This window comes from Variovorax paradoxus (assembly GCF_024734665.1).
Taxonomy (GTDB): domain Bacteria; phylum Pseudomonadota; class Gammaproteobacteria; order Burkholderiales; family Burkholderiaceae_C; genus Variovorax.
Genome location: NZ_CP102931.1, coordinates 6,499,072 through 6,554,852 on the forward strand (window position 1 = coordinate 6,499,072; position 55,781 = coordinate 6,554,852).

General features: G+C 66.5%; 57 protein-coding genes (2 of these 57 only partly in view). 32 read left to right on the forward strand and 25 right to left on the reverse strand.

Going from position 1 to position 55,781, the window contains the following annotated elements:
* The 4 genes in view from allB to NWF24_RS30400 are tightly spaced (at most 14 nt apart) and all read right to left on the reverse strand, a layout consistent with a single transcriptional unit that may run on beyond the window.
* On the reverse strand, positions 1-453 hold the beginning of the coding sequence (gene allB, locus NWF24_RS30385; protein WP_258351767.1) for an allantoinase AllB. Its footprint begins 1,017 nt before the window's first position; the window shows 453 of its 1,470 coding nt (coding positions 1-453); the start codon lies at positions 451-453; its stop codon lies beyond the left edge, outside the window.
* Between the two features lie 10 nt (positions 454-463).
* The gene (locus NWF24_RS30390) at positions 464-1,255 is read right to left on the reverse strand and encodes an SDR family NAD(P)-dependent oxidoreductase (RefSeq protein WP_258351768.1); all 792 of its coding nucleotides are present in this window, start codon (positions 1,253-1,255) and stop codon (positions 464-466) included.
* Between the two features lie 14 nt (positions 1,256-1,269).
* Entirely contained in the window at positions 1,270-2,325 is a 1,056-nt protein-coding gene (locus tag NWF24_RS30395; protein ID WP_258351769.1) for an ABC transporter substrate-binding protein, read from the reverse strand.
* A gap of 11 nt (positions 2,326-2,336) precedes the next feature.
* The gene (locus NWF24_RS30400) at positions 2,337-3,158 is read right to left on the reverse strand and encodes a cysteine hydrolase family protein (protein WP_258351770.1); all 822 of its coding nucleotides are present in this window, start codon (positions 3,156-3,158) and stop codon (positions 2,337-2,339) included.
* 128 nt (positions 3,159-3,286) lie between these two features.
* Here NWF24_RS30400 and NWF24_RS30405 point away from each other — a divergent pair, with 128 nt between their 5' ends.
* Entirely contained in the window at positions 3,287-4,195 is a 909-nt protein-coding gene (locus NWF24_RS30405; RefSeq protein ID WP_093175520.1) for a LysR family transcriptional regulator, read from the forward strand.
* On the opposite strand, the gene NWF24_RS30410 is transcribed toward NWF24_RS30405, so the two are convergent.
* Positions 4,192-5,100 carry a LysR family transcriptional regulator gene (locus tag NWF24_RS30410; protein ID WP_258351771.1) on the reverse strand — a complete coding sequence of 303 codons (909 nt, stop codon included), beginning with the start codon at positions 5,098-5,100 and terminating at the stop codon, positions 4,192-4,194. The genes NWF24_RS30405 and NWF24_RS30410 overlap by 4 nt on opposite strands.
* 102 nt (positions 5,101-5,202) lie before the next feature.
* On the opposite strand from NWF24_RS30410, the gene NWF24_RS30415 reads away from it, so the two are divergent.
* Positions 5,203-6,441, forward strand: a complete 1,239-nt coding sequence (locus NWF24_RS30415) for a flavin-dependent oxidoreductase (RefSeq protein WP_258351772.1) — start codon at positions 5,203-5,205, stop codon at positions 6,439-6,441.
* A 31-nt stretch (positions 6,442-6,472) separates the two neighbouring features.
* Complete coding sequence (locus NWF24_RS30420; RefSeq protein ID WP_258351773.1) at positions 6,473-7,438, forward strand: tripartite tricarboxylate transporter substrate binding protein; 966 nt, start codon at positions 6,473-6,475, stop codon at positions 7,436-7,438.
* A gap of 11 nt (positions 7,439-7,449) precedes the next feature.
* On the opposite strand, the gene NWF24_RS30425 is transcribed toward NWF24_RS30420, so the two are convergent.
* The 14 genes from NWF24_RS30425 to NWF24_RS30490 form a co-directional block, all read right to left on the reverse strand.
* Positions 7,450-8,193, reverse strand: a complete 744-nt coding sequence (locus NWF24_RS30425) for a GntR family transcriptional regulator (RefSeq protein WP_258351774.1) — start codon at positions 8,191-8,193, stop codon at positions 7,450-7,452.
* Positions 8,194-8,222: 29 nt separating this feature from the next.
* The gene (locus tag NWF24_RS30430; RefSeq protein WP_258351775.1) at positions 8,223-8,900 is read right to left on the reverse strand and encodes a cysteine hydrolase family protein; all 678 of its coding nucleotides are present in this window, start codon (positions 8,898-8,900) and stop codon (positions 8,223-8,225) included.
* Between the two features lie 26 nt (positions 8,901-8,926).
* The gene (locus tag NWF24_RS30435; RefSeq protein ID WP_258351776.1) at positions 8,927-10,513 is read right to left on the reverse strand and encodes an ABC transporter ATP-binding protein; all 1,587 of its coding nucleotides are present in this window, start codon (positions 10,511-10,513) and stop codon (positions 8,927-8,929) included.
* 289 nt (positions 10,514-10,802) lie between these two features.
* A complete protein-coding gene (gene biuH, locus NWF24_RS30440; RefSeq protein WP_093054229.1) occupies positions 10,803-11,513 on the reverse strand; it encodes a biuret amidohydrolase in 711 nt (236 codons plus the stop codon).
* A gap of 5 nt (positions 11,514-11,518) precedes the next feature.
* On the reverse strand, positions 11,519-12,511 hold the full coding sequence (locus NWF24_RS30445; RefSeq protein ID WP_258351777.1) for a formamidase: 993 nt from the start codon (positions 12,509-12,511) through the stop codon (positions 11,519-11,521).
* A gap of 5 nt (positions 12,512-12,516) precedes the next feature.
* Positions 12,517-13,440, reverse strand: a complete 924-nt coding sequence (locus tag NWF24_RS30450; RefSeq protein ID WP_093053407.1) for an ABC transporter permease — start codon at positions 13,438-13,440, stop codon at positions 12,517-12,519.
* Positions 13,437-14,498 carry an ABC transporter permease gene (locus NWF24_RS30455; RefSeq protein ID WP_093076739.1) on the reverse strand — a complete coding sequence of 354 codons (1,062 nt, stop codon included), beginning with the start codon at positions 14,496-14,498 and terminating at the stop codon, positions 13,437-13,439. Before NWF24_RS30455 ends, NWF24_RS30450 begins: the two co-directional genes overlap by 4 nt.
* Positions 14,499-14,517: 19 nt before the next feature.
* Positions 14,518-15,642 (reverse strand): BMP family ABC transporter substrate-binding protein, encoded by a 1,125-nt coding sequence (locus NWF24_RS30460; protein WP_258351778.1) that lies wholly within the window; start codon positions 15,640-15,642, stop codon positions 14,518-14,520.
* A 51-nt stretch (positions 15,643-15,693) separates the two neighbouring features.
* Positions 15,694-16,074: an oxalurate catabolism protein HpxZ gene (gene hpxZ, locus NWF24_RS30465; protein WP_258351779.1), complete on the reverse strand. Its 381-nt coding sequence runs from the start codon at positions 16,072-16,074 to the stop codon at positions 15,694-15,696.
* Positions 16,071-16,904, reverse strand: a complete 834-nt coding sequence (locus NWF24_RS30470; RefSeq protein ID WP_258351780.1) for an ABC transporter ATP-binding protein — start codon at positions 16,902-16,904, stop codon at positions 16,071-16,073. The genes hpxZ and NWF24_RS30470 overlap by 4 nt, the downstream gene beginning before the upstream one ends.
* Positions 16,901-17,728 (reverse strand): ABC transporter permease, encoded by an 828-nt coding sequence (locus tag NWF24_RS30475; RefSeq protein WP_258351781.1) that lies wholly within the window; start codon positions 17,726-17,728, stop codon positions 16,901-16,903. The genes NWF24_RS30470 and NWF24_RS30475 overlap by 4 nt, the downstream gene beginning before the upstream one ends.
* A 5-nt stretch (positions 17,729-17,733) precedes the next feature.
* The gene (locus NWF24_RS30480; protein WP_258351782.1) at positions 17,734-18,747 is read right to left on the reverse strand and encodes an ABC transporter substrate-binding protein; all 1,014 of its coding nucleotides are present in this window, start codon (positions 18,745-18,747) and stop codon (positions 17,734-17,736) included.
* A gap of 12 nt (positions 18,748-18,759) precedes the next feature.
* Positions 18,760-20,493, reverse strand: a complete 1,734-nt coding sequence (gene atzF / locus NWF24_RS30485; RefSeq protein WP_258351783.1) for an allophanate hydrolase — start codon at positions 20,491-20,493, stop codon at positions 18,760-18,762.
* A gap of 191 nt (positions 20,494-20,684) precedes the next feature.
* Complete coding sequence (locus NWF24_RS30490) at positions 20,685-21,548, reverse strand: M48 family metallopeptidase (protein ID WP_258351784.1); 864 nt, start codon at positions 21,546-21,548, stop codon at positions 20,685-20,687.
* Between the two features lie 60 nt (positions 21,549-21,608).
* Between NWF24_RS30490 and NWF24_RS30495 the strand changes: the two genes are divergently transcribed.
* From NWF24_RS30495 to NWF24_RS30520, 6 genes are all read left to right on the forward strand, one after another.
* Positions 21,609-23,231, forward strand: coding sequence for an AmpG family muropeptide MFS transporter (locus NWF24_RS30495; protein WP_258351785.1), 1,623 nt, complete (start codon positions 21,609-21,611; stop codon positions 23,229-23,231).
* A 156-nt stretch (positions 23,232-23,387) separates the two neighbouring features.
* The gene (locus NWF24_RS30500; RefSeq protein WP_258351786.1) at positions 23,388-24,590 is read left to right on the forward strand and encodes a beta-ketoacyl-[acyl-carrier-protein] synthase family protein; all 1,203 of its coding nucleotides are present in this window, start codon (positions 23,388-23,390) and stop codon (positions 24,588-24,590) included.
* A gap of 5 nt (positions 24,591-24,595) precedes the next feature.
* Positions 24,596-25,438, forward strand: coding sequence for a beta-ketoacyl synthase chain length factor (locus NWF24_RS30505; protein ID WP_258351787.1), 843 nt, complete (start codon positions 24,596-24,598; stop codon positions 25,436-25,438).
* Positions 25,439-25,556: 118 nt separating this feature from the next.
* A complete protein-coding gene (locus NWF24_RS30510; RefSeq protein ID WP_093053372.1) occupies positions 25,557-26,279 on the forward strand; it encodes a response regulator transcription factor in 723 nt (240 codons plus the stop codon).
* Positions 26,280-26,289: 10 nt separating this feature from the next.
* Entirely contained in the window at positions 26,290-27,489 is a 1,200-nt protein-coding gene (locus tag NWF24_RS30515; RefSeq protein WP_258351788.1) for an ATP-binding protein, read from the forward strand.
* A gap of 71 nt (positions 27,490-27,560) precedes the next feature.
* Positions 27,561-28,814 carry an O-antigen ligase family protein gene (locus NWF24_RS30520; RefSeq protein WP_258351789.1) on the forward strand — a complete coding sequence of 418 codons (1,254 nt, stop codon included), beginning with the start codon at positions 27,561-27,563 and terminating at the stop codon, positions 28,812-28,814.
* 22 nt (positions 28,815-28,836) lie between these two features.
* Here NWF24_RS30520 and NWF24_RS30525 read toward each other — a convergent pair whose 3' ends face one another.
* Together NWF24_RS30525 and NWF24_RS30530 are read right to left on the reverse strand one after the other, a co-directional pair.
* Positions 28,837-29,046 (reverse strand): zinc-finger domain-containing protein, encoded by a 210-nt coding sequence (locus NWF24_RS30525; RefSeq protein WP_130426560.1) that lies wholly within the window; start codon positions 29,044-29,046, stop codon positions 28,837-28,839.
* A gap of 8 nt (positions 29,047-29,054) precedes the next feature.
* A complete protein-coding gene (locus NWF24_RS30530) occupies positions 29,055-30,008 on the reverse strand; it encodes a branched-chain amino acid transaminase (RefSeq protein WP_093053364.1) in 954 nt (317 codons plus the stop codon).
* Positions 30,009-30,126: 118 nt separating this feature from the next.
* Between NWF24_RS30530 and NWF24_RS30535 the strand changes: the two genes are divergently transcribed.
* Positions 30,127-31,128: a recombination-associated protein RdgC gene (locus NWF24_RS30535; RefSeq protein WP_258351790.1), complete on the forward strand. Its 1,002-nt coding sequence runs from the start codon at positions 30,127-30,129 to the stop codon at positions 31,126-31,128.
* Positions 31,129-31,143: 15 nt separating this feature from the next.
* On the opposite strand, the gene NWF24_RS30540 is transcribed toward NWF24_RS30535, so the two are convergent.
* Positions 31,144-32,355, reverse strand: coding sequence for a M20 aminoacylase family protein (locus tag NWF24_RS30540; RefSeq protein ID WP_258351791.1), 1,212 nt, complete (start codon positions 32,353-32,355; stop codon positions 31,144-31,146).
* Between the two features lie 45 nt (positions 32,356-32,400).
* Positions 32,401-33,720 carry an MFS transporter gene (locus NWF24_RS30545; RefSeq protein WP_258351792.1) on the reverse strand — a complete coding sequence of 440 codons (1,320 nt, stop codon included), beginning with the start codon at positions 33,718-33,720 and terminating at the stop codon, positions 32,401-32,403.
* A 191-nt stretch (positions 33,721-33,911) separates the two neighbouring features.
* Here NWF24_RS30545 and NWF24_RS30550 point away from each other — a divergent pair, with 191 nt between their 5' ends.
* Positions 33,912-34,856 (forward strand): LysR family transcriptional regulator, encoded by a 945-nt coding sequence (locus NWF24_RS30550; protein WP_258351793.1) that lies wholly within the window; start codon positions 33,912-33,914, stop codon positions 34,854-34,856.
* Here the strand turns inward: NWF24_RS30550 and NWF24_RS30555 are convergent, their stop codons facing one another.
* A complete protein-coding gene (locus NWF24_RS30555) occupies positions 34,857-35,297 on the reverse strand; it encodes a glycerate kinase (protein ID WP_258351794.1) in 441 nt (146 codons plus the stop codon).
* 151 nt (positions 35,298-35,448) lie between these two features.
* Here NWF24_RS30555 and NWF24_RS30560 point away from each other — a divergent pair, with 151 nt between their 5' ends.
* Positions 35,449-35,706, forward strand: coding sequence for a hypothetical protein (locus NWF24_RS30560; protein WP_258351795.1), 258 nt, complete (start codon positions 35,449-35,451; stop codon positions 35,704-35,706).
* Positions 35,707-35,756: 50 nt separating this feature from the next.
* On the opposite strand, the gene radA is transcribed toward NWF24_RS30560, so the two are convergent.
* Positions 35,757-37,148 carry a DNA repair protein RadA gene (radA, locus tag NWF24_RS30565; protein ID WP_258351796.1) on the reverse strand — a complete coding sequence of 464 codons (1,392 nt, stop codon included), beginning with the start codon at positions 37,146-37,148 and terminating at the stop codon, positions 35,757-35,759.
* A 99-nt stretch (positions 37,149-37,247) separates the two neighbouring features.
* On the opposite strand from radA, the gene hpaR reads away from it, so the two are divergent.
* From hpaR to NWF24_RS30665, 20 genes are all read left to right on the forward strand, one after another.
* Positions 37,248-37,685, forward strand: coding sequence for a homoprotocatechuate degradation operon regulator HpaR (hpaR, locus tag NWF24_RS30570; RefSeq protein ID WP_093053341.1), 438 nt, complete (start codon positions 37,248-37,250; stop codon positions 37,683-37,685).
* Positions 37,682-38,308 carry a fumarylacetoacetate hydrolase family protein gene (locus NWF24_RS30575; RefSeq protein WP_258351797.1) on the forward strand — a complete coding sequence of 209 codons (627 nt, stop codon included), beginning with the start codon at positions 37,682-37,684 and terminating at the stop codon, positions 38,306-38,308. Before hpaR ends, NWF24_RS30575 begins: the two co-directional genes overlap by 4 nt.
* Positions 38,305-39,078 carry a fumarylacetoacetate hydrolase family protein gene (locus NWF24_RS30580; protein WP_258351798.1) on the forward strand — a complete coding sequence of 258 codons (774 nt, stop codon included), beginning with the start codon at positions 38,305-38,307 and terminating at the stop codon, positions 39,076-39,078. Before NWF24_RS30575 ends, NWF24_RS30580 begins: the two co-directional genes overlap by 4 nt.
* Entirely contained in the window at positions 39,075-40,538 is a 1,464-nt protein-coding gene (hpaE, locus tag NWF24_RS30585; protein WP_258351799.1) for a 5-carboxymethyl-2-hydroxymuconate semialdehyde dehydrogenase, read from the forward strand. The genes NWF24_RS30580 and hpaE overlap by 4 nt, the downstream gene beginning before the upstream one ends.
* 2 nt (positions 40,539-40,540) lie before the next feature.
* Positions 40,541-41,509, forward strand: a complete 969-nt coding sequence (locus NWF24_RS30590) for a tripartite tricarboxylate transporter substrate binding protein (RefSeq protein ID WP_258355386.1) — start codon at positions 40,541-40,543, stop codon at positions 41,507-41,509.
* A 3-nt stretch (positions 41,510-41,512) separates the two neighbouring features.
* Complete coding sequence (locus NWF24_RS30595) at positions 41,513-41,848, forward strand: aromatic ring-opening dioxygenase subunit LigA (RefSeq protein ID WP_258351800.1); 336 nt, start codon at positions 41,513-41,515, stop codon at positions 41,846-41,848.
* Entirely contained in the window at positions 41,845-42,672 is an 828-nt protein-coding gene (locus tag NWF24_RS30600; protein ID WP_258351801.1) for a DODA-type extradiol aromatic ring-opening family dioxygenase, read from the forward strand. The genes NWF24_RS30595 and NWF24_RS30600 overlap by 4 nt, the downstream gene beginning before the upstream one ends.
* 13 nt (positions 42,673-42,685) lie before the next feature.
* On the forward strand, positions 42,686-43,093 hold the full coding sequence (locus tag NWF24_RS30605) for a 5-carboxymethyl-2-hydroxymuconate Delta-isomerase (protein ID WP_125948719.1): 408 nt from the start codon (positions 42,686-42,688) through the stop codon (positions 43,091-43,093).
* A gap of 13 nt (positions 43,094-43,106) precedes the next feature.
* Positions 43,107-43,910: a 2-oxo-hept-4-ene-1,7-dioate hydratase gene (gene hpaH / locus NWF24_RS30610; protein ID WP_258351802.1), complete on the forward strand. Its 804-nt coding sequence runs from the start codon at positions 43,107-43,109 to the stop codon at positions 43,908-43,910.
* Positions 43,911-43,925: 15 nt separating this feature from the next.
* Complete coding sequence (hpaI, locus tag NWF24_RS30615; protein ID WP_258351803.1) at positions 43,926-44,747, forward strand: 4-hydroxy-2-oxoheptanedioate aldolase; 822 nt, start codon at positions 43,926-43,928, stop codon at positions 44,745-44,747.
* Positions 44,748-44,816: 69 nt separating this feature from the next.
* Positions 44,817-46,013 (forward strand): hypothetical protein, encoded by a 1,197-nt coding sequence (locus tag NWF24_RS30620; protein WP_258351804.1) that lies wholly within the window; start codon positions 44,817-44,819, stop codon positions 46,011-46,013.
* A gap of 35 nt (positions 46,014-46,048) precedes the next feature.
* Entirely contained in the window at positions 46,049-47,950 is a 1,902-nt protein-coding gene (locus NWF24_RS30625) for a hypothetical protein (RefSeq protein ID WP_258351805.1), read from the forward strand.
* Positions 47,951-47,980: 30 nt separating this feature from the next.
* Entirely contained in the window at positions 47,981-48,451 is a 471-nt protein-coding gene (locus NWF24_RS30630; protein ID WP_258351806.1) for a nuclear transport factor 2 family protein, read from the forward strand.
* A gap of 37 nt (positions 48,452-48,488) precedes the next feature.
* Positions 48,489-50,222: a dihydroxy-acid dehydratase gene (ilvD, locus tag NWF24_RS30635; protein ID WP_258351807.1), complete on the forward strand. Its 1,734-nt coding sequence runs from the start codon at positions 48,489-48,491 to the stop codon at positions 50,220-50,222.
* Positions 50,223-50,254: 32 nt separating this feature from the next.
* On the forward strand, positions 50,255-51,247 hold the full coding sequence (locus NWF24_RS30640) for a Bug family tripartite tricarboxylate transporter substrate binding protein (RefSeq protein ID WP_258351808.1): 993 nt from the start codon (positions 50,255-50,257) through the stop codon (positions 51,245-51,247).
* Positions 51,248-51,266: 19 nt separating this feature from the next.
* On the forward strand, positions 51,267-52,058 hold the full coding sequence (locus NWF24_RS30645; RefSeq protein ID WP_258351809.1) for a class II aldolase/adducin family protein: 792 nt from the start codon (positions 51,267-51,269) through the stop codon (positions 52,056-52,058).
* A gap of 19 nt (positions 52,059-52,077) precedes the next feature.
* The gene (locus tag NWF24_RS30650; protein WP_258351810.1) at positions 52,078-53,067 is read left to right on the forward strand and encodes a 2-dehydropantoate 2-reductase; all 990 of its coding nucleotides are present in this window, start codon (positions 52,078-52,080) and stop codon (positions 53,065-53,067) included.
* 206 nt (positions 53,068-53,273) lie between these two features.
* Positions 53,274-53,477 carry a hypothetical protein gene (locus NWF24_RS30655; protein WP_176928761.1) on the forward strand — a complete coding sequence of 68 codons (204 nt, stop codon included), beginning with the start codon at positions 53,274-53,276 and terminating at the stop codon, positions 53,475-53,477.
* Positions 53,478-54,387: 910 nt separating this feature from the next.
* On the forward strand, positions 54,388-55,551 hold the full coding sequence (locus NWF24_RS30660) for a polysaccharide biosynthesis/export family protein (RefSeq protein ID WP_258351811.1): 1,164 nt from the start codon (positions 54,388-54,390) through the stop codon (positions 55,549-55,551).
* Positions 55,548-55,781, forward strand: the 5' portion of a protein-coding gene (locus NWF24_RS30665; protein ID WP_258351812.1) for a low molecular weight protein-tyrosine-phosphatase. Its footprint extends 225 nt past the window's final position; the window shows 234 of its 459 coding nt (coding positions 1-234); it begins with the start codon at positions 55,548-55,550; the stop codon falls past the right edge of the window. Before NWF24_RS30660 ends, NWF24_RS30665 begins: the two co-directional genes overlap by 4 nt.

Consider the following 55,781-nt stretch of genomic DNA (forward strand, 5'->3'; position numbering starts at 1 on the left):
GCCGACAAAGGCCTTGAAGCTGGTGACGCCGGCGTCGAGAAGTTCTTCGAGCCGCTCGACCGTATCGTCGCCCAACAGGCCGTGGATGCCGAAGTCGCAATACGACGACTCGGCCGCCTTCTGCTTCAGGCGCAGGGCCTCGACGGTGCCCGTCGCCGGATTGGTGTTGGGCATCTCGAACACGGTGGTCACGCCGCCCATCGCGGCGGCGGCCGAGCCGGTCTTCCAGGTTTCCTTGTTCGGGTAGCCCGGGTCGCGGAAATGCACGTGGCTGTCGATGGCGCCCGGCAGCAGGAACAGCCCGTCGGCGCGCATCTCCTCGCGCGCCGGCGGCATGGTGTCGTCATGGCCGACGGCCACGATGTGCTCGCCTGCGATGGCCACGCTGGCTTCGATGATCTGGTCTGCGGACACGACGCGCGCGCCGCGAATGACGAGGTCGACTTCTTTCATGCCGGTCTCCTCAGAGCATGGCCCAGCCGCCATCGACGGGCAGGTCGACGCCGGTGATCTGTCGGGACACATCGCTCGCCATGAAGAGGCAGGCGTTGGCAACGTCGGCATCGGTGGAGACGCGGCGCAGCGCATAGTCGGCCGCGTGCCGCGTCATCGCTTCTTCCAGCGTGATGCCGAGCTTGTCGGCCATGTTGGCGCACACCTTCTCGCGAAAGCGCGGCCCGTCGACCATGCCGGGCGCCACGCAATTCACGTTGATGCCGTACGGGCCGGCCTCCAGCGCAAAGCTCTTGGTGATGCCGCGCAGGCCCCACTTCGAGGCCGAGTAGGCCATGCGGCCGGCGCGTCCGCGCAGGCCGAAGGTGCCGCCGACGTTCACCACCTTGCCGCTCCTGCGCTCGATCATCGAGGGCAGCACGGCGCGCATGGTGTTGAAGCAGCCTGTCATGTTGAGCTGCACGATCTCGTCGAATTCCTCGCTCGTGGTTTCCCAGCCGGTCTTGCCGATCGGGCCCGAGCCGCCAGCCACGTTGACCAGCACGTCGATGCGGCCGAAGGCCTCCAGCGCATGCGCGGCCAGTGCCTCGGTCTGCGCGCCCACGGTCAGGTCGCAGGGCACGACGACCGCATCGACGCCGAGCGCGCGCGCCTCTTCGGCCACAGGCTCGATGGCACCGGTGTCGCGCCCGGCCAGCACCAGCTTCGCGCCTTCCCGTGCAAAGGCCAGCGTCACGGCGCGCCCCATGCCCTTGGCCGGGCCGGTGATGAGCGCCACCTTGTCTCTCAGTTGCAGTTCCATGTCGTTTCTCGCTTTCAGTTCAAAGTCTTGGAGGGGCGCTCGGCGCGCGCGGGCAGGAAGCTGCGGTCGAACACTTCGGCAGGCGCCGGTGTGCGCGGCAGCTGGTTGGCGTCCACCACGATGTCGATGGATTTCTTCAGTCGCGCGTCGTCCACGTCGCCCAGGCCGATGCGGGCCACCTCCGGGTGGCTCATGTCGTTGCGCAGCGTGGCGAGCAGCTTTTCCTTCTCGACCTCGCGCTTGAGCAGCGGCTCGCGCTTCATGACGTAGTCGATGCCCATGTCCGGGTCGGCAATGACTTCCTTCACCGCGCGGTTCAGCGCCTTCACGAAGCCTTGCACCGCCTTGGGGTTGTCCCGGGCGAAGACGCGCGAGAAGAACACGGCGTTCGAATACAGGTCCATGCCGTGGTCGCCGTAGCGGATGAAGCGCAGGTCCTTCGCCGGATCGAGCCCCATCGCCTTCGCGCTGAAGCTCACGGTGGTGACGTAGCCGAAGGCGGCGTCGATCTGCCCGCGCGTGAGCATCTGCTCGCGCAGGTTGGGCGCCATGTTGATGATGCTTACCTTCGACGCATCGACCTTCGCGATCCTGGCGAAGGCCGGGAACAGCTTCAGCGCGCCGTCGTTGGCGGGGCCGCCGATGGTCTTGCCTTCGAGGTCCTTGGGCGTCTTGATGGGGCTGCCCTGCTTCACCACCAGCGTGAAGGGCGGCGTGTTGTAGAGCATGTAGACCGCCACCGGCGCATCGGCCGGGCGTTTCGATGCCAGGTCGACCAGTGCGTTGAGATCGCCGAAGCCGGCCTGGTAGGCACCCGCCGCCACCTTCGGGATCGAGGCCGCGGAGCCCTCGCCCTGGTCGATCTCGACGTCGAGGCCCTCGGCCTTGAAGTAGCCCTTGTCCTGGGCGACGAAGAACCAGGCCTGCGGGCCTTCGTACTTCCAGTTGAGCACGAGCTTGACCGGCACCTGCGCGGCGGCGGAAACGGCCGCCAGGGCCAGGCCGGCGGCAGCGCCCAGCGAAGCAAGCGAACGCACGAGGCGCGAGTTGGCGAAGAAGGACAGCGGCATGCGGAGGACTCCTAGCGTTTCTTGGAGAGTGAGGAAAGCGAAGCGAGCAGCGACTCGGCGGTTGCAACGAAACCGTGCAGCTGCTGCACGATGAAATGAATGCCGCGCGTCACGTAGGCCGGCGACGGGGTGCCGCACGCGTCCTTCAGCAACACGCAGTCGTAGCCGAAGAAGTTCGCGTCCTGCAGCGTCGAGAACACGCAGCGGTCGGTGTTGATGCCGGCGAACAGCAGCGTCGTGATGCCCTGCTGGCGCAGGACGCTGTCGAGCTCGTTGTCCCAGAAGCCGCTGAGGCGGTGCTTGTGCACCGTGATGTCGCCGGGCGCTACAGCCAGCTCGTCGATCACCTGCGCACCCCACTCGCCCTGCACGAGCGACGGGCCGTGGTCGATGGGCGAATGCTCCGCATAGCCCACGCCGTCTGCGCTGCGCTTGCCCTTGAATTGCACCGTGGGCGACAGGTTGAGGCGGTCCGCGCGAATACCCCAGTTGAGCCACACCACGCCGCCGCCAGCCGCGCGCCATGCCGGCAGCAGCCGCGCGATGGTCGGAATGGGCTTGCGCGCCGCGCGAATGCCGATGCCCTTCTGCGCGAACCAGCCCTCGGGATGGCAGAAGTCGTTCTGCATGTCGATCACGACGAGCGCGCTGCGCGCCAGGTCGAACTCGATCGGCTGCGGCTCGGCGGGCATCTGCACGGGCCGTGGCCGCTTCGGGGAGCGCACGAGGCTGACCCGGCCGCCGGCGAGCGTCCAGGCGTTGTGGGGCGCCGGACCGAAACGGACGGGCGGTTGCGCCGCATTGGTGCGCGAGGGTGCAGATCGGCGTGTCATGCGAGATCGGCACGCAGTCGCCGTGCCAGAAGGTGCTCCGAATCCATACCGATTCACGTACTGCCCGTTGCCGTTGCGGCAACGGTAAAAGCGGCACTCCTGGCGCGCTTCGTGCAATCGCCACGGGCATGAACCACCTTCGCTTCCTGCGCTATGCAGACGAGGTCGCCCGGGCCGGCTCGATCCGCCAGGCGGCCGAGCGGCTCCATGTCGCACCCTCCGCCGTCAACCGCCGCATCCAGGACCTGGAGGACGAACTGGGCACACCGCTCTTCGAGCGTTTGCCGCGCGGCATGCGCCTGACCGCCGCGGGCGAACTGTTCGTGCGCTACATCCGCGGCCGCTCTTCGGAGCTGGAGCGGGTGCGCTCCGAAATAGAAGACCTGCAGGGCCTGCGCCGAGGCGCCGTCCGGCTGGTGGCCAGCCAGGCGCTCGCGCCGCGCTTCCTGCCGGCGGCCGTGAATGACTTCGCTGCGGAGCACCCGCTGGTGGCTTTCGATGCGCGCATCGGCGACCACGTACAGGCCGCCGACGCGCTGCGCAGCTTCGAGAGCGACCTCGCGCTGGTGTTCAACCTGGCGCCGGAGTCCGACATCGAGCGCGTGTGCGCGGTCGAGCAGAAGCTCATGGCCATCATGCACAAGCGCCATCCGCTGGCGAAGTCCAAGACCCTGCGCCTGAGCGATTGCGCCGACTACCCTGTGGTGCTGCCGAACCGCGACACCGGCGGGCGCCAGATGCTGGAGCGCTTTCTCGCCCGCAGCTCCACGCGGATAAGGGCCATGGTGGAGAGCAACAGCTTCGAGTTCCTGCGCGGCTGCCTCTACGACGGGCGCTCGATCTCGTTCCAGATGGCCATCGGCGCCGCGGCCGAAGCCCCCGACATCGTGGCGCGGGACATCGAGGACCGCGGCTTTCCGCGTGGCGAACTGGTACTGGCCAGCCTGCGCGGCCGGCAGTTGCCGGTGATCGCCTATGCCTTCGCGGAGTTCCTGCGCAAGCGGCTCACCGGAGCGCAGGCCGCGGACGCCCGCTAGCGCGACAGCGCGGGCAGCGCCTTCTCCAGCGTGGCGACGAAGGCCTGCATGGCTTCGGTCTCGTGCGCGCCGCGCTTGGTGATGCGGAAGAAGTCCAGCCCCACCTTCGGCTTGGTCAGCACGTCGGTGCGCACGCGGTGCCGGCGGCACGCTGCCAGCGCAAAGGTCGGCATCACGGCCGTGCCGAAGCCGGCCTCCACCATCGAGATCAGCGTGCCGAAGAAGTTGAACGCGGGCCGCTGCGCGTCGACACGGCCGATGGTGGCCAGATGCTGGTCGATCACCTTCTGGATCGGGTTGCCGGGCGGCAGGCCGAGAAGTTCGGCGCTGCGCAACGCGGACCATGGCGCGGTGCCGATGGCCGGCGGCTCTTCGCCATCACCATCGCAAGGCGCCACCCGCATCAGGTGAAAGCGCCCTACCGGCGTGCGCTCCAGCCCCGCCGCGGCCTTGAAGAAAAAGCCCAGGCCCACGTCGGCATCGCCGGCCGCCACCATCGCCTCCACGTCGCGCAGGTCGGCATCGAACAGGCGCAGGCTCACCTGCGGATGCGCCGCGCGGAAGGTGGTGAACACCTGCGGCAGCAGATGCGAGGACACCAGCGGCGTGGCCGCAATGCGCAGCGTCTGGCGCGCGGCGTCGCCCTCGGCACCCAGCTCGGCCGCCACGTCGTCGAGGTCGGTGACGAGGCGTTCGACCACCGGCAGCAGGCGTCTCCCCGCAGGCGTGAGGCTCACCACGCGCGTGGTGCGGTCGAACAGCCGGCAGCCCAGCTGCTTTTCCATCTCGCGGATCAGGATGCTGAGCCCCGCCTGCGTGATGTGCGCCTGCTCGGCCGCGCGCGTGAAGTTGCCCATGCGCGCGACCTGCAGGAAGGCGCGCATCTGGCGGGTCGAAAGATTCATAAGGATTCATGATAAATCCATATCACATCTAAATTTCCCAAATGACCAGCTTGCGTTCCTAATGCGGCCCGAGACAAAACCGAACGCAACGACCGACCATCCATGAGCAACGAAGTCATCATCCTGGGCGCCGGCATCGGCGGCCTGACCCTGGCGCTGAGCCTGCACCAGGCCGGCATTCCCTGCCGCGTTTACGAGGCCGTGCCCGAGCTGAAGCCGCTGGGCGTAGGCATCAACCTGCTGCCGCACGCGGTGCGCGAACTCACCGAACTAGGGCTGCTGGACGCCCTCGACAAGGTGGGCGTGCGCACGCAGGAGGCCGTGTTCTTCACCGAGCACGGCCAGCTGATCTTCCGCGAGGCCGCCGGCCAGCACGCGGGCTACGACTGGCCGCAGTTCTCCATCCACCGCGGCGACCTGCAGACGGTGCTGTACGAGGAGACGCTGAAGCGCCTCGGCCCCGACAGCGTGGTGTGCGGCCGCCGCTGCACGGGCGTGACACAGGACGCCGGGGGCGTCACCGTGCACTTTGCCGATGCGCCTTCGGTGCGCGGCGCGATCGCGGTCGGCTGCGACGGCATCCACTCGGCGCTGCGCAAGCAGCTGTATCCGGATGAAGGCGCGCCGCGCTACTCGGGCGTGAACATGTGGCGCGGCACCGCGCGCTGGAAACCCTTTCTCTCGGGCGGCAGCATGGTGCGCGCGGGCTGGCTCGCGGTCGGCAAGATGGTGATCTACCCGATCCGCAACGACATCGACGCCGAGGGCAATCAGCTCGTGAACTGGGTCGCCGAGATCCACGCACCGCAGCCCGCGCTGCGCGACTGGAGCCGCGCGGGCCGGCTCGAAGACTTCCTGCCTGCGTTTGCCGACTGGCACTTCGACTGGCTCGACGTGCCCGCGCTGATCCTCGCGTCGGACACCATCCTCGAGTACCCGATGGTCGACCAGGATCCGCTGCCGCGCTGGACGCACGGCCGCCTCACGCTGCTGGGCGACGCGGCGCACCCCATGGTGCCGCGCGGCTCCAACGGCGCCGGGCAGGCGATCATCGATGCGCGCTTCCTGGCCGGCGCGCTGAAGGACCTGGGCGTAGGCACCGCCGCGCTGGAGGACTACGACCGCGTGCGCGTCAAGGCCACCACGAGCGTGGTGCTGACCAACCGCAGCAACCCGCCCGACGCGATCCTGCGTGAAGTGTTCGAACGCTCGGGCGGCAAGCGCTTCCAGAACATCGAAGACGTCGTGCCCGTCGCCGAGCTGCAGGCCATCTCGGACAACTACAAGCGCGTGGCCGGCTACGACCCGGTGGCGCTGAAGGCGCGCGCTTCCTACCTTTGAGCATCACTGAAAAGAACACGGAGACACGACCATGCGTTCGCTTATCAAAAAGACACTTGCCTCCCTGCTCTTCGCAGCAGGCGCCACCGCCGCCTGTGCCTGGCCCGACCAGCCGATCACGCTGGTGGTGCCCTACACGCCCGGCACCGGCATCGACCTGGTGGCGCGCCAGCTCTCGGCCCGCCTGCCCGCCCTGCTGGGCCAGCCGGTGATCGTCGAGAACGTGGCCGGCGCCAGCGGCAACATCGGCAGCGAACGCGTGGCGCGCGCCAAGCCCGACGGCTACACGCTGATGGTGCAGGTCAACACGCTGGTGATGAACCGCAGCCTTTATCGCTCGCTGAGCTACGACCCGGTGGCCGACTTCGCGCCGGTGTCGCTCACCTCGTGGGGCACGCTGCTGCTGGTGACGAACCCGAACGTGCAGAAGGCGACGACCGTGTCGCAGATGGTGAGCGCGGCCAAGGCAGCGCCCGGCAAGCTGACCTATGCCACGCCGGGCGTCGGCACGCCGCACCACCTGTCGATGGCGCTGTTCATGCAGGGCACGGGCACCGAGATGCTGCACGTGCCGTACAAGGGCACGGCCGGCGCGGTGACCGACCTGCTGGGCGGGCGCATCGACTACATGTTTTTGCCGGTGCACGTGGCGCTGCAGCACATCCAGGTCGGCAAGCTCAAGGCCATTGCCACCGGCAGCGGCAAGCGCCTGCCGCAACTGCCTGACGTGCCGACGCTGGCCGAGGCCGGCGTGACCGCCGACAACGTGGACATGTGGTACGGCGTGCTCGCGCCCAAGGGCACGCCGCCTGACGTGGTGGCGCGGCTCAACAAGGAGATCGCGGCGGTGCTCAAGCAGCCTGAAGTGGCGAAGTCGTTCGAATCGCAGGGCATGGTGCCGGCGAGCTCGACGCCAGCCGAATTCGGCACGCTGATGAAGAAGGATGCCGATCGATGGGCTGCCGTGGTCAAGCGCGGCAATATCACCGTGGACTGAAGCAGACAGCTTCAGCGCGGCGCCGAGGCCTTCCCCGCGTGCCGCGCCAGATGCACCTGGTGCAGCGTGATCTTGCGCACCTCGGCCTGGCTGGTCTCGATGTGCGCGCGCAGCAGCATCGCGGCCTGGTCGCCGCGATTGGCGCGCACGGCCTTCAGAATCTTCGCGTGCTCGTCGTAGGTGGCGTCGATGCGCGGCTGCTTGGTGAAGTCGAGCCGGCGGATGATGCGGATGCGGTCGGTCACGTCGCCGTGCACGCGTGCCATCTCGGCGTTGCCGGCGGCCGCCACGAGCGAACAATGAAAGGCTTCGTCCCACTGCGCCACCTGCGCCATGTCGCTGCTGCGCTGCGCCGCGGGCACCAGCCAGATGCCGGCCAGCGTGTCGAGCAGGCCGCGGTCGATGTGGCGGTCGGTCTCGCACAGCCGGTGCACGGCGGTGGTCTCCAGCACCATGCGCAGGTCGTAGAGCTGCTCGAACTGGTCGAAGTCGAAGGGCAGCACGCGCCAGCCGCTGCGGAACAGCACTTCGACGAAGCCTTCCTGCTGCAGCCGGAACAGCGCCTGCCGCACCGGCGTGCGCGATACGCCGAGCCGGTCGCTGATCTCGCCTTCGGTGAAACGGTCGCCGGGCACGAGGATGAAATCGGCCACGTCGCGCTTGAGCTGCGCGTAGACCTCGTCGGCCCGGGTACGGAAAACGGCCGTATCGGTGGCGGTAGCGGGAGTTTCGGGGCGGGTTCGAACAGTAGACACGTGTGGGATGGTAGTCGCTGGCGTCGGCATCAAGAAGAAGGACTGCTGTTCAGCGCTGCAAGCAGTGCTGCGCTTGGTGCGGTCCAGCCGACGATGGCGCCTTGTGCACGGACCATGTCGAGCGTGGCCGCCTTGAATGCCGGGAAATAGCTTTCGGTGCAGTCTTCGAGCAGCAGGCTGTCGTAGCCACGGTCGTTGGCTTCGCGCATGCTGGTCTGCACGCAGACCTCGGTCGTGACGCCGCCGAACAGCAGATGGGTGATGCCGCGCTGCTGCAGCAGTTCGTGCAAGCCGGTGGCGTAGAACGCGCCCTTGCCGGGCTTGTCGATGACGATCTCGCCGTCGAGGGGGGCAAGCGCTTCGATGATCTGGTTGCCGGGCTCGCCGGCCACGAGGATGCGGCCCATGGGGCCCTCGTCTCCGATGCGCAGCGTGGGGTTGCCGCGGTTTCGCTTGGCGGGCGGGCAGTCGCTGAGGTCGGCGGCGTGTGCTTCCCTTGTGTGCACTACGAGGCCACCGGCCTGTCTCCACGCCCGCAGTGCTTCTTTCGTTGCAGGGACGATGGCTTCGAGCAGCGAGACATCGTTGCCCAGCGTTTCGCCGAAGCCACCGGGCTCGATGAAGTCACGCTGCATGTCGATGAGGACTAGCGCGGTCTTTGCTACGTCGAACTCGTAGGGAAATGGGTTGGCTTGTTCTATGCGCATGCTTTTGCTCGCTGGTTCCGATGCGTTCATGCCGCAGCCTTCAACGGCTCGTGATGCCCACCGCCCATGTGCGCTCCGATCACGTGTCTTTCCGCACCAGCCGCCGAAGTCTCGAAAACGATCTGCCCTTCGCTCATCACGACGATGCGGTCCGCCAGTTCGAGCAGTTCGTCGAGGTCTTCGCTGATCAACAGAACTGCTCCGCCCTTCTCGCGCACCTGCACGATGCGTGAGTGGATTTCGGCGACGGCAGCGAAGTCGAGCCCGAACACAGGGTTCGCTGCGATCAGCACGTTGATGTCACCGGCCAGCTCCCGCGCCAGCACCGCGCGCTGCACGTTGCCGCCCGAAAGGCTGCGGATCGGCGCGCCCTCGCCCTGCGTCTTCACGCCATATTCGGCGATCCATTCCCGCGCCCGGCTGCGCCAATACGGAAAGCTCAGCACACCGCCGCGCGACAAGGGCGGTTGATCAAAATCACGCAGCGCCATGTTCTCTGCAACGCTGAGGTCGCCAACGCAGGCGTTGCGCAGCGGCTCTTCCGGAAGGCTGCGGACCTTGAGCTTGCGGTTCTCGGCGCGGTGCGCACCGTAGGGCTGGCCCATTACCGTGACCTTGCCCGCAAGGCGCGGACGCTGGCCGACAAGGGCCTCTACAAGTTCGCGCTGCCCATTACCGGAGACACCGGCCACGCCGAGGATTTCTCCTGCGCGCACGGACAGGCTCAGGTCGTGCAAGGCCAGCGTGCCGCGATCGCCTTGCGCCTTGAGTCCTTCGACCTTCAATGCAACCGGCGCGTTGGCAGGCACTGGTTTTCTGGCAACAGGAGCCGATGCCGACGCCTGCTCGCCACCCATCATGGCCTGCGCCAGTTGCGCCGGGCTCGTGCCCGCCACGCGGCAGTGATGCACCGCCTTGCCCCGCCGCAGCACCGTTACGCTGTCGGCATACGCCATCACCTCGCGAAACTTGTGCGTGATGATGAGCACCGTGCACAGCCCGCTGCGCGCGAACTCGCGCACATGGCCCAGCACCTCGTCGGCCTCCTGCGGCGTGAGCACCGAGGTCGGCTCGTCGAGGATCAGCAGGCGCGGCTTCAAATACAGCTGCTTGAGCAGTTCGAGCTTCTGCTTCTCGCCAGCCGCAAGCTCGGAGGGGCGCACATCAAGGTCGAGGCTGAACGGCGTGGTCGCAAGAAAGTCTTTCAGCTCCGCGCGCTTCGTTTTCCAATCGATCAGCGCCGGCGTCTTGCCGCCCGCGAGCAACAGGTTCTCCGCCACCGTCATGCCCGGTGCCAGCGTGAAGTGCTGGTAGACCATGCCGATGCCCAGCGCGCGCGCCACGATGGGGTTGGCGATGTCCTGCTCGCGCCCGTCGATCAGGATGCTGCCCTCCTCCGCGCGCTGGAAGCCCGCTACGCACTTCACCAGCGTGCTCTTGCCCGCGCCGTTCTCGCCGAGCAGCGCATGCACCGTACCGGGCTCGACGCGCATGGTCACGCGGTCCATGGCGGTGAAGGCTCCGAAGCGCTTGGTGAGTTCGTAGGTGTCGAGCGCGAGCGCGCCGGTGCCTGCGGGGAGGCCGCCTATGGCGTGGGGTGATGTGGCGCTCATGTTCGTTTGCCATCCCTTGGGTGCGTGTTCGGGGTGCGTGCGAATGACACCGGGTACTCCCCTCCGCGAATGTCCCCCGCCTTCGGCTCCTCCTTTATTTCGCTGCGGGGAGCACCCGGTGCCATTCGCACATGAGCACAGTCGTTATGCCGGCCGCACAAGCGCTGCGTCCATCGATCACGCCGATGGGGTGCCTTGCGCAGCGAAATAAAGGAGGAGGCCGCAGGCCGGGGGACATTCGCGGAGCAAGGTACCCCGTCGGCGTGATCGCACCCCGAACAAAGCAGCTTCATACAACCGCCAGCAAAGCCTGCGAGGTGGCATGCGCCCCGAACACGCCGCCCTGCATAGTGATCATCTTCAGCGCAGCGAGGTGGTTGCCGTAGTCCGTCGCCGCCGTGCAATCCGACAGCAGCAAGCATTCAAAGCCGCGGTCGTTAGCGTCGCGCATCGTGGTGTGCACGCAAACATCAGTCGTGATGCCCGCAAGGATGATGTTCTCGATGCCGCGCGTACGCAGGATCAGTTCAAGATCGGTCGCGTAGAACGACCCCTTTCCGGGTTTGTCGATCACGATCTCACCCGGCAGCGGCGCCAGCTCGGGAATGATTTCCCAGCCCGGCTCGCCGCGCACCAGGATGCGTCCACACGGCCCGTCGTCGCCGATGCCCACGCCATTCGCGCCGATCTGCCGCGAACGCCAGCGCTTGTTGGCCGGTAGGTCGCCCAGGTCGGGCCGATGGCCCTCTCTCGTGTGGATGATGTGATAGCCCAACGGCCGTAGCACCGCCAACGTACGCGCGATCGGCTTGATCGGCGCCTGCACCAGCGACAGGTCGTAGCCCATTACATCGACATACCCGCCCTTGCCGCAGAAGTCGGTCTGCATGTCGATGACGATGAGCGCGGTGTTGTCAGGCCGCAGCGCGCCGTTGTAGGGCCAGGCATAGGGCTCGGCTGCGACGTGGCGTTCGGTGGTGTTGGCGATGGTGGTGGTCATGGTCGTCATCCTGCGTAGTTGCGTTGCGGCGGCGCAAAGCCGCAACTCGTGCCGTCGGTCACCTTCACCTCGGCGCTCCACGGCAGCCTGTAGGTGCCGGCCGCCATGTCGTGCATGTAGGTGTAGGGGCAGTCCTGCGCGCCGCCCTTCACCGCCACGTACCCGCGGTGATAGAGCTGGTAGATGTTGTTCTCCACACCCCAGCCGGTGCGGGCCTCGCGCACGAGGTCGGGGCGCAGCTCGGCTGTGATGATCTCGTCGACGCGGCCACCGCCCTCGACCAGCACCGTGCCGTCGAAGTTGCAGAACATGCCCTCGCCCATCGAGTCGAAGCTGCCGTCGCTGCCGCACAGGCACACGCTCGCGGTGTAGGCGAGGTTGCAGAAAGCGTTGGCCTGGTTGGTGATCTTCCACGCATGGCGGATGGGCGCGGTGTAGCCGGCCGTGCGCAGGATGATGTCCGCGCCCTTGTATGCGGCCTCGCGGGCCATCTCGGGGAACATGCCGTCGTGGCAGATGATGAGCGACAGCTTGCTGCCGTTGGGTCCGTCGCACACCGGAATGCCCAGGTTGCCAGGCTCCCAAGGCTCGACCGGAACCCACGGGTGCAGCTTGCGGTAGTAGAGCCTGATCTTGCCGTGGTCGTCGATAATCAGGCCGCTGTTGTAGGGATTGCCGCCGGGGTTGGCTTCCATGATGGAGAAGCAGCCCCAGATGCGGTGTTCGATGCAGGCATTCCTGAAGGCGGCCACTTCGGGGCCGTCGAGCGTGCACATGATCTCGGGGTTGGTGTCCATCGAGAGTCCGTGCAGCGCGTATTCCGGGAACACCACGAGGTCCATGGTCGACTGGTTGCGGCGGGCCTTGCCCACCATCTCGCAGATGCGCTGCGCCTGTGCGGCGAGGTCGGCCGGCGTCTTCACGCTCGGCAGTTGCAATTGCACCAGACCGACGACAACGCCGTGCGCCGATTTGTTGAGGCCTCCGAGACCGCTCATGACATTCAGCTCCTTGTCGACGAGAGTTCACCGGGGCTGCCGACTGCCGCGCTGCCCGGCTTGCAGGTGAACACCAAAATCACCAGCGTGAGCACATACGGCACGGTGTTGAAGAGGTGATAGCCCCAGCCGATGCCGATGGACTGCAGTGCCGGGCCGATGGCGCCCGCGCCACCGAAGAGCAGTGCCGCGCCCACGCAGCGCAGCGGGCTCCAGCGCGCGAAGATGACGAGCGCCACGGCGATCAGGCCCTGGCCGCTGGAGATGCCTTCGTTCCAGCTGCCCGGATAGAACAGCGTGAGCGACGCACCACCGAGCCCGGCGATGAAACCGCCCGCCGTGGTGGCCGCGATGCGCAGGCCCGAGACCGAGTAGCCGAGCGCTCGCGTGGCCTGCGCCGAGTCACCCGCCATGCGCACCAGCAGCCCGGCGCGCGTGCGCGCGAAGCCCCACCACAGAAGCACCGCGAGCGCCACGCCGATGGGCACCAGCGCGTTGAGCTGCAGCGCCGAGCGCACGACAGTGTTGTCGCTCCAGAAGCCCAGAGGAATCGCAGGAATCTGCGGCGCCTGCGGTTGAATGAGCGGCTTGCCCAGATAGAACGCGAGCCCCGTGCCGAGCAGCATCAACGCGATGCCGGTCGCCACGTCGTTCACGCGGTCGAGCGAGCACAGCAGGCCGTGCAGCAGCGCAAGCGCTGCACCGGCCACCGCGCCGATCAGCACGCCGAGCCATGCGGAGTCGGTAAGGTACGCACCGCCGAAGGCCGCCATGGCCGACAGCACCAGCACGCCTTCGAGACCGAGGTTGATGCGCCCCGATTTCTCTGTGAGGCATTCACCCAGGCTCACGAACAGGAATGGAGCGCCGACGCGCAGCGCGCCACCGACGATGCCAGCGACCAGCGCGATCCATTGGTCAGCCGTCATGTGTAGCTCCTGGCTTCGGGCAGCATGCGGTCGCCGAACTTCTTCCAGTTGACCGTGCGCAGGCCCTCGCTCGCAAGAATCAGCACGAAGGCGATGCCCTGCAGCACCAGCACCGACGCATCGGGCAAGCCCAGCCGCCGCTGCAGCAAACTGCCCGCCGCGCCGAAGCCGCCGAACAGGATCGCCACCGGCACGATGGCCACCGGGTTGTGCCGTGCGATGAAGGACACGAGGATGCCCGCGTAGCCATACCCCGCGATCAGCGAGGCGTTGGCATTGGTGTGCACCGCCGCCACCTCGACCGCACCCGCAAGCCCCGCGCACGCACCGCCGAGTCCGCAGGCCGAAAGAATGAGCCGCGTGGCCGGCAGCCCCACGAGCTGCGCGGTGCGCGGATTGCCGCCCACCACGCGCACCGAGAAGCCCGAAGCCGTGGCGCGCAGCCACCAGCCGAGCCCCAGGCAGGCCACGACGCCGATCACCAGGCCCCAGTGCACGTCGGAACCGCCGATGCCGCCGATCAGCATCCCGTCGTTCAATGCATAGGTCGACGGCTTGTTCAGGCTCGCCGGGTCGCGCAGCGGCCCTTCGACCAGGTGCTTGAAGATGCCGATGGCGATGTAGGCCAGCAGCAGGCTGCTGATGGTTTCGTTGATGCCACGAAACTGCCGCAGCCAGCCCGCGAGCACGATCCACACCGCACCGGCGATTGCTCCGGCGATGCACACGATCACCGTGCCGATGACATTGCCGGGCAGCGGCACCGCATGCGCCAGCGCCGCGCAGGCGAGCCCGCCCAGCACCAGCGCGCCTTCGCCACCGATGATGATGAGCCCCGCGCGCGCGGGCAGCGCCACGCACAGGGCCGTGAGCATCAGCGGTGCGGCGCGTTGCAGCGTGTTCTGCCACGAGAACCAGTCGCCGAACGCGCCCTTGAACAGCGTGGCCCAGACCTCCACCGGGTCGACACCCGCGAAGGCCACCAGCAGGCCGAACACCAGCAGCGCCGCCGCGATGGCGAACACCGGCAGTGCGAATTCCTTGAGCGCGTGGCGCATTTCGGTAGTGCGGGATCGATCAGACGGAGCCGACCACACCCTCGACGAGGTAGTTCATCTTCTCGAGCTCCAGGTCGGTCTGCTTGAGCACCTTGCCGGCCGGCACCACGACCGCGCCCTTGTTGTCCTTGATGCCGTCCTTGAAGATGTCGAAAGTGCCCGCGATCATCTTCGCCTTGATGTCGTCGGCCTGCTTCTTCGCGGCGTCCGGCACCATGGGGCCATAGGCCGACATCTTCACGTAGCCCTCCTTCAAACCTCCGCGCAGGAAGTTGGGATGCGGCTTGCCGGTTTGCGCGGCTTCGATGGCGGTCTTGTAGGCGGTGAGCCAGTTCCACTCGGCGCCCGTCAGGTATGCATTGGGCGCGAGCTTGGCCTGGCTCGCGTGGTAGCCGCAGACCATCTTTCCGCGCTTGGCTGCGGTCTCGACCACTACCTTGGGGCCGTCCACGTGCATGGTGAACACGTCGCAGCCCTGGTCGGCCAGGCTGTTGGTGGCTTCGGCTTCTTTCACCGCCATCGACCAGTCGCCCGTGAAGATCACGCTGCAGGTGATGTTCGGCTTGACCGAGCGCGCGCCGAGCGTAAAGGCGTTGATGTTGCGCAGCACCTGCGGAATGGGCTTGGCGGCGACGAAGGCGATCTTGTTGCTCTTCGTCATGTGCGCGGCGATCACGCCGTTCAGGAACTGGCACTCGTCGATGTAGCCGAAGAAGCTGCCGACGTTCTTGGGGTGCTTGCCTTCGGTCCAGAGGCCGCCACAGTGCGAGAAGCGCACGTCGGGGTTCTTGGGCGCGACCGCGAGGATGTGCGGGTCGAAGTAGCCGAACGAGGTGGGAAACAGCAGCTTGGCGCCGTCCTGCGAAATCATGCCGCCCATGGTCTTCTGCACGGCGGCGGTTTCGGGCACGTTCTCTTCTTCCACCACCTTGATGCCGGGCAGCTTCTTGATCTCGGCGGCGGCCATGGCATGCGCCTGGTTGTAGCCGTAGTCGTCGCGCGCGCCGACGTAGATCACGCCCACGGTGAGCGGCTTGGGCTTGGCCTGCGCGCTGGCAAGGGCGCTCCAGCTTCCGAGGCTGCCTGCTGCGCCAAGCGCGGCCAGGGTCTTGAGGGAATCGCGGCGATTGAATTGGCTGGTCATGACGTACTCCGGTCTTGGATTTGAGGTGGGTGCAAAGAATGTGCCCGCGGGTCAGCCGAGCAGGCTCACGTGGGCGGCGACTACGCGCCAGCCTTCGGCCGTGCGCAGCCAGGTCTGGCTCTGGCGGCCGGTCTGGCGGCTGCCTTCGCGGCGGAACTCGACGTTGGCGGTCGCAAAGTCGCGGCCGTAGGTGGTGATGACGGTGCGCAGCAGTTCGCGGGGCGGGCTCTGCTGGGGCAGCGATGCGCGGAAGGCGCTGATGTCTGCGTGGCCGTAGTGGTTCTCGGAGAAGCCGTAGCGCAACGTGTGCGGGCTGTTCCAGAAGAGCTCGTCGAGCACCGCGCGGTCGTTGCCGACCAGCGCCGCCTCGTAGCGCGCGAACACTGCGTTCACTTCAGCGAGCACTTCGGGGATATTGATTTCTGGCGTCACCGGCGAACCTCCCGCTGGAAGATGTCGAGGCTGAGCTTCTTCATGGCGACGAAGCTTTCGGTGCTCAGCGTCTCGACGGTGCGCGGGCGCGCATCGCCGTAGCGCAGGATCTCGGCGACCTTGGTGGGCCGCTTGGTCAGCAGCAGCACCTCGTCGGCGAGGTACACCGCCTCTTCGAGGTCGTGCGACACCAGCAGCATGGTGGTGCCGGTCTGCATGAACACCTCCTGCAGCTTCTCGCGGATGAAAAGCGTCATCTCGAAGTCGAGCGCCGAGAAAGGTTCGTCGAGAAACAGCACCTCGGGGTTGGGCGCGAGCGCACGCATGATCGACGCGGTCTGCTGCTGGCCGCCCGAGAGTTCGTACGGAAAGCGCTTCAAGTCGAACTTCACGTCGAAGGAGGCCACCAGCTCTTCCATGCGCCGGTCGACCTCGGCCTTGCTGCGCCCTTCGAGCTTCAGCGGATAGGCGATGTTGTCGATGGTGCGCATCCACGGGAACATTGCCTCGCGGTAGTTCTGGAACACGTAGCCGATCTTGGTGTCCTTGCGCTGCTTGCCGTCGAACAGGATCTCGCCTGAGTCGATGGGAATGAGCCCCGCGATCATGTTGATGAGCGTGGACTTGCCGCAGCCGTTGGGCCCGAACACCGAGACGATGGCGTGCTTCGGAATGTCGAGGTCGAAGTTCTCGTAGAGCGGCCAGCCCGCGAAGTACTTGGTGAGGCCGCGGATGGTGATGTGCGTGCCAGCCGGGCCGGGCTTGAAGGCCGGCTTGGGCACGTCGGCGTACACCAGGCCGTTGACGACGATGTCTTGCGTGACTTTCATCTTCCGCTCCAGTGCACGATGCGGCGTTCGGCGATGAGGAAGAGGATGTTGAGCACATAGCCCAGCGCACCGGCCGCAAGAATGGCCGCGTACATGCTCTTCACGTTGAGCACCTGCTGCGCATCGATGATGCGGTGGCCGAGCCCCGTGTCGGAGCCGATGAACATCTCGGCCACGATGACGATCACCAGCGCCATCGACACCGCGGAGCGCAGGCCCACGAAGCTGGGCTGCAGGCTTTCCCAGATCAGCACGTCCTTGAAGACCTGCCAGCGCGAGGCGCCCATGACGCGCGCGGCCATCACTCGCTGCTTGCGTGCATTGATGACGCCGTAGGCGCTGTTGAACACCACGATGAGCAGCGCGCCGAATGCCGCAATGGCCACCTTGTTGACGTCGCTCACGCCGAAGATCAGCAGAAACAGCGGAATGAGCGCGGACGACGGCGTGGAGCGGAAGAAGTCGATCAGAAACTCCACGCTGCGGTACGCCTTCTCGTTGCTGCCGAGCAGCACGCCCAGCGGCACGCCGATGGCCGCCGCGATGACGAAGGCCTGCACAGTGCGCCACACGGTCATGGCGAAGTCGGTGAGCAGCGGGCCACCAGCCAGGCCGGTGATGAGCGCGGCGATGGTGTCGGCGGGCGTGGGCAGCAAGATCGGCTTGATGAAGCCGAGCCGCACCACCAGGTCCCACGCGATGAACAGCACCACCGGGCCGATGAAGGGCAGCATGCGGTCGCGCAGCGGCGGCTTGGGCGCCGCAGTAGCAGCACTGGCCGGCGGGGTCCACGGCGCGGCCGTGGTCGTGCTTGCTTCGGCCATGGTCTTCAGGCCTTGTAGAGAAGCGTGTCCACCACGACCTTCTTCTCGAAGATGCCTTTGTCGGTGAACAGGTCGTAGAACTTCTGGAAGTACGCGACGTCGCTGGGCTTGAACTCGTTGTAGAGCATGTACGACGCGAGCGGCACTTCGGCCGTGAGCTTGCCTTCGATGGCGGTGTAGCCCTTCATGAACTGGCGGGCTTCGTCTGGCTTGGTGCGCACCAGTTCCACGCCGCGCGCATAGGCGGCGATGTACTTCTTCGAGATCTCGGGGTTCTTCTTGATGAACTCGGTGGTCAGGCTGGCTGCGCCGCCGTGCCAGGGCGCCATCGGGTCGCCGAGGATGTACTTGGCAACCACGCCGGCCTCGATGACGCGCGTGGTGCCGTTCATGCGGCCGACGGTGCCGGTGGGCTCCAGCGTGTAGCAGGCGTCGACCTGGCCCGCGACCAGTGCGGCCACGTGCTGGCCGATGGGCAGTTCGCTCACGGTCGCGCCCTTGGCGCCCGCGCGTTCCAGCATGGTCTTGCACAGAGTGACGTTCTGGATGCCGGGCCCCGAGGCGACCTTCTTGCCGGCCAGCTCGGCCATGGTCTTGATGGGGCTGTCCTTGGCGACGATGAATTCGTCGAGCACGTATTTCGCGTTGCTCGGATTGGTGCAGAAGATCTTGAAGAGACCCGGCTGCGCGATCTCGCCGATGGCAAGGTTGGCCGAGCCGGTGCCGTTGGCGCTGCCGTCGCAGCGGCCGGCGAGCATGCCTTCCATCACCTGCTGCGCGCCGGCGAACTTGAGTGGCTCCACCTCGAGGCCAGCTTCCTTGAAGTAGCCCTTGTCGACCGCGGCGAAGAATGGCAGACCGGCGGCCACGGGCCAGAATCCGATGCGCAGCTTCACCGCGCCCTGCGCACGCACGATGGCTGGCGCGGCCAGCACGGCCAGGCCTGCGGCGCCGGCCTGCAGCAGCTGTCGGCGGCTACTACTGCTGCTTGATGCGGGAGGTTTGTCTTGGGTGCTCATCGGAACTCCTGATCAGTTGGAACTCGGGGTCGCGCGGTTCGCGACGTATGCGCGCCAGCCGCCGTGATGGGTCACGTCCTGCGCGCCGGCCAGTGCATGGCCCTCGCAGATGAAGCCTTTCACCCAGCTGCCATCGGCCAGCTCGACGCTGCCGAGGCCCAGGGGCGGTGGAATGAGGGAGAGAAAGCTGCCGACCTGCGCCAGTGGCACGGCCCACACTTCGAGCGCGATGGCGGCGCCTTCATTGCCTTCGACCACACGCTGCAGGCCGGGCTTGGGCGGCACGGTTCCCGGCAACGCGTAGAGGCGATAGAAGGGCGAGGTCGTGGTGGCACGCAGCAACTTGGCGCCGCGCTCGGTGAGCTGGGCGTTGAGCGGCATGCCCGAGAGATGCGCACCGACCACGGCGATGGGCAGGGTGCCGGCGTCCGGCGCGGCGAGGCCGGGAATGGCGCGCGGCTCGGGCAGCGGCACGCCGGTCGCGCCTTGCGCGAGCCCGGTGGCGTGGTGGTAGCGCTGGCCCAGGTCGGCCAGCGCGAGGTCGCTGCCGCAGGGGCCGATCAGCGTGATGCCGAAGGGCAGGCCGTCCGGGCGGAGGCTGCTGGGCACGGAGAGCGCGGCGTAGTCGAGCAGGTTGACGAAGTTGGTGTACGCGCCGAGGTTGCGGTTGAGCACCACAGGGTCGGCGCGCATCTGCTCGCGGGTGTAGTGCGTGGGCGCGGTGGGCACGAGCAGCACGTCGATGTCGCGCCACATCGGCTCGACCTGTTGAGCGATGGCGCGCAGCCGCGTCTGGGCCTCGAACACGTCGGCAGCACTGTAGTTGCGGCCGCTCGCGAGGATGCCGCGCACGGGCTCGATCACCTCGTCGCCGTGCGCATCGAAGAACTCGCGCACCGCGGCGTAGCGTTCGGCGACCAGCGCGCTTTCATAGAGCAGCGCGGCGGCCTCGGCGAGCGGGGCGTAGGAAATGGTGACCGGCGAGCCGCCCATGGCCAGCAGGCGCGCGGTCGCGTCGTTGAACGCCCGTTCGGCGGCGTCGTCGCCGAAGAAGCTCAGCCTGTCGGGCACGCCGAAGCGGAAGTGCGCGGGCAGCGGCTTGCGGCTCAGGGCCAGGTCGCGCGAGTACGGGTCGCGCGCGTCGTGGCCGACTGCGGCGAGCAGCACGTCGACCGCGGTGGCGACAGTGCGCGCGAAGATCGAAACGCAATCTGCGCTCTGCGCCGCGGGAACCACGCCGAAGGTGCTCAGCAGGCCGCGCGAAGGCTTGAGGCCGACGATGTTGTTGAGCCCGGCCGGCACGCGGCCAGAGCCTGCGGTGTCGGTGCCCAGTGCGAAGTCGACCTCGCCGGCCGCCACCACATAGGCCGAGCCCGAGCTGGAGCCGCCCGAAACGTATCGCGCGTCGAAGGCGTTCGGCACCTCACCGTACGGCGAGCGCGTGCCGTTCAGGCCGCAGGCGAACTGGTCGAGGTTGGTCTTGCCGGCCAGCGATGCACCGGCTTCGAGCAGGCGCTGCACCACGGCTGCGTGAGCCTTGGGGAGGCGGTCGAAGGCCGGACAGGCGGCCGTGGTGGGCGCGCCGGCCACGTCGATGTTGTCCTTGACTGCGAAGCTCAGTCCGGCGAGCGGCAGGGCAAAGCCCAGGGCCTTGCCAGCCGCTGCGTCCGCCACGGGGGCCGCGAATTTCGCGATCCAGGCGGCGGCGGGCGATCCGCTTTCTCCGTTTTCTTCATGCACCATCATTAGGCATCCAAACATGTGTACAAGTTGAGATGCAAGCGGCGTGCCAGCGGAAACGTGTCGGGGATTGGCCCCCTCTCCCCTCGGGGAGAGGGTTGGGGTGAGGGCAGGTGCGGACGATGAGGCGCGGCTCTTATCTAGAGGCCGCCGCCCTCACCCCGCCCTCTCCCCAAGAGGAGAGGGAGTCATGCAGGTCAGCTCTTCTTCGCGTCGCGGTAGAGCTTCTCGACCTTGGGCAGGTTCGCCTCAAGCTTGGTGATGCGATCCGGCCCGCTCGGGTGCGTCGAGAGAAAGTTCAAGCTGCCCTGGTTCTTCGACGCCGCAGCCATCTTCTGCCACAGCGACACCGAAGCCTTCGGGTCATAGCCCGCACGCGCCGCGAGTTCGAGCCCCACGAGATCGGCCTCGGTCTCGTCGCTGCGGCTGAACTTGAGCGTGAGGAGCTGCGTGCCGGCACGCGCCGCCAGGTCGCCCACCTGCCCCCAGCCGAGCAACTGCGCACCGATGGAGAGCGCCGCGCCCGTGCCCGCGCTCTTGGCCATGCGGGCACGCGCATGCTCGCGCAGCGCATGGGCCATTTCATGGCCCATGACCATCGCGACCTCGTCGTCGGTGAGCTTGAGCTGTTCGAGGATGCCGGTGAAGAAGGCGATCTTGCCGCCGGGCATGCAGAAGGCGTTGATCTGTTTGCTGCCGATCAGGTTGACCTCCCACCTCCAGTCGCGGGCGCGCGAATTCCACGGCGTGGCGAAAGGAATGAGCCGCTGGGCGATGGCGCGCAGGCGCTGCAGTTGCGGGTTGCTGTCGCCCGCGAGCGCATTCTTGGCGCGTGCCTGTTCGAGCAATTGGCCGTATTGCTGCACGCCGGCCGCCTCGATCCTGTCGGCCGGCACGAGGTTGCGCGCCACCGATGCATTGCCGACATCGACCTGCGCCAATGCCGGTGCGCTCAGGGCCGCGCCGGCGGCGGCCAGAAGAAAGGCCCGCCGGGGATTCCACGTGGAAGCGGCAGAAATGGCAGAAGTGGCGGAAACAGGGCGATCGCAGCGTGTGCACATAGGAGCCGGATCATAGGAACAAATGAAGACAAAGGCCCTGGCCGATGTCCCCCGCCACTCATGGACAATCCGGGGTTCATGTCCGCCTCGCCCGCAGAAACCCCCACCACCCCCTCTCCGCCCTGGCGCGACGCGCTGAAGGTCTACCTGGAACCCGCCACCCTGCGCATGCTGGCGCTGGGTTTCTCGGCCGGGCTGCCGCTGCTGCTGGTGCTCGGCACCCTGAGTTTTCGCCTGCGCGAAGCGGGCATCGACCGCACCACCATCGGCTACCTGAGCTGGGTCGGCCTGGCCTACGGCTTCAAGTGGGTCTGGGCGCCGCTGGTCGACCGGCTGCCGCTGCCGCCGCTGACCACACTGCTGGGGCGCCGGCGCGGCTGGCTGCTGCTGGCGCAGTGCGTGGTCATTGCCGGGCTGATAGGCATGGCGCTGAACGACCCTAGGCTGGGCCTCACGCCGCTGATCTGGTGCGCTCTGCTGGTGGCCTTCGGCTCGGCCACGCAAGACATCGCGCTCGACGCCTTCCGCATCGAATCGGCCGAAACGCGCAAGCAGGCCGCGCTGGCGGCGGCCTATCAGACCGGCTACCGGCTCGCGATGATCTGGGCCGGCGCGGGCGTGCTGTGGGTCGCGGCCTGGGCCGAGGTGGCGCCGGCCGCCGCAGTCACGGGCGCGGCGGCGTACCAGAACGGTGCCTGGAAGACGGCTTACCTGGTGATGGCGGCCTCGATGGCGGTGGGCGTGATCACGGTGCTGCTGTCGCCCGAACCAGCGCCGAAGGAGCGCCAGATTGAAACGGCCGAGATGGCCGCTACGCGTGAGCAGATCGCAACGACCGGGATTCCCGTCTACGGCGCGATGCTTGCGCTGGCCGTCGTTCTGCTCGTTCCGGCTGCCGTGGCGCTCCAGATTCACTTTGTGATTCTCATCACGGCACTGTTGATCTTTGTGTCGCCGGTCGTGCTCGCCTACGCAGCGCTGGTTATATGGGCCGCGCGCATGAAATGGCGCGTGCGCATTCCCCAGCGGGCGCTCTCGCTGGTCGTCTGGTTCATTCACGCCTTCTACAAGCCCTTCGCCGACTTCATCCGCCGCTACAAATGGCAGGCCATGCTGATCCTTTCGCTGATCGCCATCTACCGCATCAGCGACGTGGTGATGGGCATCATGGCCAACCCCTTCTACGTCGACATGGGCTTCACCAAGGACGAGGTGGCCTCGGTCAGCAAGATCTACGGCGTGATCATGACGCTGGTGGGCGCCTTCGTGGGCGGCGTGCTGTCGATGCGCCTGGGCGTGATGCGGGTGCTGATGCTGGGCGCGGTGCTCAGCGCGGCCAGCAACCTGCTGTTTGCCTGGCTGGCCTCGCGCGGGCACGACCTGACGGCGCTGATCGCCGTGGTCTCGGCCGACAACCTGGCCGGCGGCATCGCCTCGGCGGCCTTCATCGCCTACCTGTCGAGCCTCACGAACATCAGCTATTCGGCCACGCAGTACGCCTTGTTCAGCTCGCTGATGCTGCTGCTGCCGAAGTTCATCGCCGGTTATTCAGGCGTCTTCGTCGATGCCTACGGCTACAGCACCTTCTTCGTCGCCACCGCGCTCTTGGGCGTGCCGGTGCTGGTGCTGGTGGCGCTGGCCTCGCGAATGACGGCCATCACAAGCCCCACGGACCGTCAATAGGGCCTGGGCCCTATAGGAAACAGCCGACGCTGCACGCGCCGCGCAACTGGTAGGCTGTGCCGGTATACATTCGTTTCTTTCATTCTCCTTTCCCTCCTGCGCCCTCTTCCTGCGCACCCATCGTCCGCGAGCCAGCCAGCAAGCCCCTACAAGATCGTGCCGTCCCGAATTTCTCCTCTCCAAATCAGCGCCTACACGGCGACCTCCGCCGTCGGTGTCGGCAAGGACGTGCTGGCCGACGCGCTCGCCCACTCGCGCAGCGGGCTGCGCGCCAATGACTTCGGCGATGCACCGCTGCCCACCTGGATCGGCCGCGTCGACGGCCTCGAGGAGATCCGCCTGCCCGAATCCCTCGCCCATTGGGACTGCCGCAACAACCGGCTCGCCTGGCTGGGCCTGCATGCCGACGGCTTCATCGAGGCCGTGGCTGCCGCGCGCGAAAAGTACGGCGCCTCGCGCATCGCGCTGATCCTGGGCACCTCGACCGCCAGCATCGGCGAGACCGAGCTGGCCTACACCCAGCTCGACGAGCAGGGCATGTTCCCGGTGAACCAGCGCCGCGCCGCGGTGCACACGCCGCACTCGCTGGCCATGTTCACGCAGCAGGTGCTGGGCATCAGTGGCCCGAGCGAGACCATTTCCACCGCCTGCTCGTCGAGCGCCAAGGTGTTCGCCTCGGCCGAGCGGCTGATCCGCCTGGGCCTGGCCGACGCGGCCGTGGTCGGCGGGGCCGACACGCTGTGCGGCAGCGTGCTGTTCGGCTTTAACTCGCTCGAACTGGTGTCGAGCGAGCCGTGCCGGCCCTTCGACGCCACCCGCAAGGGCATCAGCCTCGGCGAGGCCGCGGGCTTCGCGCTGGTCGAGCGCGTGCAGACCGGCGCCGATGCCGCGCCGCTGCACCTGCTGGGCTACGGTGAGGCGAGCGACGCGCACCACATGTCGACGCCGCACCCCGAGGGCCTGGGCGCCGAGCGCGCGCTCGACGAGGCGCTGGCGCGCGCCGGCCTCACGCCCGAGGCCATCGACTACATCAACATGCACGGAACCGCGAGCCAGAAGAACGACGAGGTCGAGGGCGCGCTGGTGGCGCGCCGCTTCCCGGCACGCACGCATGCCAGCTCGACCAAGGGCTTCATGGGCCACACACTGGGCGCGGCGGGCATCGTCGAGGCCGTCATCAGCCTGCTGGCCATCGAGCGCGGCGTGATGCCGGGCACCGTCAACACCCACACGCTGGACGAAGGCTTCGGCCCGCAGATCAGGCTCGAACCGGCGCGCGGCGAGGTGCGCTATGCGCTGACCAATTCGTTCGGCTTCGGCGGCAACAACTGTTCGCTCGTTTTCGGCAAAGCGGCATGAGCGAGATGAACCAAGCCCCCACGCCCCCGACCCTCTACATCGAAGGCCCCGCCTTCTGGACGCCCACGCTGCCCGGCTGGGAGGCCGCGCGCGCCGCTTTCCGCGGCGAAGGCACGCTGTCCGACCCGCCCGCCAAGCGCCCGTCGCCGCAGGTGCTGGCTCCGGCCGAACGCCGCCGCGCGCCCGACACCGTGGCGCTGGCGCTCGAGGTGGCGGCCGCCGCCCTGGCCGGCTCGGGCCGCAACGCAGCCGACGTGCCCTGCGTGTTCACGTCGGCGCACGGCGACCTGTCGATCAACGACTACATGTGCAGCACGCTCGCGGGCGACCCGAAGATGCTGTCGCCCACCAAGTTCCACAACTCGGTGCACAACGCGGCCGTGGGCTACTGGACCATCGGCACCGGCTGCATGGCGGCCAGCAACGCGGTTTCGGCCTACGAGCACAGCTTTGCCTCGGGCCTGCTCGAAGCTGCGGTGCAATGCGCCTGCGACCAGGAGCCGGTGCTGCTGGTGGGCTACGACGCGCCCACGGTGGGCGCGCTGACCTCCGTCACCGACAGCCGCGGCCTGCTGGCGCTGGCGCTGGTGCTCGCCAGCGAACCGACCGAACGGACCGTGGCGGCGCTCGACTGGTCGCTGGCCAGCAGCGAGAACAACAACACCGCCACGCCGCCGCGCTCGGAGGCCGCGAAGTCGCTCGCCGAAATCAACCCCATGGCACAGGCGCTGCCGCTGTTCGAATCGCTGGCGCACATCGACAATGCCAACGGTTCGGCCCCCATCGACCTGCCGCTGTCTCCCACGCTGTCGCTGCGGCTGCAGCTGAGGCCGCACAGCCGGGGCTGAGTACCGTGCCCCCTGCCCCCGGCGCTATGCTTTTCGCAGCATCGCCGGTTGACAGGGATATTCGAGGTTTACCCAACTTTACGGAGCGTTCAAGCCTGCTTGCTCCCTGTGGACGACCATGAAGCGCATGAGCACCCCCCAACTCCTGATGATCGAAGACGACGCCCGCCTGGCGCAGATGGTGGGCGAATACCTGACGCAGTCGGGCTTCGCGTTCAACCATGCCGGCGACGGCGCCGCCGGGCTCGAGCAGCTGCAGCAGCACGCGCCCGACCTGGTGATCCTCGACCTGATGCTGCCCGACACCGACGGGCTCGAAGTCTGCCGCCGCATCCGCGCGCTGCCCGGCCCGCTGTCGAAGGTGTCGGTGCTGATGCTGACGGCCAAGGGCGACCCGATGGACCGCATCATCGGCCTTGAGATCGGCGCCGACGACTACCTGCCCAAGCCCTTCGAGCCGCGCGAGCTGCTGGCGCGCATCCGCGCCGTGCTGCGCCGCCGCAGCGAGAACGCCACCGAGGCCGAAGCCTCAACGGTGATGCGCTTCGGCACGCTGGAGATCGACCGCAATGCACGCACCGTGTCGGTGGCCGGCGCGCTGGCCGATCTCACCTCCTACCAGTTCGACCTGCTGGTGGCGATGGCCGAACGCGCGGGCCGCGTGCTCACGCGCGACCAGATCATGGAGGCCGTGCGCGGCCGCGAGCTCGAAGCCTTCGACCGCTCCATCGACGTGCACATGGGCCGCATCCGCGCGGCCATAGAAGTCGACGCGAAGAACCCAAAGCGCATCCTCACGGTGCGCGGTGTGGGCTACGTGTTCGCCAAGCAACAAGACTGAGCGGCTGCCGATGCTGCGCAGCCTTTATTCACGCCACCTCTACGTCCGCATCTGGCTCGCGGTGGTGGGTGGCGTCGTCATCCTCACGCTGATGGCCAACTGGATCGTGCGCGAAGCGGCCGAAGCCGAGCGCGAGCGCTTGGCGCCGGTGCCGCGCAACGTGGTCGTGCTGGACGCACAGGACAAGCCGATCGGCGCGGGCACCGCCCTGCGCGTACCGGGCCAGGGCCTGGAATTCGACGTGACGCTCAGCGACGGCAAGGCCATCACGCTGCGCGTGGCGCCGCGCGAGCGGCCCACCGGTTCCGGCGGCTTCGCGCCGTGGCGCACGCCCTTCGGGCTGGGCTGGATGATCGCGCTGGTGGGCGTGGCGGTGGCATTGGGCGTGTACCCGATCGTGCGGCGCATCACGCAGCGGCTGGAATCGCTGCAGCGCGGCGTGCAGCGATGGGGCGAGGGCGATCTCTCGGTGCGGGTGACCGAAGAAGGGCAGGACGAAGTGGCTGATCTCTCAAAACGATTCAACGCGTCGGCAGAACGCATCGAGCAACTGGTGCGTTCGCACAAATCGCTGCTGGCCAACGCCTCGCACGAGTTGCGTTCGCCGCTCACACGCATCCGCATGGGCCTGGAGCTGATGGGCGAGCGCCCGAGCCCGGCCGCTCGGGAAGAAATTTCGCGCAACATTGGCGAGCTCGACCAGCTCATCGACGAGATTCTGCTGGCCAGCCGGCTCGACGCCAGCGAGGCCGACATGGGCACCATCGAGGCGGTGGACCTGACCGGCCTGGCGGCCGAAGAGTGCTCGCAGGTGAACGCCGAACTCGACCTGGCCGAAGGCACCGACAACGCCACGCTCACCGTGCCCGGCGTGTCGCGCCTGCTGCGCCGGGCGATCCGCAACCTGCTGGAAAACGCCCGCCGCTACGGCGCCGGCGAAATCGCGGTGGAGCTGGGCAGTGCCAACGGCTACGCCACCGTGCGCGTCAACGACCGTGGCCCCGGCGTGCCCACGGCCCTGCGCGAACGCATCTTCGAGCCCTTCTACCGCCTGCCAGGCGCCAGCGAGCGCAACGGCGGCGTGGGCCTGGGGCTGGCGCTGGTGAAGTCGATCGCCGAACGGCACGGCGGCACCGTGCGCTGCGAAGACCGGCCCGGTGGCGGCGCGAGCTTCGTGATCCGGCTGCCGGCCGCAGCGCGCGGGCACTGAGTACGCCACCCTCGCCCGCGCAGGGCCGTGGTCAGGTTGGCTCCCAGATGCCAACCTAAAATCCCGCCCCTATGCAGAGATCGCACATCGTTCGGCCCGCGGCCATGTTCTGGGGGCTGGTGGTGTTCATGCCGGTCGGCGTCACCTACCTTTCGGCCATTTTGCTGCTGCTCACCATGCTGGTGGCCGGCGGCTTGCGCGAGCGCTACGCGCGGCTGCGCGCCAACCCGCTGTGGTGGCCGGTGGTGGCGTACCTGGCCTGGACCTTCCTCGTACTGGCCTTCGGGCGGCACTACCCCGAAACCGGCTCCAACCTGTTCCACGGGGTGCGCATCGGCCTCACGATATTGATGGCGATGGCGCTCACGCGCGAAGAAGCGATATGGGCGCTGCGCGGCTTCCTGCTGGTCGCGGCGCTGAATATCCTGCTGATCGTGGCCTATTACGCCATCGGCTTTCCGATCTGGTCGCCGCTGCGCGCGGTGGTCATGGAGGTAGGCAACAAGTCGATCAGCAACGCGCTGCTGTTCAGCGTGGTGGCGTCCACCGCCGCCGTGTGGGGCATTGCACAGATCGCCGCGCACAAGCCGCTGCGTGCCATTCCGGCCTTCGTGCTGCTGCTCGGGCTGGGCTTGGTGGTGGCGCTGCCGCTGACTTCGCGTACCTCGGTGCTTGCCCTCCTTCTGGTGATTCCGGTGGTGTGCATCCACCAGTGGCGCAACCATCTGAAGATGCTGGTGAGCGCACTGGTGCTCGGGACCGTGGTGCTGGGGGCCGGGCTGTATCAGTTGCCGCAGCTTCAGCACAAGGTCGAAACCGGCGTGCAGGAAATCGAAGAGGCGCAGGCCGGCGCCATCTTCAAGGGCAGCTGGGTCATCCGCTACTACATGTACAAGGACACGGGCCTCATGATTGCCGACCGCCCACTCACCGGCTGGGGCATCGGCGGCTGGACCGAGCAGTGGCACAAGCGCGGCCCGGCGCTGTTCGCCGACTCGAACATGCCGCACAACGACTTTCTATGGGTCGGCGCGCAGGGCGGGCTGCCGGCCTTGCTGAGCCTGCTGGTCATCATGGTCGCCGCCGTCTGGCAGGCGTGGAAACGGCCCGACATGGCGGGCCGTTATGCGCTGGCAGCCACGCTGATCGCGCTGATTGCATCGAGCGTGAACTCGGCCATGCGCGACGCGCAGATCGGCCTGGCGCTGCTGTTCATCGCAATGATCTACCTGCGGCTCGCGCAGGAGAAGCAAGACCCGGATCCGTGGCGCGACCTGCTGCCGTCGCGTTGGCGCAAAAAAGAAACCGCCCCTCAGACTGCCTGAAGGACGGTTGCGTCAGCCCGGCTCAGTGCCGCGCCGACACCGTCTCGCCGGCCTTCAGCCGGTACACCGTGCCGCAATACGGGCACTTGGCCTCGCCGGTGCGCGCCACGTCGAGGTACACCTTCGGGTGGTTGTTCCAGAGCTTCATGTCGGCCTTGGGGCTGGGGCAGAACACGCCGCCCTGATGGTTGAGCTCCTTGGCCAGGAGTTCGACGACTGCATTGGTGGACATGGGTTTTCTCAGACTTTCGTGAGCCAGTGGGCGTACTTGGGGTTCTTGCCGTTCACGATGTCGAAGAAGGCAGACTGGATTTTCTCGGTGATCGGGCCACGGGCGCCGCCGTCGCCGCGGTTGCCGATCTCGACGCGGTCGAGTTCACGGATGGGCGTGACTTCAGCGGCGGTGCCGGTGAAGAAGGCCTCGTCGGCGATGTAGACCTCGTCGCGCGTGATGCGCTTTTGCACCAGCTCCAGGCCCAGGTCCTTGCACACGTGCAGGATGGTGTTGCGCGTGATGCCGTTGAGCGCGCCGGCCGACAGGTCAGGCGTGTAGACCACGCCGCCCTTGACCACGAAGATGTTCTCGCCCGCGCCTTCCGACACGAAGCCGCTCGCGTCGAGCAGCAGCGCCTCGTCGTAGCCGTCGTCCAGCGCTTCCATGTTGGCCAGGATCGAGTTGGTGTAGTTGCTCACCGTCTTGGCCTGCGTCATCGTGATGTTGACGTGGTGGCGGGTGTAGCTCGAGGTTTTCACGCGAATGCCGCGCTTCATGCCTTCTTCGCCCAGGTAGGCGCCCCAGGACCAGGCCGCGACCATGGCGTGGATCTTGTTGCCCTTGGGGCTCACGCCGAGCTTTTCGGAGCCGATCCAGATCAGCGGGCGCAGGTAGCAGCTTTCGAGCTTGTTCTCGCGCACCACCTGTTTCTGGGCCTCGTTGAGCTGCTCGGGCGTGAACGGGATCTTCATGCGCAGGATCTTGGCGCTGTTGAACAGGCGCTCGGTGTGCTCTGCCAGGCGGAAGATCGACGTGCCGCCGTCCGCCGTCTTGTAGGCGCGCACGCCCTCGAAGGCGCCGCAGCCGTAGTGCAGCGTGTGGCTCAGCACGTGGATCTTGGCGTCGCGCCAGTCCACGAGTTCGCCGTCCATCCAGATCTTGCCGTCACGGTCGTCCAGCGAGGGGGGGATCGAGCTCATTTCCTGATTCCTTTGGAAGCGATGGGGGAAGTCGCAAAAGCTTTCGATTTTACGGCCGAGCCCGGAACGGGGTGCCCGACAATGGCCGGTTGTGCAAACCAGTGGAAAAAGGGTTTCCGTGTCCGTATTCAAGAACGTCATCGTCTATCGCATCGAACCTGCCTGGTCCCAAACACTGGCCGAGGCTGAAGAAGGGCTCGGCAAGCAGCGCTTCGAGCCTTGCGGCCCCTCGCAGGAAAAGTCCGCCGGCTGGGTCGAGCCCCGCGGCGAAGCCAACGGCCCGTTGGTCGAATCCATCGACGGCCAGTGGCTTGTCGAATACATGATCGAGAGCAAGACCGTGCCCGGCTCCGTGGTACGCCGCAAGCTCGACGAGCGCTGCGCGCAAATCGAGGCCACCACCGGCCGCAAGCCCGGCAAGAAGGAAAAGAAGGAGCTCAAGGAAGACATCACCCTGGAGCTGCTCCCCATGGCCTTCACGCGCAGTGCGCGCGTGGCGGTGTGGATCGACAAGGCCGAGAACCGCCTCGTGATCAACAGCGGCAACGCCGCGCGCGCCGACGAAGTGGTCACCAGCCTCGTGAAATCGCTCGACGGCTTTGCCGTGGCCCTCATCAACACGCAGATCGAGCCCGCCGCCGCCATGGCCAACTGGCTGCTGACACAAGAGCCGCCGGCCGGCTTCACCATCGACCGCGAGTGCGAGCTCAAGGCCTCCGACGACTCCAAGGCCGTGGTGCGCTATGCCAAGCACCCGCTGGACATCGACGAGGTGAAGCAGCACATCACCGACGGCAAGCGCCCGACGCGGCTCGCGCTGACGTGGGACGACCGCGTGTCCTTCGAGCTGACGCACGGCATGCTGATCCGCAAGATCACCTTCCTCGAAGGCACGGGCGACGGCGCCGCGGGCGGCAAGAAGGAAGACAACTTCGACGCCGACGTGGCGATTGCCACGGGCGAACTGGGTCAGCTGGTGCCGGCGCTGCTGGACGCGCTGGGTGGCGAGGCGGCGTTCTCGGCGGCATTGCCCGACGAAGCGCCGAAGCCTGCTGTGGCAGCCGCGCCCACGACGACGGTGCCGGCCGATGCCCCCGAGGAAGAAGACGCGCCGTTCTGACGCGCCTTCAGCAGCTCAGGCGACCAGGTAGGTCTGCGCCAGTCGCACCCAGCATGCGGCTCCGAGCGGCAGCACCTGGTCGTTGAAGTCATAGCCGGGGTTGTGCACCATGCAGCCCCCGAACTCGCCCTCCCCGTTGCCGAGCAGCAGATAGCAGCCCGGCAGCGCGTCGAGCATCCACGCGAAGTCCTCGCTGCCCGCGAAGCCCCGGGGCACCTTCGTGATGACGTTCGCCTCGCCCACCAGCTCGGCGCAGACCTGCGCCATCAACTGCGTCTCGGCCGCTGTGTTGACCACCGGTGGCACCAACTGGCGGTAGTCGATTTCGGCCTCCACTCCGTGTGCCTGCGCGGTGAGGCTCACGATCTCGCGGATGCGCTGCTCGACCAGCGCGCGCGTCTCGGGCAGCGCCGCGCGCACGTTCAAGCCAAGCGACACCGACTGCGGAATCACGTTGTGCGTGGCACCACCGCGGATGAAACCGACCGACACCACCGCCGTGTCGTCAGGTGCCACGTTGCGTGCCACCACCGTCTGCAGCGCCGTCACCACCGCCGCAGCTGCCGCGACGGGATCGCGCGCGCGATGCGGCATGGCACCGTGTCCACCCACGCCCTTGATCGTGACGTCGGCCACGTCGGACGACAGCGTGACCGGACCTTCGACCGCCAGCACGGTGCCCACCGGCACGCCCGGCGCGTTGTGCAGCGCGTACACCGCATCGCAGGGGAAGCGCTCGAACAGGCCGTCCGCGATCATCGCGCGCGCGCCGCAGAGGTTTTCTTCGTCGGGCTGGAAGATCAGGTTCAGTGTGCCGTCGAAGTTGCGCGCCGTCGCCAGTGCCTTGGCCGCAGCCAGCAGGATCGCAGTGTGGCCGTCGTGCCCGCAGGCGTGCATGCGGCCGGGGTTGCGGCTCGCATACGGCAGGCCGGTGGCCTCGGCGATGGGCAGTGCGTCCATGTCGGCGCGGATGCCGAGGCGGCGCGTGCCGCTGCCGACCTTGAGTTGCGCCACGATGCCGGTCTTGCCGATGCCGGCGTGCACCTCGTAGCCCCAGCTGCGCAGCAGGTTGGCAACGAGTTCGCTGGTGGCGCTCACCTCGAAGCCGAGTTCCGGGTTCGCGTGAATCTGGCGGCGGATGTCGACGAAGGCCTGCGTGTCGATGTCGGCCTGGGGCAGCAGGCGGGACAGGAGCTTCGTGGTCTGGGGGCTGAGTTCGCGGGTCATGTGAAAAGGTTCGTTCTCGGTGAAGTTCTTCGATCAATCAATTAATCAATCGGCCTTGCGTTCGCGCAGGCTCAGCAGCGCGCACAGGCTCAGCACCCCGCAGACCATCATGTAGAAGGCCGGCGACATCGGGTTGTCCGTCTTCGCGAGCAGCCAGGTGACGATGAACTGCGAGGAGCCGCCGAACACCGTCACGCCCACGCTGTAGATCACCGAGATGCCGCTGGCGCGCACGCCGGCCGGCAGCATTTCGAGCAGCATCAGGAACATGGGCGTGGTGCCGATGTTCACGCTCGCGGTCAGCAGCGCCGACAGCGCCAGCACCAGCGGCACGCTCGGGTAGTGGCTGATGATCCAGAACACCGGGTAGACGGCGACAACACTGAACAGCAGCGAGCCGATCACCAGCGGCTTGCGGTTCGGCAGCCTGTCGGCCAGCCGACCCGCCACCAGCGACACCACGAACAGCGTGATGCCCGTGACGCAGCCCGACAGCAGCGACAGCGACGGCGGCATGTGCAGCACGCGGATCATGTAGGTGGGCATGAAGAAAACCACGAGGTACATCGTCGCCGTGCCCGCCGTTGTGGCGAGGATGCCCTTGAGCACCGTGCCGCCGTGGTTGCGCAGCAGCCGGCCGACGGGGCTGGATTCATGACTCTCGGCGGTGTGCGTTTCCTCGAGGTGCGCGCGAATGTAGAGCCCCACCGGCGCGATCAGCAGGCCGAGCAGGAACGGCAGGCGCCAGCCCCAGCTTTCGAGCGACGCCTGCGGCAACGCGGCGTACAGCGCGGCGCCCGTGAGCGCGCCCAACAGCGCCGACACGCCCTGGCTCGCCAGCTGCCAGCTCACGCGGAAGCCCCTGCCCTTGACGCCACCGGCCTCCATCAGCATCGACGTGGCCGCACCCACCTCGCCGCCCAGCGAGAAGCCCTGCAACAGCCGGCCCGCCACGATCATCAGCGAGCCGAACACGCCGGCCGACGCATAGCTGGGCGCGAACGCAATGCACAGCGTGCCGAGCACCATGAGGCCGATGGTCAGCGTCATCGCGGCCTTGCGGCCCTTGCGATCGGCGTAATTGCCGATGATCACGCCGCCCAGCGGCCGCATCACGAAGCCGATGCCGAAGGTGGCCACGGCCAGCAGCAGCGAGCCGTACGGGCTGTCGGAGGGAAAGAACAGCTTGCCGATCAGCAGCGCGAAGAAGCTGTAGACGGTGAAGTCGTACATCTCCAGCGCATTGCCCAGTGAGCAGGCGGCGATCAGGCGGAACTGGCTCTGCCTTCCCTTGCCTTGCACGGAAGCAGCGGTGGCTGGTGAAGGGCCCCGGATCGGGCTTGCGGGCAATGCGGCTTCGCTCATCTAATGTCACTCCACGAACAGGTTGCGGGGGGCCGGATCGGCCTCTGGCGGCGGAGTATTCAGGCAAAGCGCCGTGGCAAAGAATCACAAATTTTCATGCTGATAACCAAACGGCATCCCCGTCATAAACCGGCACCGGAAGCCATCGGGACAACCACCAAGACGCCTTTTTTCGGGAGATCGGCACCACGATGAAGCTGCAACAGTTGCGCGTTCTGCTGGCGGTGGCACAGCACGGCAGCATCCATGAGGCGTCGCGCAGCCTGCACACCACGCAGCCCGCGCTGTCGAAGACCATTTCGGAACTGGAGCGCGAACTCGGCGTGACGCTGATGTCGCGTTCCACGCGCGGCGTGAGCCTCACGGCCTACGGCGTGGCGCTGGTCAAGCGCGCGAGCCTGGTCGAGCAGGAACTGCGGCATGCGCTCGAAGACATCGAGGCGATCCGCGGTCACGACGAGGCGCAGCTCAACATCGGCTTCACCGCGGTGGCGTCGAGCGGGCCGCTGCCCGATGCGATGGCTTCGTTTCGCCAGCGCTTTCCCAACGTGGCGATGCGCGGCTTCGAGCTGCGGCCGCAGCAGATCTTCGAAGGCCTGCGCGAGGGCCGGCTCGACCTGGGACTGGTCTCCACCTGCAACGGGCCGGGCACCAGCGCCCTCCAGTGGGAGCCGCTTTTTTCAGTGGCGATGCACCTGAGCGTGCGTGCCGGCCACCCGCTGCGGCGCGTGCGCAAGCTGCAGCCGCTGCTCGACGCCGACTGGCTGGTGCTCGACCCCGTCGACGACGCCGGCAGCCCGCTGGTGAGCACGATGCGCATGCACGGGCTCGAGATGCCCCGGCGCATGGTGCACAGCGCCTCGAACCTGCTGGGCCTGCAGCTGGCCACGCAGACCGACCTGATCAGCATGTGGTCGGATTTCGTCTTCCATGGCGCGGGACCGCTGCGGCTGCAGCCCGGCCTGCTGGAGAAGCTGCCGATCACCGATGCGCTGCCGGACTTCGACGTGTTCCTGGTCTACCGCTCGGCCGACCTCATGACGCACGTGTGCACCGAGTTCGTGAAGGAAGCGCGCCACCATGCGAAGGCGAATCCGCCGTGGCGACAGCCGCGCCGCAAGGCGGGCGCGGGCTGATCAGGCCGCGGGGGTCTGCGTGCTGTTGTCGTCTTCGGGCGCCGTTTCGGGCCGCGTCATCGCCCAGCTCTGCAGCTTGCCGCCGTTGAACACGGTGTCGACGTACGAGCCGCCGCCGTCGGTCCAGCGGTAGTGCTCGGGCTGCTCGTCCTTGGGTGAGCGCAGCTCGCCGAGGGCGCGCGTCATCGCGATCACATGCATCAGCGTCACGCCCGGCTTGAGCTTGGCATTGAGCATCACGGCGCTGGCCACATAGCCCACCGGCCGTTCGGCCGCGCGCTTGAGCACCTGCATCGCGCGGTTGAAGTGCAGCAGCAAGAACATCACGATCGCGCCGCCAGCCAGGGCAACACCGCCCCAACCGCCGCTGCGCCAGGCCAGCCCCAGGAGAAGGATGGCGCCCACGGGCACCAGAAGTTTCTTGAAATCCATGGCGCGCATTGTCGCCGCCCCGGGGCAGGCGCCGAAGTAGCGGCCCTGACTACCCCTGGGCGCGCTGGACGGTACTCACCCCGAAAAGCGCATGGCACGTGAGTGCCACGCGGCACATTTCGCTTCACGGGCACAGCAAGCCCGGGCCACCGAAAAGCGTATGACCATCCCGCGTTCCGTCACCTTCGTTCGTCTCACCCTCGTCGGCACGGCGATCAGCAGCATGGACGGCCGCGAACAGTTTCAGGGAGAGGCAACCCGGGTCGCAGGCTCGCAAGGCACCGGCGTGGCGGCGAACGCCACCGGCAGCCGCAGCGGCGACCCGGAGTGCCAGTACACGATGAACCCGGCCACGTTGGGCAGCGGCCAATGCGTACCCAGCAGCGGACCGGCGTTCACGAAACACATCGGGGGATAGGGAGGGTAGCCCGGCGCGTCACAGGCGCGCCGGGCATTTTTTTCCGGTGATCAATCGAGGCGGCGGACCACGTCCATCGCCTCTTCGATGCGTTCGACGGGGTGGATCGTCAAACCTTCGATCTCTTTCGTGCCCTTGCGCGGCGCATTCGCCTTGGGCACCACGGCCACGCTGAAACCCAGCTTGGCCGCTTCGCGCAAACGCTCCTGCCCGCGCGGCGCCGGTCGCACTTCGCCGGCCAGCCCCACTTCGCCGAACGCGATGAAGCCCTTGGGCAGCGGCTTGCCGCGCAGGCTCGACGTAATGGCCAGCATCACGGCCAGGTCGGCCGCAGGCTCGCTGATGCGCACGCCGCCCACCGCGTTGACGAACACGTCCTGGTCCATGCAGGCCACGCCCGCATGGCGGTGCAGCACGGCCAGCAGCATGGCGAGACGGTCGCGGTCCAGGCCCACCGACAGGCGGCGCGGGCTGGGGCCGCCGTTGTCGACCAGCGCCTGGATTTCCACCAACATCGGCCGCGTGCCTTCGAGCGTGACCAGCACTACGCTGCCGGGCACCGGCTCGGGGTGCTGGCTCAGGAAGATCGCGCTCGGATTGGTCACGCCCTTCAGGCCGCGCTCGGTCATGGCGAACACGCCGATTTCGTTGACCGCGCCGAAGCGGTTCTTGATGGCGCGCACGAGGCGAAAGCTCGAATGCGTGTCGCCCTCGAAGTACAGCACCGTGTCGACCATGTGTTCGAGCACGCGCGGGCCGGCGAGCGCGCCCTCTTTCGTCACGTGCCCCACCAGCACCACGGCCGTGCCGCTGGTCTTGGCAAAGCGCGTGAGGTGCGCCGCGCATTCGCGCACCTGCGCCACCGAGCCGGGGGCCGAGGTGAGCTGGTCTGAATAAACCGTCTGGATCGAGTCGATCACCGCGATGGCGGGGCGCGTGGCGTCAAGCGTGGCGATGATTTTCTCGAGCTGGATCTCGGCCAGCACCTGCACCTGCGAGTGATCGAGGCCGAGCCGCCTGGAGCGCAGCGCCACCTGCGAGCCGCTTTCCTCGCCCGTCACGTAAAGCGCGTTCTGCCCTGCCCGCTGCAACGCATCGACTGCCTGCAGCAGCAGCGTCGACTTGCCAATGCCCGGGTCGCCGCCGATCAGCGTGACACCGCCCGAGACGATGCCGCCGCCCAGCACGCGATCGAGCTCGTCGATGCCGGTGGGCGTGCGCGCGATGTCGGTCGCCTCGATTTCCGAAAGAGTCGCGAGCTCCGACGCGCCCGCGAGCGACGCGAACTGCGTGCCGAAGCGATTGTTGGCCGGCCCGTTGCTCGCGCCCGCGACCTGCTCGATGAGTGTGTTCCAGGCGCCGCAGCTCGGGCATTTGCCGAGCCACTTGGGGCTGGTGCCGCCGCATTCGCTGCAGACGAAAAGTGTTTTGTCCTTGGCCATGCGGCGAGTTTAGGTGTCCGCACAAACCCTGATACGCGGTGCCTTGGAAAGAAACGGCCAATCATTTAACATGTTAAGTAATTTCGGAAGAGACAAGCCTTGAGCACGACATTCACGCACCGCAATTTGCCGCGCCTGCTGCTGCAGGCCCGCGAAGCCGTGATGGCCCACACCCGGCCCAGCCTGCGCGAGCACGCACTGTCCGACCAGCAATGGCGCGTGCTGCGCGTGCTGGGCGAGCACGGCGCGGTCGACACCGGCCGGGTCGCGCGCGAAGCCTTCATCCTCGGCCCCAGCCTCACCGGTGTGCTCGCGCGCATGGAACGCGACAACCTCATCACCCGCGCCCGCGATCCGGCCGACCAGCGCCGCACCGTGGTCGAGGCCACGCCGCACGGCATGAAGCTCGTGAAGCGCCTGTCGACCAGCATCGAGTCGCACTACGAGTGGATGGAGAAGTCGCTCGGCAAGGCCAAGCTCACGCAGCTCTACGGGCTGCTCGACGAACTGATCGCACTGGAGCAACCCTCGCCATGAGCCATTTCCTCCCCACAGGCACGGTGTACGGCACCTTGCTGAACTTTCGCGCCGAAGTGGATGCGCTCGCGCCGCAGATGACGCAGCCGCCCTACAAGGCGCCGCCGAAGGCACCCGTGCTCTACGTGAAGACGGCCAACACCTGGAGCCCGCACGGCAGCGACATCACCGTACCGGCAGCAGTGCCCGAGGTGGAAATCGGCGCCAGCATCGGCATGGTGATCGGCGCCGAGGGCGACGTCGAAGGCTTCGTGCTGATGAACGACCTGTCGATTCCGCATGCGAGCTTCTTCCGCCCGCCGGTGAAGTTCAAGTGCGTCGATGGCTTCCTGGGCATCGGCGCCGCGCTGCGCGACGCACAGGAGGTTGCCAACCCCGCGAACTTCCGCGTCGAGGTGCGCATCAACGGCGAACTGAAGCAGTCCATCGACTTCTCGCAGCTCGTGCGGCCGGCGCAGCAGTTGCTCGCCGACGTCAGCGACTTCATGACCCTCGCTCACGGCGACGTGCTGATGCTCGGCTGCGATCTCGGCCGCCCGCTCGCCCGCGCGGGCGACCGCATCGACATCTCCGCACCGGGGTTCGAGACACTGAGCAACACGCTGGTGAAGGAAGCCGCATGAAGCACGCACGCGTCATCTTCGAAGGCCGCGAGCACACCGGCACGAGCCACGAGTTCAACGGCCAGCCGGATGCCGCCGTGCGCCTGGACGACGGCCGCGTCGTACCGCAGGACCAGCTCATCTGGCTGCCCCCGCTCGCGCCGACGGCACGCCCCCGCACCATCCTCGCGCTCGGCCTCAACTACGCCGACCACGCGAAGGAGCTCGAATTCAAGGCGCCCGAAGAACCCCTCGTGTTCGTCAAAGGCCAGAGCACGCTGATCGGCCACCGCCAGCACACGCACCGCCCGGCCGACGTGAAGTTCATGCACTACGAATGCGAGCTCGTCATCGTCGTCGGCAAGACCGCGAAGAACGTCAAGCGCGACGATGCCTACGACTTCATCGGCGGCTACACGGTGGCCAACGACTACGCCATCCGCGACTACCTCGAGAACTGGTACCGCCCCAACCTGCGCGTGAAGAACCGCGACACCTGCACGCCGCTGGGCCCGTGGTTCATCGATGCCGCCGATGTGGCCGACCCCATGGCGCTCGCGCTGCGCACCACCGTCAACGGCACGGTCACGCAGCAGGGCAACACGCGCGACATGATCTTCGACGCGCCCTTCCTCATCGAGTACTTCAGCCGCTTCATGACGCTGTCGCCGGGCGACCTGATCCTCACCGGCACGCCCGACGGCGTGGTCGATTGCCAGCCGGGCGACGTCGTCGTCACCGAGATCGAGCGCGTCGGCGCGCTTCAGAACACCATTCAAGGAAAAGCATGAGAGTCGATCACCTGATCAACGGCAAGAGTGTCGGCGGCACTGACTACTTCGAAACCGTCAACCCCGCCACGCAGGAAGTGCTGGCCGAGGTCGCCTCGGGCGGCGAAGCCGAAGTGAACGCGGCCGTGGCCGCCGCCAAGGAAGCCTTTCCGAAGTGGGCCGGCATGCCCGCGCCCGAGCGCGCGAAGCTGATACGCAAGCTCGGCGACCTGATCGCCAGGCACGTGCCCGAGATCGCGCAGACCGAAACCAACGACTGCGGCCAGGTCATCGCGCAGACCGGCAAGCAGCTCATTCCACGCGCGGCCGACAACTTCTATTACTTCGCCGAGATGTGCACGCGCGTGGACGGCCACACCTATCCCACGCCCACGCACTTGAACTACACACTGTTCCATCCGGTGGGCGTGTGCGCGCTCATCAGCCCGTGGAACGTGCCCTTCATGACGGCCACCTGGAAGGTCGCGCCCTGCCTGGCCTTCGGCAACACGGCCGTGCTGAAGATGAGCGAGCTCTCGCCGCTGACGGCCGCGCGCCTGGGCGAGCTGGCGCTCGAAGCCGGCATTCCGCCCGGCGTGCTGAACCTCGTGCACGGCTACGGCAAGGAAGCGGGCGAGCCGTTGGTGGCGCACCCCGACGTGCGCGCCATTTCGTTCACCGGCTCTACAGCCACGGGCAACCGCATCGTGAAGAGCGCGGGCCTGAAGAAGTTCAGCATGGAGCTGGGCGGCAAGAGCCCCTTCGTGATCTTCGACGACGCCGACCTCGACCGCGCGCTCGACGCGGCCGTGTTCATGATCTTCAGCAACAACGGCGAACGCTGCACGGCCGGCTCGCGCATCCTGGTGCAGCAGTCGATCTACGCCGACTTCGCGGCCAAGTTCGCGGAGCGCGCAAAGCGCATCACCGTAGGCGACCCGCTCGACGAGAAGACCATCGTCGGCCCGATGATCTCGCAGGCCCATCTGGCTAAGGTGCGCAGCTACATCGAGCTGGGCCCGAAGGAAGGCGCGACGCTGCTGTGCGGTGGCCTCGAAGCGCCGGGCAACCTGCCCGACCGCGTGAAGAAGGGCAACTACGTCGTGCCCACCGTGTTCGCCGATGTCGACAACCGCATGAAGATCGCGCAGGACGAGATCTTCGGCCCGGTCGCCTGCCTGATTCCGTTCAAGGACGAGGCCGATGCCATCCGCCTCGCCAACGACATCCAGTACGGCCTCTCCAGCTACGTGTGGACAGAGAACATCGGCAAGGCGCACCGCGTGGCCGCAGCCGTGGAAGCCGGTATGTGCTTCGTCAACAGCCAGAACGTGCGTGACCTGCGCCAGCCCTTCGGCGGCACCAAGGCCTCGGGCACGGGCCGTGAAGGCGGCACCTGGAGCTATGAAGTGTTCTGCGAGCCGAAGAACGTGGCGGTGTCGCTGGGCTCGCATCACATTCCGCACTGGGGCGTGGCGTGAGCATGCAACGCCGCACGCTGCTGCAAGGCGTGGCCGCATTCGCGGCCCTGCCCTCGCTGGCGCGTGCACAGGGCACGTGGCCCAACAAGCCGATCCGCGTGATCGTGCCCTTCACGCCCGGCGGCACCACCGACTTCGTGGCTCGCCTCGTCGGCGTAGAGCTGTCGAAGACGCTGGGCCAACCCGTGATCGTCGACAACAAGCCCGGAGCAGGCACGGTGATCGGCGTCGATGCGGCCGCCAAGGCCGCACCCGACGGCTACACCTTCGTCTGCGTGGCCAACAGCTTCACGGCCAACCAGACGCTGATCCGCAAGCTGCCCTACGACACGCAGAAAGACCTGCGCCCCGTGGCGCTCATGGGCATGTCGGAGCACGTGCTCGCCACGCATCCGAACAGCGGCCTCAAAACACTGGCCGACCTGCGCAACGCAGCCAAGGCGAAACCGGGCACGCTGAGCTTTGCCTCCTTCGGCAACGGCACCTCCGCGCACCTCTCGGGCGAGATGCTCAAGCTGCAGATGGGCCTGGACATCGTGCACGTGCCCTACAAGGGGCAGGGCCCGGCGTTGACCGACCTGCTCGGCGGGCAGGTGACGATGATGTTCGGCAACTGGCCCGAGTTCCGCAGCCACATCCAGAACGGCAAGCTGGTCGCGCTGGGCATGGCGACAGCGCAGCGCTCGCAGTACGCACCGGCCATACCCACACTGGCGGAACAGGGTGTGCCCATCGAGTCCAATTCGTGGAACGGTCTGCTGGCGCCCGCCGGCACGCCCGACGCCGTGGTGCAGCGCATGAACGCCGAAGTGAACCGCGCGCTGGCGGGGCCGGTGGTGGCGGAGGCCTTCCACAAGGGAGGCATCGCGTCGCTGTCGGGCACGCCGGAGCGCTTCGCGGCCTTCATCCAGAGCGAGATTGCGAAGTACGGCGACGTGATCCGCAAGGCCAACATCCGGGTGGAGGGCTGAACGATGAGCCTCTATGCGATGCAGAAATTCCTGTTCGCGCTGAATCGCGAGCAGGAAGTGCAGCGGCGCTATGCCGAAGGTGGCGAGACGCGCGCGGCGCTGCTGGGCGCCTATGACTTCACTCAGGAGGAGCGCGAAGCCATCGACACCGGCGACATCGGCAAGCTCTACGTGCTCGGCTGCAATGGCCAACTGCTGATGCACTTCGCGCCTTTGCTCGGCATTCCATGGGCCGACTACCTCGAAGCCATGCGCGAAGGCGTACGCAAATACGGCCCCGTGCGCGCGGGCATCTATGCGATGACAACCGGCACAGACGAAAAGGTGGCAGGCGTATGAGTCTCGTATTCGCAGGCGTGTGCAGCCATGCCCCCGGCATCACCGGCCGCGCGCACCTTGCCGATCCGGCGGTGAAGGACGAGTTCCACGCGCAGTTCCACCGCTTCGGCGAGGCGATGCGCGCGACGAAGCCCGACGCGGTGATCGTGATCGCCGCCGAGCACTTCGCGAACTTCTTCATGAACAACATGCCGGCCTATGCGATCGGCATGGCCGACAGCTACGAAGGCCCGATCGAAGACCCGAAGTGGCTGGGCATCGAGAAGCACAAGATCCCCGGCAACGCCGCGCTGTCGCAGCGCCTCATCCGCGAGGTGATGCAGACGGTGGACGTGGCCTACGCGGAAGAGTGGAAGTTCGACCACGGCATCATGGTGCCGCTGAACTTCCTCACGCCGGAGTTCGACACCAAGATCATCCCCGTCAACATCAATTGCCAGGGCCCGCCGCTCACGCCGCTGCACCGCGCCTGGGCTTTCGGCGAGGCGCTGCGCCGCGCCTGCGACAAGGCACCCGAGCGCATCGCGCTGGTGGGCACGGGCGGCATCTCGCACTGGCCGGCCACGCCCGATTCGGGCAAGGTCAATGCCGAATGGGACGCCGAGTTCATGAAGCGCTGGTGCGCCAACGACCGCGATGGCCTGCTCTCGCAGGACGACTACGGCGACGAAGCCACCTACCGCGAAGCGGGCCAGGGCGGCTTCGAGATCCGCACCTTCATCAGCGTGGCTGCAGCCGCGCGCGGCAAGGGCGAGATCCTTCACATGAAGGCCATCCCCATCTTCGCGGTGACGTGCACCGCCGCGACGATGTCGGTCGAATGAACGGAGAGCACCCATGCCCCATCTCGTGATCCTCTACACGCCGAACATCGAAGCCGAGACCGACATGTCGGCGCTGTGCCGCACGCTGGCCGACACCATGCTGAAGCAGCGCGACGAGGCCGACAAGCCGGTGTTCCCCATCGGCGGCACGCGCGTGCTGGCCTACCCTGCCGCGCATTACGCGGTGGCCGACGGCAAGGCCGACTACGCCTTCGTCTATCTCAACATCCGCATGGCCGCGGGGCGCTCCGAGGCGGTGAAGAAGAAAGCCGGCGACGAGCTGCTGGCCGACGTGCGCGCGCATTTCGCGCCGATCTTCGAGAAGCGCCACATCGGCATCACGCTGCAGATCGACGAAAGCCCGGGGCAGGTGTACGACGGCAAGCACAGCAACCTGCATCCACTGTTCAACAAGTCATAAGAAGCGAGCCGACATGCTGTCCAAAGCCACCATCGCCCAACTGGCCGCCGAGCTGCACGAAAGCGAAAAGTCGCGCGTGCAGGTCGAGCACTTCTCCAAGCGCTTTCCAGAGATGACCATCGAGGACGGCTATGCCATCTCGCGCGAATGGGTGAAGAACAAGATCGCCGAAGGGCGCGTCGTGCGCGGCCACAAGATCGGCCTGACCTCACGCGCCATGCAGCAGTCCAGCCAGATCGACGAGCCCGACTACGGCACGCTGCTCGACGACATGTTCTTCGAGCAGGGCGGCGACATTCCGTTCAAGCGCTTCATCGCGCCGCGCATCGAGGTGGAGCTGGCCTTCATCCTCGGCAGGAAGCTGCAGGGGCCGAACGTGACCATCTTCGACGTGCTGGCCGCCACCGACTACGTAGTGCCCGCCATCGAGATCATCGACGCGCGCATCGAGCAATTCGACCGCCACACCAAGGCGCCGCGCAAGGTGTTCGACACCATCTCCGACAACGCGGCCAATGCCGGCATCGTGATGGGCGGCCGGCCGGTGAAGCCCGATGCAGTGGACCTGCGCTGGGTGAGCGCGCTGCTCTACAAGAACGGCGTGATCGAGGAATCGGGCGTGGCCGCGGCCGTGCTCAACCATCCGGCCACCGGCGTGGCGTGGCTCGCGAACAAGCTGGCGCCGTGGGAAGAATGCCTGGAGGCCGGCGAAGTGGTGCTGGCCGGCTCGTTCACGCGACCCACCACGGCCGTGCCGGGAGACACCTTCCACGCCGACTACGGCCCGCTCGGCGCCATCTCGTTCCGCCTTGTCTGAAAGAAGAAAGACGCCATGCACACCCCCATCAACACCTTCAAGCAGGCCCTTCAATCGGGCAAGCCCCAGATCGGTCTCTGGGTCGGACTGGCCGACGGCTATGTTGCCGAGATCCTGGCCGGCACCGGCTACGACTGGCTGCTGGTCGACGGCGAGCACGCGCCCAACGACGTGCGCTCGGTGCTCGCACAGCTGCAGGGCATCTCCAGCGCGTGGTCGGCACAGGCGGAGGCGGAGCGCTCGCATCCCATCGTGCGCATTCCGGTCGGCGACACCACGCTGCTCAAGCAGTACCTCGATATCGGCGCGCAGACGCTGCTGGTGCCGATGGTCGACACGGCCGAGCAGGCCGCGCGGCTGGTGCAGGGCATGCGCTACCCGCCCGAAGGCATCCGAGGCATGGGCAGTGCGCTGGCGCGTGCCTCGCGCTGGCAGGCCTACCCGAACTACCTGCACGAAGCCAATGCGCAGACCTGCCTGCTGGTGCAGGCCGAGACGGTGGAGGCGATGAAGAACCTCGACGCCATCGCGGCCACGCCGGGCGTGGACGGCGTGTTCATCGGGCCGGCCGACCTGTCGGCATCGATGGGCTTCGTGGGCCAGCCGAACCACCCCGAGGTGCAGGCCGTGATCGCCGACGCCATCGCGCGCATCCGCAAGGCCGGCAAGGCGCCGGGCATCCTGTCGACCACCGAGGAACAGGCGCGCAAGTGGCTCGCGGCCGGCGCGCTGTTCGTGGCGGTGGGCGTGGACACCATCGTTCTGGCGGCGGCGGCGAAGCAGCTGTTGGCGAAATACAAGAATCTCACGGCAAGCTCTGGTTCATCGAGCTACTGAGTGGTTCTTGGGTGTCGCTCCGTAGAAACGCATGCTAAATTTGACGTACGTTAAATACATCGTACTTCAATGAAAATCAACCCAGGCGGAGCGCTCGCGCTCGAAGACATCGTGGGCAGGGACACCTTGGTGGCCGAGGTCATGGACATCCTCGAGACCCAAAGCCTGCAGCTCGTCGCAGAGCGGCGCATGGGCAAGACCCATGTGCTCAGCAAGCTCGAGGCACAGCAACGCGACGGCTGGGTCATGGTCAAGCGCGACTTGGAAGGCGTGCGCAGCGCCGGCGAGTTCGTCCAATACGTTCTGGCCGATCTTCACCCCCTGCTCGGCAATCTCAAGAAATTCAGGGAATGGCTCGCGAGCATCGGCTCAGAAGCGTCCGGGTTGAAGATCGGTCCAGTCACGCTTCCGAACTTCGCCGCCAAGAGTTGGAAGCAGGGCTTGGTCGATACCCTGGCCCACCTGAGTGAATCTGTGCAGACGCAGTACGTGGTTTTCCTCTGGGACGAACTGCCCATGATGCTGCAAAACCTCGCGAAGACCGCGCCGCAGGAGGCGATGGAACTGCTGGACGTGCTGCGCAGCATTCGCCAGGAAAACGCCAAGGTCCGGATGGTGTTCACCGGCTCGATCGGTTTGCACCACGTCGTGCGGCACTTGAAGCAGCAGGGCTACGTCAATGCACCGGTCAATGACATGGTCACGATGGAGGTTCCGCCTCTTGCACACGCCGACGCGACGTCTCTCGCACTTCGGCTGTTCCAGGACAACCGCATCGCCTTGGCCGACGATGCCGTGGCCAGCGTGGTGGCGGCGGAAGTCGACAACATCCCGTTCTATATTCACCATGTGCTGAGAGAGTTCAAGTCGAAGCACGCCGGGTCGGCACATCGAGTAACCGCCGACGATGTACGCAAGGAAGTGGCCGATGCCATCCGGTCGGCGCGCGACCCCTGGCACCTGAAGCACTACGAAGAACGAACGCGTGAGTACTACGCCAGCGATCGCCCAGCTTGCCATGCGCTGCTGGACGCGGTGGCCTCCGCCGAAGGCGCGATGTCGATGCAATCCGCCATCAACCGTGCGAAGAGCGCCGTTCCGGCGCTGGACCGCGAGAGCTGGCTCGAACTGACGCACCTGCTCGAACGCGACTACTACGTCGTGCGCGACCCGGACAGCGGCGAACTTCACTACAAGTTCAGCATCGTGGCACGCTGGTGGCGTTGGCACCGCGGTGTGTCCACGACGGAAGGCGGCGCCGCATGAGCAAGAGGACTGATCTACCCGCTCCGCAGACACCCATGACGCAGAAGGCGTTGTACCTGTCGCACTTCACACCCAGCATGATGCAGCCCGAAACGCTGCAGCAGATGCTGGTGCAGCGGCAACCCCTGATCGACGCGTGCTACGACGATATCGTGCACAGCGTGACGACCCGTGCCAAGCACCACTACCTCTTCGTCGGTCCGCGCGGCATCGGCAAGACCCATCTGATCTCGCTGCTGCACCACCGGCTTTCGACATCGAAGGAAATCCGGGAGCGGGGCTTGATTGCCTGGATGCGCGAAGAAGAATGGGGCGTCACCAGCTTCTTCGAACTGGTGTTGCGCATTCTTCGCATGCTGGACCAGCAAGCCCCCGGACTCGATATCGCGGCGCGTACCGCGGCGTTGTATGAATTGACGCTCAAGCAGGCTGAGGTGCAGGGCACGTCGCTGCTGCAGGAAGTCCTGGCCGACAAGACTCTGGTCGTGCTGCTCGAAAACCTCGACGACCTGTTCGATCAATTGGGTGACGCCGGGCAGCGCCAGTTCCGGGCTTTCATCCAGAACCATCCGCAACTCGTTCTGGTTGCGACAACCCCTGCGTTGTTCGCGGGCGTGAGCCTGCAGAAGTCGCCGTTCTACGGCTTCTTCGACATCCAGGCGTTGAAGGCATTCAGCCTCGAGGACGTCGTCGACCTGCTACAGAAGATCGCGGTGGAGCGCGGCGACAGTGCCCTGGCCGACTTCATCGAGACGCAGGAGGGCCGTGCACGCATTCGCGCGGTGCACCACCTCGCGGAAGGCAACCCTCGCATCTACGTGATCTTCGCCCAGTTCCTGAGCCGCGAGGCACTCGACGAACTGGTGCAGGCGGTGATGCACACGCTGGACGAGCTCACGCCCTACTACCAGGCGCGCATGAAAGAGCTTTCGGGGCAGCAGCGAAAGATCGTGGAGTATCTCGTGAGCTATCGAGGCGCCGCGCCAGTCAAGCAAATCGCAAAAGCTTGCTTCATCACGCATCAGACTTGTTCCGGCCAACTCAAACAACTGCGCGAAAAGCGCTATGTGCGCTCGATCGAAGAAGGACGAGAAAGCTACTACGAACTGACTGAGCCACTCATGCGCCTTTGCATGGAAGTTAAGCAGCAGCGCGGCGAGCCGATTGGACTGTTCGTAGAGATTCTCCGCATCTGGTACACGGAAGCGGAGCTTTACCGCTGGTTGAACGAGGACGGGACCAAGGGTCGCATTGAAGAGCAGTATGTACGTCGCGCATTGGATCTGATCAAGGAAAGTGAAGGCATGGATCCCGTGCTCAGCGCGCAATTCGAAGAGATTTCAAGATGCGCTGCCGCAAAAAACATAGAACAGCTGGAGCGGATTCAAGACGAGATCCTTTCCACGACGCCAGTAGGTCTGGCATCTAGAAGAATGCGCGCTGTCGTAGTGCTCGGCATGTCGATTGCCAACCCTAGCCTAGAGAGCAAGATCAGAGCCGAACTCGATGACATTGCAGAGAAATTAAGCGACGCCAATGCAGAACTTGGCAGTCGCCTCTCGAGATCGAACGCCATAGCGCTGTACGTCGGGCACCTCCTGGCGACTTTCGGCCTTATCAAGCTTGACGAAACCAAAGCCGACCTGGCCGTATTCAACCTCACGAAGCAGCTGCTCAAATTTCCTTCACACGCCGCTGTTGCCCTGCTTCGTGCGATCGCAATCACTGTCGACTCAGAGACGCCGAGAGCATTTATAAGAAAAATATTTGAAACCCTTGACGACCCATCCATGGAGAGGTCTGCCTCCAAATTCGTACAGATTCTCAAGAGAGTGACTAGGGCGGCTTCACAGTGGAAAGACACCGGTGACGAGAAGCACCTATTGGCGCTACCAAGAGAAGAACGCAGTCTCGTATTGACTCTTCAACATGAGTAACTTCAACCGAATCACTCTTACTGAAATTCTATGCAAAGAATCACTTTGACCGTCATTGCCGCAGCAGCCACCCTCTCCCTCGCCGCCTGCGCCCCGCTGGGCGCTGGCAAGCAGGGCCCCACCGCCCAGCAGGAAGCCAACCGCCAGACCGTGCTCGCCTTCTATGAAAAAGGCTTGAACCAGAAGGATGCCGACGCGGCCCTGCAGTACGTGGGCAACCGCTACGTGCAGCACAACCCCACGGCGGCCGACGGCCCCGAGGGCTTTCGCAAGTTCATCGCGTTCCTGCGCGAGAAGTTTCCGAACTCGAAGAGCGAGATCAAGCGCAGCTTCGTCGATGGCGACTACGTGATCCTGCACGTCAACGCGATCCGCGAGCCGGGCACGCGCGGCAGCGCCATCGTCGACATCTTCAAGCTGGAGAACGGGAAGATCGTCGAGCACTGGGACGTGGTGCAGCCCGTGCCCGAGACCGCCGCGAACAAGAACGGCATGTTCTGACCCGTCCGCAATCCAGCCAGCAGCCAACGCCAGCCTGATGACCACGCCCACCGACCCCACCAAGCGCTTTCGCTCCGCCACCATTCGGGAGGGCACGATCCGCGCGACCACGCGCAGCTTTCTCCATGCGCTGGGCCAGGACGACGAGGACATCGCGCGCCCGCACATCGGCGTGTTCCACACGGGCGGCGAGATGAGCCCGTGCAACCTCAACCTGCGCGACCAGGCGCAGCACGCCAAGACCGGCATCTACGCGGGCGGCGGCACGCCGCACGAGTGCCCCGTGGTGTCGATCAGCGACGGGCTGACGATGGCGCATTCGGGCATGCGCTTCTCGCTGATCTCGCGCGAGCTCATTGCCGACAGCGTGGAAGCCTCCACGCGCGGGCACCAGTGGGACGGCATCTTCGCCATCGGCGCGTGCGACAAGAACCTGCCGGGGCTGATGATGGGCATGGTCCGCTGCAACGTGCCGAGCGTGTTCGTGCACGGCGGCTCCGCGCTACCGGGCCAGATGCCGGGGCCGGATGGCCGCGACCTGAACGTGGTCGACACCTACGAGACCATCGGCAAGGTGCTGGCCGGCACCGCCACGCACGACGAGCTCGACGCAATGAGCCGCGCCTGCCTGCCCACGGCCGGCGCCTGCGCGGGGCAGTTCACGGCCAACACGATGGGCATGGTGTCGGAGGCGCTGGGCCTGGCGCCCATCGGCTCCAGCATGGTGCCGGCCGTGTTCAGCGAACGCGCGCCGCTGATGCGCCGCGCCGCCAAGACGCTGATGAAGGCGGTGATGGGCGACAGCCCGCTGCCGCGCGACATCGTCACGCGCAAGGCGCTGGAAAACGCCTGCGCCATCGTCTCGGCCACGGGCGGCTCGACCAACGCAGCGCTGCACCTGCCGGCGATTGCGCACGAGGCGGGCATCAAGTTCCACCTCGACGACGTGGCCGAGGTTTTTGCCCGCACGCCGCTCATCGCCGACCTGCGTCCGGGCGGCCAGTACCTCGCGCGCGACGTGTTCTACATCGGCGGTGCGGGCGTCATCCTGCGCACGCTGCTGGAGCAGGGCTTCCTGCATGGCGACGCGCTCACCTTCACCGGCCGCACGATGGCCGAGGAGCTGGCTGGCGCGCTGGCGCCCGATGGCCGCGTGGTGCGCGAGGCCGGCAACCCGATCACGCGCGACGGCGGGCTGGCGGTGCTCAAGGGCAACCTCTGCCCCGATGGCGCGCTGCTCAAGACGGCGGGCCTCAAGGGCCTGGTGTTTCGCGGCCCGGCGCGCATCTTCAACTCCGAGGAAGAAGCGCAGACCGCCGTGCAGAACCGCCTGTACGAGGCGGGCGACGTGATCGTGATCCGCAACGAAGGCCCCAGGGGCAGCCCCGGCATGCGCGAGATGCTGGGCATTACCGCCCTGCTCTACGGCCAGGGCATGGGCGACAAGGTGGCGCTGCTGACCGACGGGCGCTTCTCGGGCGCGACACGCGGCCTGTGCATTGGCTATGCGGGGCCCGAGGCGGCGGACGGCGGCCCGATTGCGGCGCTGCGCGACGGCGACGTGATCGCCATCGACGCGCGGGCCGAGGCGCGCTCGATCACGGTCGAGCTTTCGGCCGAGGAAATCGCCGCGCGGCTCGCCCGACGTGAGGTAAACGTGGGGGTCGCCCGAGGTGGCTTGCTGGAAAAATACGCGCTCACCGTGCGCCCTGCCCACCAGGGCGCCGTGACCCACTCGGGCGCGGTCACCTGGCTGCGCGACGAGTCTTGATCCTCCATAACCACCGTCCGGAGAGAGACACCATGAGCTTCACGCGCCGCCAGATCCTGCAGACCACCAGCGCCTCGGCCTTGATGGCCAGCCTTGGCCAGAATGTTTTCGCGCAAGCGATGAACATCGAGACCGCCACCCTCGTCACCGGCTTCGCGGCCGGGGGCACCTCGGACACCACCTGCCGGCGCCTGGCGACCAGGCTCAGTCCGGAATACGCGAAGACCGTGGTGGTCGAGAACCGCACCGGCGCGGGCGGCCAGATTGCCGTGAGCTACGTGAAGAGCCGCCCGGCCGACGGCAGCACCATCCTGCAGACGCCGACCTCGATCCTCACGATCTACCCGCACATTTACAAGAAGCTGCCGTACGACCCGATGGTCGACATCACGCCGGTGAGCCTCGCCTGCATCTTCGACTTCGGCTTTGCCGTGGGTCCGGCCGTGCCGGCCAGCGTGAAGACGGTGCCCGAGTTCCTGGCCTGGGCCAAGGCCAACCCGGCAGGCGCCAACTTCGGCTCGCCAGCCGCGGGCTCCACGCCGCACTTCATCGGTGCGCTGCTGGGCCAGAAGGGCGGCGTCGAACTCAAGCACGCGGCCTATCGCGGCACGCAGCCGGCCATGCTCGACCTGCTGGGCAGCAACATCTCGGCGGTGTCGGGGCCCATCGGCGACATCACGCAGCACCTGCAGACCGGCAAGGTGCGCATCCTGGGTGTGTCTGGCGCCAAGCGCAGCCGCTTCGCGCCCGACGTGCCGACCTTCGGCGAACAGGGCATCAAGGACATGGCGCACAGCGAATGGTTCGCCTTCTTCCTGCCAGCCAAGGCCTCGCCCGAACTGGTGGCGAAGCTGAACACGGCCATGAAGAACGCGCTGGCGCAGAAGGACGTGATCGACGGCCTCGGCACCTTCGGCCTGGAAGCTGTGTCTTCCACGCCGGCCGAGCTGACCGAACTGCTCAAGAAAGACACCGCCAAGTGGGCGCCGATCGTCAAGGAAGTCGGCTTCACCGCGGAGGGTTGAAACACATGAAGGAACTGCCATGAACACACTCGCCACTCCAGCACCCTCGGCGCTGGTCCATCCCTCGATCCATCCTGACGAGCGCGCCGCGCGCGAAGAGCTCGCGGCCTGCTATCGCGTGTTCGCGATGCTGGGCTGGGTCGAGATGATCTACAACCACATCACGGTGCGGCTGCCCGACAGCGTGACCGGTGGCGAGAAGCAGTTCCTCATCAATCCCTTCGGCCTGCACTACAGCGAGGTCACCGCCAGCAATCTGGTGAAGATCGACCTGCACGGCAAGGTGCTCGACGGCTCGACCTACCCGGTGAACCCGGCCGGCTTCACAGTGCACGCGGCCATTCACGACGGCCTGCCCGGCGCGCACTGCGTGATGCACACGCACACCACCGCCGGCGTGGCCGTGGCCTGCCTGCAGGGCGGCCTGCAGCAGACCAATTTCTATACCGCGCAGCTGCACGGCATGGTGGCGTACCACGACTTCGAGGGCATCACGATCCATGCGGACGAAGGCCCGCGCCTGCTCAAGAGCATCGGCGACCGCAACGCGGTGATCCTGCGCAACCACGGCCTGCTGGCCTGGGGGCAGACGCTGCCGCAGACTTTCGCGATTTTGTGGACGCTGCAGCGAGCCTGCGAGATCCAGATGGCGACCTTCTCGATGGGCGCAGCCATTCCGGTGAGCGAAGAGATCGCGCAGCGCTGCACGCGCGACGCGCTGCAGTTCAGCCCCGAGCACGGCGCCGGGCAGGATGTGTTCAATGCACTCGTCCGCCAGGTGGACCGCATCGACCCTACGTACCGCAACTGAACCCGAAGCGACGGACCCCATGAAGATTTGCATTTACGGCGCCGGCGCGATCGGCGGATGGATCGGCATCGGCCTCGCGCAGGCGGGCCAACGGCTGAACGTGGTGGCACGCGGTGCCACGCTCGAGGCATTGCAGCGCGACGGCCTCTCGCTGATGCGCGGCGGCACGGGTGGAGAGGTGCGCACGCGCGTGCCCGTCAACGCCGTGGCCGACCCCGAGGCGCTCGGCGTGCAAGACCTGGTGGTCATCGCCGTGAAGGCGCCGGCCCTGGCCGGCGTGGCCGAACGCATCGGGCCGCTGATCGGCGCCGACACCATCGTGCTGGTCGCGATGAACGGCGTGCCGTGGTGGTTCCTCGAAGGCGGCTTCGGCGGCGAGATCACGGGCCACCGGCTCGCGGCGGTGGACCCCGACGGGGCGATTGCCAAGGCCATTCCGTCGCGCAACGTGATCGGCTGCGTGGTGCACGCAAGCTGCTCGCTCGACGGGCCGGGCGTGGTGCGGCATCACTTCGGCAACGGGCTGATCGTGGGCGAGCCTTCGGGCGAGGCCACGCCGCGCGTGCAGAAGCTGGTCGAGCTGCTGAAGAGCACCGGCATCGACACCACGCTGTCGCCGCAGATCCAGAAGGACGTGTGGTTCAAGCTGTGGGGCAACATGACGGTGAACCCGATCAGCGCGCTCACCGGCTGCACCACCGACCTGATCATGGGCGACGACTACGTGCGCGGCTTCATCTCGGCGGTAATGCTGGAGGCCAAGGAGATCGGGCGGCGCATCGGCATCGAGATCACGCAGAGCCCGGAAGACCGGCACGCCATCACCATGAAGCTCGGGGCGTTCAAGACCTCGATGCTGCAGGACGTGGAAGCCGGGCGCTCGGTGGAGCTCGATGCGCTTGTAACGGTGGTGCGCGAACTGGGCGAGCTGACGGCAGTGGCAACGCCCTTCACCGATGCGCTGCTGGGGCTGGCGCGCCTGCGAACGCGGCAGCTCGGGCTGTACTGAGCGCCTGCGCAGGCCCGCGCAGCGCACCAGGACCCAAGGTCAGGCGGTGCACAGGTTCGGTCCGCAGACTGCAAATGCAGCGTCTGCAGAACCCTGTACACCCTTTTTTCTTCTTGGGCTATCCTCTCGCCATTCGAATGCACGTAGCGATTTCTTACACATCAACAAGGCTATATGCGTGCTTGAGCGAAGGGGGAGACAGATAGATGCGCTTGATCTTCATCGAACTTCTGGTGGCCTTGGTACTGCTGCCCATCAGCGGCCTGTTCTGGTGGTGGGCCTTCGGCATGGGCGGCTTGGCTGTGGCCGGCTTTCTGCTGGTTGGCGGCGGCGCTCTGTACCTTGTCTTGCGGGGCGTGCGCTCGGCCAAGAACCAGCTCGGTCACCCCGGCGACGACCGTGAGCAATAGGCTTTGAGCCTTTTCGCCTGACACATTCGCATTCAATTTGGCAGGAAATTGGTGCAATTTGTTTTTTCGATCTCACCCGCCACGGCGTTGGCACGGCCGCATCTGAATTCTTTTTTCTGATTTGCCCGCCCCCACCATGGGCCAGGCGCGGCTTCATTGATTGAAATCCGAAACGTCCTTCGGCTGCCGAATGACGCAAATAAGAAAACACTACAAAAGTGTCAATCAGGCCGCCGTAAATCGCATTCCTTCTGAATTGAATCGGCAATTAGCCTGAAATCATTCATCGTTTTCCTGGGCAGATTTCGCACGGTCTTGGTGCTCCTGGCCCCGGCGGAGGGCGAGGAATTCCGGGAGTAATTCGAAAAGCCTATCGCCGCTTCACCTCGGACAGCGGCCGACTGGGTACCCTCCCGCACCATTGCTCGATGCTCAAACCGGGCAAACTGAAGCTCATAGCCCACGATTTGTCGGCTGTGTCCTACTTAGTTGACAATTGCTTACAAAGTAGAACGCAATGTCAAAAACCCTATGCGGGTGGCCTCTGTGGTTCGAGAGCCACGATTTCCCGTATCAATGGGGTAATTAATAAGTTGCATTTTCCATTTCGGCTGACGGCATCCTGACCAGCCGTTTGCCCCCTCGATTCCCAATGAAAAAGGGTCTCCGGAAGGGGAAGCTAGGGATAACCCTGCCCCCGGCGTGGTCGCACCACGAATGGACACGCCTTTTGCGTCTACTCCACGAAATAGCGGTGCTGCGAAGGCAGCGACAATTTCCTTTTCATTGCTCTCCCGATAAATCTCCGGTCAAGCCGGAAAAAGCGTCTTGGTAATAAAAAGAATTACCGGCGCAAATCGGGCTCGGGCTTTGCATATGAATCGCAGTTGTTGAAAAAACCAAGTTCGCAATGGAGTTCCATTTGACACGCTACCTGTACCTGATGGGGTGGAGTGCCGCCTTGGCCGGCGCGTTGATGCTTCAGGGCTGCGCACCGGGCTTTGGCTCCGTGGTGGCTTACGAGCCCGATCAGAGTCCGGCACCATCCCTTGCTGCCGACGGCACGCCGCAGGAGGCGCTCGTCCCCATCTCGCCGAACCTCATCCGCGCGATGGCCGAGGCGCAGCCGGCGGCGATTCCGCCCGACGTGAAGGCCCTGTTCGGCGAAGCCCCGGTCTACACGATCGGCCCGGGCGACGTCGTGGGCGTCATCGTCTACGACCACCCCGAGTTGCTGCCCAACGCCGGCGCCGTGATTTCCCAGCAGACGGACCCCACGGGCATCAGCGTGGCGCCGGGCTTCATCGTCGGCGCCAACGGGCAGATCAGTTTTCCGTACATCGGCCGGGTCCAGATGCAGGGCCTGACCGAGATCGAGGCGTCCGACGTGATCGCCAAGCGCATCGCGCGCTACATCAAGGACCCGCAGGTGACGGTGCGCATCCAGTCCTTCAGAAGCCGCCGTGCATTCGTGGAAGGCGAAGTGCGCACGCCGGGGCTGCAGCTCTTCACCGACGTTCCGATGACGCTGTCCGAAGCGCTCAACCGGGCCGGCGGCATCACGTCCAGCGGCGACCGTTCGTTCATCACGCTGACACGCGGCGACAAGACCACGCTCATCGACCTGCCCAAGCTGCAGGACCTGGGCAGCAACGCCAGCAAGATCCCGCTGCAGAACGGCGACGTGGTGCAGGTGCGCAACCGCGACGAGAGCAAGGTGTTCGTGATGGGCGAAGTCGCCAAGCCCTCGGCGCTGACCATGCACAACGGCAGGCTCACCCTCAACGAGGCACTGGGCGAGGCCGGCAGCGCAAGCCTGGGCACGGCGAACACGGGGCAGATCTACGTCGTGCGCAACAACGCCAACAACACGAAGGGCTCGCCGTCGGTCTTCCACCTGAATGCGAAGAACCCCGCCGCGCTGGCGCTGGCCGAGCGCTTTCCGCTGCAGCCGCGCGACGTGGTCTACATCGACTCGGTGCCGCTGGCCACCTGGAGCCGGGTGGCCAGCCTGATCCTGCCGGCGACCCAGGCGCTCTACTACAGCGACCAGGTCTACATGAACCACCGATGAGATCCGTACTGACAGTCTGCATCGGCAACATCTGCCGAAGCCCGATGGCGGAAGGCCTTCTTGCCGCGGGATTGCCGCATTTGCGCGTGTTCTCCGCGGGCACAGGCGCGCTCGTCGGCAAGCCGGCCGACCCGATGTCGCAGGCGCTCATGCGAAGGCGCGGCATCGACATCTCGGACCACATCGCGCAGCAGGTGAGCCAGATGCTGTGCCGGCAGGCCGACCTGATC

Bases quoted from the DNA above. Each gene is read 5' to 3' on its own strand.
- NWF24_RS30555 (WP_258351794.1), bottom strand. From the start codon at position 35,297: ATGCGCGCCATGGATTTCAAGAAACTTCTGGTGCCCGTGGGCGCCATC.
- atzF (WP_258351783.1), bottom strand. From the start codon at position 20,493: ATGATGGTGCATGAAGAAAACGGAGAAAGCGGATCGCCCGCCGCCGCC.
- hpaI (WP_258351803.1), top strand. From the start codon at position 43,926: ATGCACACCCCCATCAACACCTTCAAGCAGGCCCTTCAATCGGGCAAG.
- NWF24_RS30595 (WP_258351800.1), top strand. From the start codon at position 41,513: ATGAGCCTCTATGCGATGCAGAAATTCCTGTTCGCGCTGAATCGCGAG.
- radA (WP_258351796.1), bottom strand. From the start codon at position 37,148: ATGGCCAAGGACAAAACACTTTTCGTCTGCAGCGAATGCGGCGGCACC.
- NWF24_RS30630 (WP_258351806.1), top strand. From the start codon at position 47,981: ATGCAAAGAATCACTTTGACCGTCATTGCCGCAGCAGCCACCCTCTCC.
- NWF24_RS30525 (WP_130426560.1), bottom strand. From the start codon at position 29,046: ATGTCCACCAATGCAGTCGTCGAACTCCTGGCCAAGGAGCTCAACCAT.
- NWF24_RS30655 (WP_176928761.1), top strand. From the start codon at position 53,274: ATGCGCTTGATCTTCATCGAACTTCTGGTGGCCTTGGTACTGCTGCCC.
- NWF24_RS30460 (WP_258351778.1), bottom strand. From the start codon at position 15,642: ATGACCAGCCAATTCAATCGCCGCGATTCCCTCAAGACCCTGGCCGCG.
- hpaH (WP_258351802.1), top strand. From the start codon at position 43,107: ATGCTGTCCAAAGCCACCATCGCCCAACTGGCCGCCGAGCTGCACGAA.
- NWF24_RS30400 (WP_258351770.1), bottom strand. From the start codon at position 3,158: ATGACACGCCGATCTGCACCCTCGCGCACCAATGCGGCGCAACCGCCC.
- NWF24_RS30415 (WP_258351772.1), top strand. From the start codon at position 5,203: ATGAGCAACGAAGTCATCATCCTGGGCGCCGGCATCGGCGGCCTGACC.
- NWF24_RS30640 (WP_258351808.1), top strand. From the start codon at position 50,255: ATGAGCTTCACGCGCCGCCAGATCCTGCAGACCACCAGCGCCTCGGCC.
- NWF24_RS30520 (WP_258351789.1), top strand. From the start codon at position 27,561: ATGCAGAGATCGCACATCGTTCGGCCCGCGGCCATGTTCTGGGGGCTG.
- NWF24_RS30420 (WP_258351773.1), top strand. From the start codon at position 6,473: ATGCGTTCGCTTATCAAAAAGACACTTGCCTCCCTGCTCTTCGCAGCA.
- NWF24_RS30560 (WP_258351795.1), top strand. From the start codon at position 35,449: ATGACCATCCCGCGTTCCGTCACCTTCGTTCGTCTCACCCTCGTCGGC.
- NWF24_RS30620 (WP_258351804.1), top strand. From the start codon at position 44,817: ATGAAAATCAACCCAGGCGGAGCGCTCGCGCTCGAAGACATCGTGGGC.
- NWF24_RS30590 (WP_258355386.1), top strand. From the start codon at position 40,541: ATGCAACGCCGCACGCTGCTGCAAGGCGTGGCCGCATTCGCGGCCCTG.
- NWF24_RS30510 (WP_093053372.1), top strand. From the start codon at position 25,557: ATGAAGCGCATGAGCACCCCCCAACTCCTGATGATCGAAGACGACGCC.
- NWF24_RS30475 (WP_258351781.1), bottom strand. From the start codon at position 17,728: ATGGCCGAAGCAAGCACGACCACGGCCGCGCCGTGGACCCCGCCGGCC.
- NWF24_RS30530 (WP_093053364.1), bottom strand. From the start codon at position 30,008: ATGAGCTCGATCCCCCCCTCGCTGGACGACCGTGACGGCAAGATCTGG.
- NWF24_RS30450 (WP_093053407.1), bottom strand. From the start codon at position 13,440: ATGACGGCTGACCAATGGATCGCGCTGGTCGCTGGCATCGTCGGTGGC.
- NWF24_RS30470 (WP_258351780.1), bottom strand. From the start codon at position 16,904: ATGAAAGTCACGCAAGACATCGTCGTCAACGGCCTGGTGTACGCCGAC.
- NWF24_RS30430 (WP_258351775.1), bottom strand. From the start codon at position 8,900: ATGCGCATAGAACAAGCCAACCCATTTCCCTACGAGTTCGACGTAGCA.
- biuH (WP_093054229.1), bottom strand. From the start codon at position 11,513: ATGACCACCACCATCGCCAACACCACCGAACGCCACGTCGCAGCCGAG.
- NWF24_RS30515 (WP_258351788.1), top strand. From the start codon at position 26,290: ATGCTGCGCAGCCTTTATTCACGCCACCTCTACGTCCGCATCTGGCTC.
- NWF24_RS30540 (WP_258351791.1), bottom strand. From the start codon at position 32,355: ATGACCCGCGAACTCAGCCCCCAGACCACGAAGCTCCTGTCCCGCCTG.
- NWF24_RS30645 (WP_258351809.1), top strand. From the start codon at position 51,267: ATGAACACACTCGCCACTCCAGCACCCTCGGCGCTGGTCCATCCCTCG.
- NWF24_RS30395 (WP_258351769.1), bottom strand. From the start codon at position 2,325: ATGCCGCTGTCCTTCTTCGCCAACTCGCGCCTCGTGCGTTCGCTTGCT.
- NWF24_RS30545 (WP_258351792.1), bottom strand. From the start codon at position 33,720: ATGAGCGAAGCCGCATTGCCCGCAAGCCCGATCCGGGGCCCTTCACCA.
- NWF24_RS30405 (WP_093175520.1), top strand. From the start codon at position 3,287: ATGAACCACCTTCGCTTCCTGCGCTATGCAGACGAGGTCGCCCGGGCC.
- ilvD (WP_258351807.1), top strand. From the start codon at position 48,489: ATGACCACGCCCACCGACCCCACCAAGCGCTTTCGCTCCGCCACCATT.
- NWF24_RS30505 (WP_258351787.1), top strand. From the start codon at position 24,596: ATGAACCAAGCCCCCACGCCCCCGACCCTCTACATCGAAGGCCCCGCC.
- NWF24_RS30435 (WP_258351776.1), bottom strand. From the start codon at position 10,513: ATGAGCGCCACATCACCCCACGCCATAGGCGGCCTCCCCGCAGGCACC.
- NWF24_RS30575 (WP_258351797.1), top strand. From the start codon at position 37,682: ATGAGCCATTTCCTCCCCACAGGCACGGTGTACGGCACCTTGCTGAAC.
- NWF24_RS30580 (WP_258351798.1), top strand. From the start codon at position 38,305: ATGAAGCACGCACGCGTCATCTTCGAAGGCCGCGAGCACACCGGCACG.
- NWF24_RS30455 (WP_093076739.1), bottom strand. From the start codon at position 14,498: ATGCGCCACGCGCTCAAGGAATTCGCACTGCCGGTGTTCGCCATCGCG.
- NWF24_RS30390 (WP_258351768.1), bottom strand. From the start codon at position 1,255: ATGGAACTGCAACTGAGAGACAAGGTGGCGCTCATCACCGGCCCGGCC.
- NWF24_RS30660 (WP_258351811.1), top strand. From the start codon at position 54,388: ATGGAGTTCCATTTGACACGCTACCTGTACCTGATGGGGTGGAGTGCC.
- NWF24_RS30480 (WP_258351782.1), bottom strand. From the start codon at position 18,747: ATGAGCACCCAAGACAAACCTCCCGCATCAAGCAGCAGTAGTAGCCGC.
- NWF24_RS30490 (WP_258351784.1), bottom strand. From the start codon at position 21,548: ATGTGCACACGCTGCGATCGCCCTGTTTCCGCCACTTCTGCCATTTCT.
- hpaE (WP_258351799.1), top strand. From the start codon at position 39,075: ATGAGAGTCGATCACCTGATCAACGGCAAGAGTGTCGGCGGCACTGAC.
- NWF24_RS30625 (WP_258351805.1), top strand. From the start codon at position 46,049: ATGACGCAGAAGGCGTTGTACCTGTCGCACTTCACACCCAGCATGATG.
- NWF24_RS30600 (WP_258351801.1), top strand. From the start codon at position 41,845: ATGAGTCTCGTATTCGCAGGCGTGTGCAGCCATGCCCCCGGCATCACC.
- NWF24_RS30650 (WP_258351810.1), top strand. From the start codon at position 52,078: ATGAAGATTTGCATTTACGGCGCCGGCGCGATCGGCGGATGGATCGGC.
- NWF24_RS30605 (WP_125948719.1), top strand. From the start codon at position 42,686: ATGCCCCATCTCGTGATCCTCTACACGCCGAACATCGAAGCCGAGACC.
- NWF24_RS30550 (WP_258351793.1), top strand. From the start codon at position 33,912: ATGAAGCTGCAACAGTTGCGCGTTCTGCTGGCGGTGGCACAGCACGGC.
- NWF24_RS30445 (WP_258351777.1), bottom strand. From the start codon at position 12,511: ATGAGCGGTCTCGGAGGCCTCAACAAATCGGCGCACGGCGTTGTCGTC.
- NWF24_RS30495 (WP_258351785.1), top strand. From the start codon at position 21,609: ATGGACAATCCGGGGTTCATGTCCGCCTCGCCCGCAGAAACCCCCACC.
- NWF24_RS30410 (WP_258351771.1), bottom strand. From the start codon at position 5,100: ATGAATCTTTCGACCCGCCAGATGCGCGCCTTCCTGCAGGTCGCGCGC.